At 64.1% G+C, this 57671-nt stretch carries 50 protein-coding genes and 2 tRNA genes (2 of these 52 only partly in view); 23 read left to right on the forward strand and 29 right to left on the reverse strand.

The genetic code is table 11. The features are described 5' to 3' along the window. On the reverse strand, positions 1-945 hold the 5' portion of the coding sequence (mltG, locus tag ACE3UG_RS01135) for an endolytic transglycosylase MltG (protein WP_374618472.1). The gene continues 51 nt to the left of window position 1, outside the view; only the first 945 of its 996 coding nucleotides appear in the window; the start codon lies at positions 943-945; its stop codon lies off the left edge, out of view. A gap of 187 nt (positions 946-1132) precedes the next feature. Between mltG and ACE3UG_RS01140 the strand changes: the two genes are divergently transcribed. The 3 genes from ACE3UG_RS01140 to ACE3UG_RS01150 are packed head-to-tail and all read left to right on the forward strand — an operon-like array spanning position 1133 to position 3410. Then, positions 1133-2260: a folate-binding protein YgfZ gene (locus ACE3UG_RS01140; protein ID WP_374618474.1), complete on the forward strand. Its 1128-nt coding sequence runs from the start codon at positions 1133-1135 to the stop codon at positions 2258-2260. A 23-nt stretch (positions 2261-2283) separates the two neighbouring features. Then, complete coding sequence (locus ACE3UG_RS01145) at positions 2284-2589, forward strand: DUF4936 family protein (protein ID WP_374618476.1); 306 nt, start codon at positions 2284-2286, stop codon at positions 2587-2589. Beyond that, positions 2580-3410, forward strand: coding sequence for an NRDE family protein (locus tag ACE3UG_RS01150; protein WP_374618478.1), 831 nt, complete (start codon positions 2580-2582; stop codon positions 3408-3410). The genes ACE3UG_RS01145 and ACE3UG_RS01150 overlap by 10 nt, the downstream gene beginning before the upstream one ends. A gap of 92 nt (positions 3411-3502) precedes the next feature. Here ACE3UG_RS01150 and ACE3UG_RS01155 read toward each other — a convergent pair whose 3' ends face one another. The 9 genes from ACE3UG_RS01155 to ACE3UG_RS01195 form a co-directional block, all read right to left on the reverse strand. Continuing rightward, positions 3503-4498: an NADP-dependent oxidoreductase gene (locus tag ACE3UG_RS01155; RefSeq protein WP_374618480.1), complete on the reverse strand. Its 996-nt coding sequence runs from the start codon at positions 4496-4498 to the stop codon at positions 3503-3505. 95 nt (positions 4499-4593) lie between these two features. Further along, complete coding sequence (locus ACE3UG_RS01160) at positions 4594-5034, reverse strand: PaaI family thioesterase (RefSeq protein ID WP_374618482.1); 441 nt, start codon at positions 5032-5034, stop codon at positions 4594-4596. Between the two features lie 113 nt (positions 5035-5147). Next, positions 5148-5753, reverse strand: a complete 606-nt coding sequence (gene pncA, locus ACE3UG_RS01165; RefSeq protein ID WP_374618484.1) for a bifunctional nicotinamidase/pyrazinamidase — start codon at positions 5751-5753, stop codon at positions 5148-5150. Between the two features lie 125 nt (positions 5754-5878). After that, positions 5879-7975 (reverse strand): 3-hydroxyacyl-CoA dehydrogenase NAD-binding domain-containing protein, encoded by a 2097-nt coding sequence (locus ACE3UG_RS01170; protein ID WP_374618486.1) that lies wholly within the window; start codon positions 7973-7975, stop codon positions 5879-5881. A gap of 95 nt (positions 7976-8070) precedes the next feature. Further along, a complete protein-coding gene (locus ACE3UG_RS01175; protein WP_374618488.1) occupies positions 8071-8787 on the reverse strand; it encodes an ABC transporter ATP-binding protein in 717 nt (238 codons plus the stop codon). Beyond that, a complete protein-coding gene (locus ACE3UG_RS01180; protein WP_374618490.1) occupies positions 8780-9598 on the reverse strand; it encodes an ABC transporter ATP-binding protein in 819 nt (272 codons plus the stop codon). The genes ACE3UG_RS01175 and ACE3UG_RS01180 overlap by 8 nt, the downstream gene beginning before the upstream one ends. Continuing rightward, positions 9591-10889 (reverse strand): branched-chain amino acid ABC transporter permease, encoded by a 1299-nt coding sequence (locus ACE3UG_RS01185; RefSeq protein WP_374618492.1) that lies wholly within the window; start codon positions 10887-10889, stop codon positions 9591-9593. The genes ACE3UG_RS01180 and ACE3UG_RS01185 overlap by 8 nt, the downstream gene beginning before the upstream one ends. Next, on the reverse strand, positions 10889-11863 hold the full coding sequence (locus ACE3UG_RS01190; protein WP_374618494.1) for a branched-chain amino acid ABC transporter permease: 975 nt from the start codon (positions 11861-11863) through the stop codon (positions 10889-10891). Before ACE3UG_RS01190 ends, ACE3UG_RS01185 begins: the two co-directional genes overlap by 1 nt. Before the next feature lie 232 nt (positions 11864-12095). Then, complete coding sequence (locus ACE3UG_RS01195; RefSeq protein ID WP_374618495.1) at positions 12096-13724, reverse strand: 3-(methylthio)propionyl-CoA ligase; 1629 nt, start codon at positions 13722-13724, stop codon at positions 12096-12098. 388 nt (positions 13725-14112) lie between these two features. Between ACE3UG_RS01195 and ACE3UG_RS01200 the strand changes: the two genes are divergently transcribed. Then, positions 14113-15630, forward strand: a complete 1518-nt coding sequence (locus ACE3UG_RS01200) for a YdiU family protein (RefSeq protein WP_374618497.1) — start codon at positions 14113-14115, stop codon at positions 15628-15630. On the opposite strand, the gene ACE3UG_RS01205 is transcribed toward ACE3UG_RS01200, so the two are convergent. Further along, a complete protein-coding gene (locus ACE3UG_RS01205; protein ID WP_374618499.1) occupies positions 15614-15754 on the reverse strand; it encodes a hypothetical protein in 141 nt (46 codons plus the stop codon). The genes ACE3UG_RS01200 and ACE3UG_RS01205 overlap by 17 nt on opposite strands. A 12-nt stretch (positions 15755-15766) precedes the next feature. On the opposite strand from ACE3UG_RS01205, the gene msrB reads away from it, so the two are divergent. The 5 genes from msrB (at position 15767) to ACE3UG_RS01230 (ending at position 18620) form a co-directional block, all read left to right on the forward strand. Continuing rightward, positions 15767-16189: a peptide-methionine (R)-S-oxide reductase MsrB gene (gene msrB, locus ACE3UG_RS01210; protein ID WP_374618501.1), complete on the forward strand. Its 423-nt coding sequence runs from the start codon at positions 15767-15769 to the stop codon at positions 16187-16189. Between the two features lie 153 nt (positions 16190-16342). Further along, positions 16343-16762 (forward strand): YgiW/YdeI family stress tolerance OB fold protein, encoded by a 420-nt coding sequence (locus ACE3UG_RS01215; protein WP_374618503.1) that lies wholly within the window; start codon positions 16343-16345, stop codon positions 16760-16762. A gap of 181 nt (positions 16763-16943) precedes the next feature. Continuing rightward, positions 16944-17477 (forward strand): septation protein A, encoded by a 534-nt coding sequence (locus ACE3UG_RS01220; protein WP_374618505.1) that lies wholly within the window; start codon positions 16944-16946, stop codon positions 17475-17477. A gap of 22 nt (positions 17478-17499) precedes the next feature. Continuing rightward, on the forward strand, positions 17500-17763 hold the full coding sequence (locus ACE3UG_RS01225) for a BolA family protein (protein WP_374618507.1): 264 nt from the start codon (positions 17500-17502) through the stop codon (positions 17761-17763). Positions 17764-17825: 62 nt separating this feature from the next. Then, complete coding sequence (locus ACE3UG_RS01230) at positions 17826-18620, forward strand: peptidylprolyl isomerase (protein ID WP_374618509.1); 795 nt, start codon at positions 17826-17828, stop codon at positions 18618-18620. Positions 18621-18748: 128 nt separating this feature from the next. On the opposite strand, the gene purL is transcribed toward ACE3UG_RS01230, so the two are convergent. Continuing rightward, a complete protein-coding gene (purL, locus tag ACE3UG_RS01235) occupies positions 18749-22780 on the reverse strand; it encodes a phosphoribosylformylglycinamidine synthase (protein WP_374618511.1) in 4032 nt (1343 codons plus the stop codon). Between the two features lie 254 nt (positions 22781-23034). Here purL and ACE3UG_RS01240 point away from each other — a divergent pair, with 254 nt between their 5' ends. The 3 genes from ACE3UG_RS01240 to pgi all read left to right on the forward strand — a co-directional run bounded on the left by ACE3UG_RS01240 (position 23035) and on the right by pgi (position 28075). Next, the gene (locus ACE3UG_RS01240; protein ID WP_374618513.1) at positions 23035-24309 is read left to right on the forward strand and encodes a D-amino acid dehydrogenase; all 1275 of its coding nucleotides are present in this window, start codon (positions 23035-23037) and stop codon (positions 24307-24309) included. 266 nt (positions 24310-24575) lie between these two features. Further along, the gene (locus ACE3UG_RS01245) at positions 24576-26285 is read left to right on the forward strand and encodes an NAD(P)H-hydrate dehydratase (protein WP_374618515.1); all 1710 of its coding nucleotides are present in this window, start codon (positions 24576-24578) and stop codon (positions 26283-26285) included. Positions 26286-26407: 122 nt separating this feature from the next. Continuing rightward, positions 26408-28075, forward strand: coding sequence for a glucose-6-phosphate isomerase (gene pgi / locus ACE3UG_RS01250; RefSeq protein WP_374618652.1), 1668 nt, complete (start codon positions 26408-26410; stop codon positions 28073-28075). Positions 28076-28209: 134 nt separating this feature from the next. Here the strand turns inward: pgi and ACE3UG_RS01255 are convergent, their stop codons facing one another. Beyond that, the gene (locus ACE3UG_RS01255; protein WP_374618517.1) at positions 28210-28902 is read right to left on the reverse strand and encodes an ABC transporter ATP-binding protein; all 693 of its coding nucleotides are present in this window, start codon (positions 28900-28902) and stop codon (positions 28210-28212) included. 52 nt (positions 28903-28954) lie between these two features. Here ACE3UG_RS01255 and ACE3UG_RS01260 point away from each other — a divergent pair, with 52 nt between their 5' ends. Then, entirely contained in the window at positions 28955-29599 is a 645-nt protein-coding gene (locus ACE3UG_RS01260) for an arylesterase (RefSeq protein WP_374618519.1), read from the forward strand. 58 nt (positions 29600-29657) lie between these two features. On the opposite strand, the gene ACE3UG_RS01265 is transcribed toward ACE3UG_RS01260, so the two are convergent. The 8 genes from ACE3UG_RS01265 to tig form a co-directional block, all read right to left on the reverse strand. Then, positions 29658-31580 (reverse strand): SurA N-terminal domain-containing protein, encoded by a 1923-nt coding sequence (locus ACE3UG_RS01265; RefSeq protein ID WP_374618521.1) that lies wholly within the window; start codon positions 31578-31580, stop codon positions 29658-29660. 82 nt (positions 31581-31662) lie between these two features. Further along, a tRNA-Asp gene (locus ACE3UG_RS01270) sits at positions 31663-31739 on the reverse strand. Positions 31740-31753: 14 nt separating this feature from the next. Continuing rightward, a tRNA-Val gene (locus tag ACE3UG_RS01275) sits at positions 31754-31829 on the reverse strand. 56 nt (positions 31830-31885) lie between these two features. After that, a complete protein-coding gene (locus ACE3UG_RS01280; protein WP_374618654.1) occupies positions 31886-32158 on the reverse strand; it encodes an HU family DNA-binding protein in 273 nt (90 codons plus the stop codon). A 301-nt stretch (positions 32159-32459) separates the two neighbouring features. Beyond that, positions 32460-34880, reverse strand: coding sequence for an endopeptidase La (gene lon / locus ACE3UG_RS01285; protein ID WP_374618523.1), 2421 nt, complete (start codon positions 34878-34880; stop codon positions 32460-32462). A gap of 196 nt (positions 34881-35076) precedes the next feature. After that, the gene (gene clpX / locus ACE3UG_RS01290) at positions 35077-36357 is read right to left on the reverse strand and encodes an ATP-dependent Clp protease ATP-binding subunit ClpX (protein WP_374618525.1); all 1281 of its coding nucleotides are present in this window, start codon (positions 36355-36357) and stop codon (positions 35077-35079) included. A 236-nt stretch (positions 36358-36593) separates the two neighbouring features. Further along, positions 36594-37247, reverse strand: a complete 654-nt coding sequence (gene clpP, locus ACE3UG_RS01295) for an ATP-dependent Clp endopeptidase proteolytic subunit ClpP (RefSeq protein ID WP_374618656.1) — start codon at positions 37245-37247, stop codon at positions 36594-36596. A gap of 126 nt (positions 37248-37373) precedes the next feature. Next, the gene (gene tig, locus ACE3UG_RS01300) at positions 37374-38714 is read right to left on the reverse strand and encodes a trigger factor (protein ID WP_374618526.1); all 1341 of its coding nucleotides are present in this window, start codon (positions 38712-38714) and stop codon (positions 37374-37376) included. A 396-nt stretch (positions 38715-39110) separates the two neighbouring features. Between tig and ACE3UG_RS01305 the strand changes: the two genes are divergently transcribed. The 7 genes from ACE3UG_RS01305 to ACE3UG_RS01335 all read left to right on the forward strand — a co-directional run bounded on the left by ACE3UG_RS01305 (position 39111) and on the right by ACE3UG_RS01335 (position 49933). Then, positions 39111-39980 (forward strand): TetR/AcrR family transcriptional regulator, encoded by an 870-nt coding sequence (locus ACE3UG_RS01305; protein WP_374618658.1) that lies wholly within the window; start codon positions 39111-39113, stop codon positions 39978-39980. 548 nt (positions 39981-40528) lie between these two features. Then, positions 40529-43036 carry an acyl-CoA dehydrogenase gene (locus tag ACE3UG_RS01310; protein WP_374618661.1) on the forward strand — a complete coding sequence of 836 codons (2508 nt, stop codon included), beginning with the start codon at positions 40529-40531 and terminating at the stop codon, positions 43034-43036. Between the two features lie 46 nt (positions 43037-43082). Then, positions 43083-44528: a 3-oxoacyl-ACP reductase gene (locus tag ACE3UG_RS01315; RefSeq protein WP_374618528.1), complete on the forward strand. Its 1446-nt coding sequence runs from the start codon at positions 43083-43085 to the stop codon at positions 44526-44528. 2 nt (positions 44529-44530) lie between these two features. Further along, on the forward strand, positions 44531-45478 hold the full coding sequence (locus ACE3UG_RS01320; RefSeq protein WP_374618530.1) for a MaoC/PaaZ C-terminal domain-containing protein: 948 nt from the start codon (positions 44531-44533) through the stop codon (positions 45476-45478). Beyond that, positions 45475-46794, forward strand: coding sequence for an acetyl-CoA C-acetyltransferase (locus ACE3UG_RS01325; protein ID WP_374618532.1), 1320 nt, complete (start codon positions 45475-45477; stop codon positions 46792-46794). The genes ACE3UG_RS01320 and ACE3UG_RS01325 overlap by 4 nt, the downstream gene beginning before the upstream one ends. Positions 46795-46932: 138 nt before the next feature. Then, the gene (locus tag ACE3UG_RS01330) at positions 46933-48717 is read left to right on the forward strand and encodes an AMP-binding protein (RefSeq protein WP_374618534.1); all 1785 of its coding nucleotides are present in this window, start codon (positions 46933-46935) and stop codon (positions 48715-48717) included. A 169-nt stretch (positions 48718-48886) separates the two neighbouring features. After that, a complete protein-coding gene (locus ACE3UG_RS01335) occupies positions 48887-49933 on the forward strand; it encodes a DUF1571 domain-containing protein (protein ID WP_374618536.1) in 1047 nt (348 codons plus the stop codon). Between the two features lie 144 nt (positions 49934-50077). Here the strand turns inward: ACE3UG_RS01335 and minE are convergent, their stop codons facing one another. From minE to minC, 3 genes are read right to left on the reverse strand one after another with little or no spacing between them, the layout of a single operon-like run. Beyond that, on the reverse strand, positions 50078-50332 hold the full coding sequence (gene minE / locus ACE3UG_RS01340) for a cell division topological specificity factor MinE (RefSeq protein WP_010808102.1): 255 nt from the start codon (positions 50330-50332) through the stop codon (positions 50078-50080). Positions 50333-50341: 9 nt separating this feature from the next. Next, positions 50342-51157: a septum site-determining protein MinD gene (gene minD / locus ACE3UG_RS01345; RefSeq protein ID WP_374618540.1), complete on the reverse strand. Its 816-nt coding sequence runs from the start codon at positions 51155-51157 to the stop codon at positions 50342-50344. Positions 51158-51200: 43 nt separating this feature from the next. Continuing rightward, positions 51201-51950 (reverse strand): septum site-determining protein MinC, encoded by a 750-nt coding sequence (gene minC, locus ACE3UG_RS01350; RefSeq protein WP_374618543.1) that lies wholly within the window; start codon positions 51948-51950, stop codon positions 51201-51203. Between the two features lie 352 nt (positions 51951-52302). On the opposite strand from minC, the gene ACE3UG_RS01355 reads away from it, so the two are divergent. Continuing rightward, positions 52303-52491: a hypothetical protein gene (locus tag ACE3UG_RS01355; RefSeq protein WP_374618546.1), complete on the forward strand. Its 189-nt coding sequence runs from the start codon at positions 52303-52305 to the stop codon at positions 52489-52491. A gap of 106 nt (positions 52492-52597) precedes the next feature. Here the strand turns inward: ACE3UG_RS01355 and ACE3UG_RS01360 are convergent, their stop codons facing one another. Both ACE3UG_RS01360 and ACE3UG_RS01365 read right to left on the reverse strand, forming a co-directional pair. Next, positions 52598-52747, reverse strand: a complete 150-nt coding sequence (locus tag ACE3UG_RS01360) for a hypothetical protein (protein WP_374618549.1) — start codon at positions 52745-52747, stop codon at positions 52598-52600. A gap of 109 nt (positions 52748-52856) precedes the next feature. After that, the gene (locus tag ACE3UG_RS01365) at positions 52857-53573 is read right to left on the reverse strand and encodes an SDR family oxidoreductase (RefSeq protein ID WP_374618664.1); all 717 of its coding nucleotides are present in this window, start codon (positions 53571-53573) and stop codon (positions 52857-52859) included. A 176-nt stretch (positions 53574-53749) separates the two neighbouring features. On the opposite strand from ACE3UG_RS01365, the gene ACE3UG_RS01370 reads away from it, so the two are divergent. Then, positions 53750-54655, forward strand: coding sequence for a LysR family transcriptional regulator (locus ACE3UG_RS01370; protein WP_374618551.1), 906 nt, complete (start codon positions 53750-53752; stop codon positions 54653-54655). Positions 54656-54676: 21 nt separating this feature from the next. Here ACE3UG_RS01370 and ACE3UG_RS01375 read toward each other — a convergent pair whose 3' ends face one another. Continuing rightward, positions 54677-55273, reverse strand: coding sequence for a TetR family transcriptional regulator (locus ACE3UG_RS01375; protein ID WP_374618554.1), 597 nt, complete (start codon positions 55271-55273; stop codon positions 54677-54679). Between the two features lie 247 nt (positions 55274-55520). On the opposite strand from ACE3UG_RS01375, the gene ACE3UG_RS01380 reads away from it, so the two are divergent. Next, positions 55521-56225 (forward strand): SDR family oxidoreductase, encoded by a 705-nt coding sequence (locus ACE3UG_RS01380; protein ID WP_374618557.1) that lies wholly within the window; start codon positions 55521-55523, stop codon positions 56223-56225. Positions 56226-56328: 103 nt separating this feature from the next. Here the strand turns inward: ACE3UG_RS01380 and ACE3UG_RS01385 are convergent, their stop codons facing one another. Beyond that, the gene (locus ACE3UG_RS01385; RefSeq protein WP_374618560.1) at positions 56329-57237 is read right to left on the reverse strand and encodes a recombination-associated protein RdgC; all 909 of its coding nucleotides are present in this window, start codon (positions 57235-57237) and stop codon (positions 56329-56331) included. A gap of 77 nt (positions 57238-57314) precedes the next feature. Continuing rightward, a protein-coding gene (locus tag ACE3UG_RS01390) for a DUF1854 domain-containing protein (protein ID WP_374618562.1) crosses the window boundary here: on the reverse strand, positions 57315-57671 show its 3' portion. The gene runs 111 nt beyond the window's last position; only the last 357 of its 468 coding nucleotides appear in the window; the start codon falls outside the window, past its right edge — the gene reads right to left on this strand; its stop codon occupies positions 57315-57317.

The following is a 57671-nucleotide window of genomic DNA, read 5'->3' on the forward strand; positions in this document are numbered from 1 at the left end:
GCTCGTCGAGAAATGGCTCGTGCCGTCGCCACGCGCCACGAAGTACAGCGCATCGCTCGGCGAGGGGTTCAAGGCCGCCGCCAGCGACGCCGCGCCTGGCAGGGCGATAGGCGTCGGCGGCAGACCGGCACGGGTGTAGGTGTTGTACGGCGTGTCCGTTTGTAAGTCACGCTTGCGCAAACGGCCGGTATACAGATCGCCCATCCCGTAAATCACCGTCGGATCGGTCTGCAACAGCATATGCTTGCGCAGCCGATTGACGAACACCGCCGCGACCTCACCGCGCTCCACCGCCTGCCCGGTCTCTTTCTCGACGAGCGATGCCATGATAAGCGCCTCGTAAGGCGTCGTGTACGGGAGTCCCGGCGCGCGTGCGGCCCACGCTTCGTCCAGCCGCTTCTGCATCAGACGATACGCGCGTTTGTAGATATCGATGTCGCTGGTGCCTTTCGGAAAAAGGTAGGTATCGGGGAAGAACATGCCTTCGGCTTCCGCACGATCGGCACCCACGCGCTGCATGATATCGGCATCGGGAAGCCCCGCGGTGTCGTGCCGCAACGCCGGGTTGGCGTCGATCTCGGCGCGCATCTTCTTGAAGGTCCAGCCCTCGATGATCGTGACCACATATTGATTGACGTCACCGCGCGCGAGCTTTTCCATGACCGCGAAGGGCGTGGTGCCGGTCGCAAACTCGTAGTTGCCCGACTTGAGCTTGGTACCGACGTCCATGACGCGGGCAAGCAGATTGAACAGCAACGGATTGACCGGCACGCCACCGGCGCGCAATTGCGTGGCAACGCTGCGCACCGAGCTGTAGGGCTTGATTGTCACGTCGAGCGTCGGCTTGTCCAGTTGCAAGGGGGCCTGCGCCCAATAATAGAACGCACCGCCCGCCGCCAGCGCGGCGACGATCGACAGTACGAACAGGCGTTTAATGAAAGACATGAAGTGCAAGGTAAGCCGTATGAGGACGGCAGCGGGTTCGGGGGATTCGGTCAGCCGGAATTGCGGGGCGACGACGGCGTCGAGAGGCGCATTGTGCGCGTCGAACCGGGCTCGCACGTCCTGGCGGAAGACCCAATATAATACTTTGACTTGCCGAACCCTCACAGATTGACAGCCACCCCCATTTATGACCACCCAATGGCGTGATCTTCTGCCGCACGCGGCATCCGCTGCTTTTCCCGATGCGGCGTCCAATGTGGCGTCAGATGCAGACGCACGCGCTGCACAGTTCAACGCGTTGCGAACCGGCAGCTTCGTCTCGCTCGCGAGCGACACGGGCCTCATTGCCGTGAGCGGCGCCGATGCCGCGAGCTTCCTGCACGGTCAACTGACCAACGACGTCGAGCGCCTCGCGCCGGAGCAGGCGTGCCTGGCGGGCTACTGCTCGGCCAAGGGCCGTTTGCTCGCAACGTTCCTGATGTGGCGCGACACGGCTGCCGACGCGACGATCTATCTGGCGTGCGATGCCGCCGTGCAGGCTGCCGTGCAGAAGCGTCTCTCGATGTTCGTCCTGCGAGCGAAGGCCAAGCTGGCCGACGCGACGGCCACGCACGTGCTGCTGCAGGTTGGCGGTCCGGCGGCGGAAGCGGTCCTCGCGAACACGTTTGCCGCGCTGCCCGCCGCGCCGCTCGCCGTTGCCCACGCAACGCTTGGCGACGCCTCGACGAGCGTGATCCGTCTGCCGGCCGCCGGCACGGCGCGCACTCTCTCGCGTTTCCTGTGGAGCGTGCCCGTGGCGAACGCTGCCGGGATCTGGGCCGCGCTGACCCAAGCCCCCGGACTGGTGGGCGTCGCCCCGGCCCTCGCCGCGTGGCTCGATGTGCACAGCGGCGTGGCGCGTGTCACGACCGAGACGCAAGAACAGTTCGTCCCTCAGATGGTGAACTGGGAGGTCGTGGGCGGCGTGAACTTCCGCAAAGGCTGCTATCCGGGACAGGAAGTCGTCGCGCGCAGCCAATATCGCGGCACCATCAAACGACGTCTGCATCTGGCGCATGTGGACGGCGCGTCTTCCGCACCGGGTCAGGCACTTTTCGAGACGAGCGACCCTGACCAGCCGTGCGGCATGGTCGTGCAAGCCGCACCGGCACCTGGCGGCGGCTACGACGCACTCGTCGAACTGAAGCTCGCCGCGCGCGAGGCCGACGACGTTCGCCTTGGCGCGGCAGACGGCCCCGCGCTGGTCTTCGCCGACTTGCCGTACGAGATCGTCGACCCGACGGAATCGCCCGCGTCGTCCGCGGCGGCGTCCTGACTCGGCCACCCCTGCGACGGACAATGGACTGTTACGTCTACTTTCGCGTCGCGTCGCACAACGCCGACGCCGCCCGTCAGGCCGTCGCGGAGCTCTTCGCGCAGACGGCGGCGCGCTTCGGCGTCACCGGACGTCTGCAATGGCGCGCCGACGCCTCCGCCCGCGACACCGCCGCCGGCACCACGACCTGGATGGAGCGCTACGACGATGTTGACCGCGCGTTCGTCGCGGCGCTGCCCCTGTTGGCCGCGGAGTGCGGCTTGACCGTGCTCATCGACGGCGAGCGCCACGCCGAGTGCTTTGCCGACGCCCCGCCGCCATGTGCCTGATCGTCTTCTCCTGGCAGCCTGACGCCGCCACGCCGCTGGTCCTGCTCGCCAATCGCGATGAGTTCTTCGAGCGTCCTGCCGAGCCACTGCACTGGTGGCGGGATCGCCCGGACGTCCTCGCCGGCCGCGATTTGCGCGGTGGTGGAACGTGGATGGGCGTCAACCGTGCGGGGCGCTTTGCCGCACTCACCAACTATCGCGACGGTCGGGCGCCGATGGCACCGAAAGACGCGCCGTCACGCGGCCTGTTGGTCTCGGCCATGCTCGACGCGACATCGCTCGACGACGATCTGATTCGCGTCGAACGGCATGCCCACGAGTACGCCGGCTTCAACCTGCTCGCGGGCGACTTGCCGGCGGGCAAGTTGTTCTGGTTGGGGAATCGGGCTCACCACGTTGGCGGCACGACGCTTACCGCGTCGGCGCAACCCGTTGCCCATGACATTGCGCCCGGCATACACGGCCTGTCCAACGCCGTGCTCGACACACCGTGGCCGAAACTGCTCAGCCGTCGCAATGCCTTCGCCAGCGCCCTTTTGGAAGCGGCGGACGACGCCCGCCTGCTGCGAATAATGCGCGACGCGACCGAAGCACCTGACCACGATTTGCCTGAGACCGGCGTCTCACGCGGCTGGGAACGCTCGCTCTCGGCGGCGTTCATCGCGTCTCCTGCCTACGGCACCCGGTGCACGACACTGCTTCGCTACCATCGTGACGGCAGGTTCGACGTGACGGAAGTCACCGTCACGCCGGGACAGGCGCCGCATGACCTGTCCGGGCGTCGCGATTTCTCCTTCGCCCTCGCCCCCGTACCCATTTGACAGGGGCGAGACGCGTTGCCTTCTCGCCGGACATTGGCGCGCGAACGAGGCAGCGCGCACCACCATGGGCTTCGCGAGGCGCCGCCAGCGCGTCAAACCAGCCGCACGATCTGTTTGCCGAAGTTCTTGCCCTTGAGCAGGCCAAGGAACGCGGCCGGTGCGTTTTCGATGCCTTGCGCCATCGTCTCGCGATAGCGCAGCTCGCCCGTGGCGATGGCATCGATCAGTTCCCTGAGCGCCTGCGGCCAGACATCCATATGTTCGGTCACGATAAAACCCTCAAGCCGAACCCGGTTCGTCAACAGCAGCGACGGATACTTCAGTCCAACGGGCTCGCCGTTGTAACCCGAGATCATGCCGCAAAGCGCAATGCGCGAGTGTGCATTGAGATTGCGCAGGACAGCATCGAACACCTCCCCACCGACGTTCTCGAAATACCCGTCGATGCCGTCCGGCGCAGCCGCACGCAGCGCTTCGGTGAGATTGCCGGCCTTGTAATCGATGCATGCGTCGAAGCCGAGCGTGTCCACGACGTAGGCGCACTTCTGCTCGCCCCCCGCAATGCCGACCACGCGGCAACCGGCACGTTTGGCCAATTGCCCGACCACGCTGCCCACCGCGCCGGAAGCCGCGCTTACCGCGACCGTCTCCCCCGCCTTCGGGACAATGATCCGGTTCAGGCCGTACCACGCCGTAACCCCCGGCATGCCGGCCGCGCCAAGATAGACGCTCATCGGGACGCGCGCATCTTCAAGACGCCGCAGATTGCTGCCATCGGAGATGCCGTATTCCTGCCAGCCGAACATCGCCGTGACGGCATCGCCCGGGTGCCAGTCGGGATGCCGCGACTCCATCACCTCTCCGACCGTCGCCCCGATCATGACCGTGTCCAGCGGTTGCGGCGGCGCATACGACTTGGTGTCGTTCATCCGGCCGCGCATGTAAGGATCGAGCGACAGATAGAAGTTGCGCACCAGCACCTGCCCTTCGCCGATGTCCGGCAATTCGGGCGCCGCCAGATGAAAGTTGTCGAGCGTAGCTTCGCCCTTTGGGCGCGAGACCAGCAGAATTTGACGATTGATCGTCATGGGATTGCCTCCACATTGGCAAGACACAACAGCCGATCCCGGCCGCCTTGCCTCACGGTGATTTCGATGATTGCACCCCGCAACGCAGCCAGCCGTCAGTCGCCGCGCACTTCGCCGGGGCGTCGCTGCTCCTTGATCTCGCGTCCCACCGCGAGACGGCGCAAGTACTTGAAGGTGCCCATCGCCTTGGCGACGAGCTTGCCGCTGCTGTCGCGCACCTCGCCCTCGCAGTACGCCATCGTAGTCGAGCGGTGCAAGAGGCGACCCAACGCGCGCATCTCACCCGTGCCCGGCTGCATGAAACTCGTCTTCATTTCGATGGTCACCACCCCCGTGCCCGCCGGTGCCACGCTGCGGCACGCGGTACTCAGCGCGACATCGAGCAGCGCCATCGTCACCCCCCCATGCATGACCTCCCAGCTATTGAGATGCTCAGGTGCCAACACGAGACGCAGCTCCGACGTCCCCGCTTCAGCCCGCAGCAACTCGATGCCGAGGTGATCGATAAAGCCCGAGCGAATCGACAGCGGACTCATCGGGAACTCCGGCCGCACTGGCCAATACAGTAAAACGTGTCCATCGTCGTTCCATCCACTAACGACGCGACGCGCGATGCGCCGCGTCTGAAATACACACTGTCGCCGGCATCTCACTCGCGCGACACGCCTGCGCCCGCCAGCGACGCCCACGCAGTGGCGAGCGACCCGTTGAGATCGATGGCACGGCACGCATGCTCGATCACACAGACGTCGAAGCCCGCCGCCCGGGCGTCCAGCGCGCTCCATGCCACGCAGAAATCGGTCGCCAATCCGACACAGTGCACCCGCCTTACGCCCTTGTCACGCAGATACCCCGCGAGCCCGGTCGGCGTCTTGCGATCCGCCTCCATAAACGCCGAATAACTATCGACATCTGCCTGGTATCCCTTGCGCATCACTGCCTGCGCATGCGGGATATGCAGGTCCGCATGCAATGCGGCGCCGGGCGTGTCCTGCACACAATGCGTCGGCCACAGGACCTGTTCGCCATACGGCAGGGAAATCGTCTCGAACGGCCGGCGGCCGGCGTGTTGCTCCGCAAACGACACATGTCCCGCCGGATGCCAGTCCTGCGTCAGCACCACATGGGCGAATTTGCCCGCCAGGGCATTGATGGCCGGAACCACTTCGTCGCCCAAGGGAACCGCCAACGCGCCGCCGGGCATGAAATCGTTCTGCACGTCGATCACGAGCAGCACTTCATCCATCGGTTTCATTAGCCTGCCCCCAGTTCACGGCAGCGACACTGCCGGATAATTTCGCCAAGCCCGCGGCATTCCGCACACACCACACTGCCGCATTGACCCATCCGCCCATTGACCCACATCAGCCCATCGACCCACTAACCGTTGAACCGCTTGTCGGCATCGGCCAGCTCGACGAGCCGCTCGGCCGGCGTCCAGTCTTCACCATGCTCTGCACGCGCGAATTCGCGTACACGCGCGAGGACCTTGGCGAGCCCCACGGTGTCGGCGTAGTGCATCGGGCCGCCCCGCCACAGCGGGAAACCATAGCCGTTCAAATAGACCATATCGATGTCCGACGCGCGCGCCGCCGTTCCATCGGCCAGCACCTTCGCGCCTTCGTTCACCAGCGCATAAACAAGGCGATCGACAATTTCGTCGTCCGAGAATGTGCGCGATACGACGCCGTTCGCCTTGCGATACGCGTCGAGCATCTGCCCCACCTTGGCAGACTCACGAGGCGTGCGGTCGCCCTCGGCATAGTCGTACCAACCCGCGTGCGTCTTCTGGCCGTAGCGCCCGGCTTCGCACAGGACATCGGCGATCCCAGGGTAGTCGATGCCGGGATGTTCGGCGTGACGACGTTTGCGAATCGCCCAACTGACGTCGTTCCCGGCCAGATCGCTCGTACGGAACGGCCCCATCGCGAAGCCGAAACGCTCGATGGCGGCGTCGACCTGCGCAGGCGTTGCGCCCTGCTCGACCATCCACTGCGACTGCTTGAAATAAGGCTCGAGCATGCGATTGCCGATGAAGCCGTCACAGACGCGCGCCACCACCGCAAGCTTACCGATACGTTTGGCCAGCTTCATGACCGTCGCCAGCACGTCCTTGCTGGTGCGGGCACCGCGCACCACCTCGAGCAAACGCATCACATTGGCCGGGCTGAAAAAATGCATGCCGATCACGTCCTGCGCCCGCGACGTGGTATCGGCCAGCGCGTCGAGATCGAGCGTCGACGTGTTCGACGCCAGAATCGCCCCCGGCTTCGCCACCTTGTCGAGCTCACGGAACACGACCTGCTTGATACCCATGTCCTCGAACACGGCTTCGACGATCAGATCGGCATCGGCCACCGCCGTGAAATCGGTACTGCCCTGAATGCGCGCCAGCCGCTTCTGCGACTCGTCGGCCGAGAGTTTGCCGCGCGTGACCGCGCGCGCATAGTTGGCACGCATCGCCTCGACGCCACGGGCAAGCGACGCATCGGTGGTATCGATCAGCGTCACCGGAATACCGGCGTTGGCGAAGGTCATCGCAATACCGCTGCCCATCGTCCCGGCACCGATGACGGCCACCCGTTCGATGCTGCGTACTGGCGTGTCGTCCGGCACGTCTGCAATCTTCGCGGCGGCACGCTCGCCCAGAAATGCGTGACGCAGCGCCTTCGACTCCGGCGAGCTGACCAACGCCACAAAACACTCGCGCTCGAATTTCACACCGTCGTCGAACGAGCGCTTCAGCGCCGCCTCGACCGCCGCGACGCATCGGTGCGGCGCAGGGAAATGGGGCTGCTCGCGCTGCACCTTTTCACGCGCGGCGTCGATGGCGGCCTGCGCAGCGCCATCTGCGTCGTCGATGGCGACGTCGCGCAAGCGCGGCAACGTGCCGCCTTGTGCCGCAATGCCGTCGGCGAAGGCGATGGCCCCCGCAAGCAGGTCGTCGCGACTGCCTTCGAACATCTTCGAGAAGAGTGTCCCGAGCAGCGTCTCGGACTTCACGACACGTCCCGAGACCACCATGTCAAGCGCGCGCGCGACACCGATGGCGCGCGGCAAACGCTGCGTGCCGCCCGCGCCGGGCAACAGGCCCAGCTTGACCTCGGGCAATGCGATCTGCGCCCCCGGCAAGGCCACGCGATAGTGGCAGGCGAGGGCCAATTCGAGGCCCCCTCCCATCGCGACCGCGTGTACCGCCGCGACGACGGGTTTGGCGCAAGCGTCGAGCGCTGCGATGACATCGACCAGCAACGGACTCTGTGTCGCCTTCGGCGTGTTGAACTCGCGAATATCGGCCCCGCCGGAAAACGCTTTGCCCCCGCCGATCAGCACCACGGCACGCACCTGAGCGTCGGCCTGGGCTTTCGCGAGTCCCTCGGCAATACCCGCCCTCGTAGCGTGTCCCAGTCCGTTTACCGGGGGATTGTCCAGCGTGATGACGGCCACACCGTCACGAACCTCATAAGCCGTGCTCATCGTTGTCTCGTTCCTTGAACCTTGAATACAGTGCGTCGCCCGGGACGCCGCGCTTGCCGGGCGCGGCAAGACGATCGCTCGATTCTAGCGCAGCGCTACACCTCAAGCCATTCACGGCGAATCGCGGGCGCGGCCGCCAGCGCTTCGGGGGAGCCCTCGAAAACAAGCGCCCCCCGCCCCAACACGGCGATGCGTTGCGCGCAACTCAGCGCGAGCGACAGTTTCTGCTCGATGAGCAGTATCGCCACGCCCGACGCCCGCAAATCGGTCAAAATCCGGCCGATGCGCGCCACCACGCGCGGTGCGAGTCCTTCGGTCGGCTCATCGACGATGAGCAGTCCGGGACCGGCCATCATCGCGCGGCACAACGAGAGCAGTTGATGCTCGCCGCCCGAGAGCGACGCGGCAAGCGCATCGCGGCGCAACGCCAGCTCCTCGAAGCGCTCGAACGCCTGCGCAATCGTAAGCGTCCGGCCAGGGGTGTGACCTGCCGCCCGGGCTTTCCCGGCGCGCTGCCCGAGCAGCAGATTTTGTTCGACGGTGAGCGGCCCGAAGACATCGCGCGTTTCCGGCACATAGCCGATGCCCAGTCGCGCAATCTGATGGGGGGCAAGCGACATGAGCGATCGTCCGTGCCAGCGAATGTCCCCCTCACGCGGCAACTGACCCATGATCGCGCGAGCGAGCGTGGAGCGCCCCGCGCCATTGCGACCGAGAACCGCCACGATCTCTCCCGGCGCGACACGCATCGTCACCCCATGAAGCACACGGCTGCCACCGTAGCCCGCGCTCACGTCGATCAACTCAAGCATCGCGGGTCTCCCCGGCACTTGCGTCATCGAGCGCATCCGCATAGTCGCCCAGATAGGCTGCCCGCACGTCGGGATGTGCCCGAATCCGCGCCGGCGTATCGCATGCGATGACGGTGCCGCGTGCCAGCACGGCGATCCGGTCGGCCAGCGAGAAAACCACTTGCATGTCATGCTCGATCATCACCAGCGCGCGTCCCTGGCTGAGTTCGGCGATCAGCGCCACCATCCGGGCAGACTCGGATTGACTCATCCCCGCCGTCGGCTCGTCGAGCAACAGCACGCTGCCCGCCGACGCCGCGCACAATCCGATGTCGAGCACGCGCTGCTCCGCGTAGCTCAGGGCCGCCGCCGGGACGTCGCGCCGCGCGCCCAGACCAAGCCGCGCCAGCCATGCTTCGCTGCGCCGCGTAATGTCGTCCAGCCCGCGCATACGTCGCCAGAACGTGTAGCGATGACCGCCCGACCAGAGTCCGGCACAACGCAGGTGATCGATGACACTCATCTGACCGAACAACTGCGACGCTTGAAAGGTCCGTGACAGGCCCAGCCGGCTGATGGCATGCGGCGTCCGGCCGGTGACATCCCGCCCGTTCATCAGGACCCGGCCGCGATCGGCCCGAGTCCTGCCCGTGATGACATCGAACAGCGTACTCTTGCCTGCGCCGTTGGGCCCGATGATCGCAAGCCGCTCGCCGGGCGCGAGCGTGAGGTCGATGCCGCACAGCACCTGGGTTCGGCCAAACGATTTGCGCACGCCTCGCACGCTGAGCACCGGCTCGGACGAACCGATTTGCCGCACGGCTTCATTCATCGCCAGCCCCCGTCGTGAGCCCCGCGCCCGCAGCCTTGCGCCGCAATTGACGCCCCGCACGGTTGAGAACGGCCAACCCCGCTATCACAGCTATCGCAGCTACCACCGCGCCCCATGCGCCCCATGCGCGCCCCACCGCGTACACGCTCAGGCCGTCCGTCGTCACCTGCCCGGCGTCGCTCGCGAGACGTGCGGCGTAAGTCATCTCGACGATGGCGATCAGCCCGGACAAGAACAACATCAAACCGACGCAAACCCCGGTATAGGACTTCCACAAAGCACGCGCCATGCCCGCGCGCCACGCGCGCAGATGCACGGCAATCAAGCCGGCGATTCCGCCCGGCACGTAGACCACGACGGCGAGGAATCCCAGCCCGAGGTAGAGTTGCCAGGCGCGCGTAAACGTTGCCAGCATCACCGTCGCAAACACGCCGACGAGCGCGCCCAGCATCGGCCCTGCGAAATACGCGGTGCCGCCAAGCACCGTAAAGACGAGCACAACACCGGAGCGCTCGAGACTGAAGGTGTCCGCGCTGACCAGTTCGAAGTTCACGGCCCCCAGCGCGCCCGCCACACCCGCAAAGGCTGCCGCAACGATCTGTATGCGATATCGAACCGCCGCAGGCGATTGTCCGAGAAAAGCCACCCGCGCCGCGTTATCGCGCACGGCGCGTGCGAGGAACCCCAGCGGCGTGCGCGTCACGCCATACATCAAGGCCGTGCACACGAACAGCCATACCGCCACGAGCCCATAGACCTCGCGCTGCGTCGCGAATGTCAACCCCAGCCACGCGGCACCGAGCGTGCGATCGGTCGGAATACCACGCTCTCCGCCGAACCACGCCGGCAACATCGCGGCCATCACCCAGACCAGTTCTGCAACGCCGAGCGTGATCATCGCGAACGTCATGCCCGCGCGACGTGTTGTCACGTACCCCAGCGTGGCGCCCGCCACACCCCCGGCGACAGCCCCCGCGAGCGGCACGAGGGCCATCGACACCGGCAGCCCCTCGGCGCCGATGCGATTCATGCACCACACGCCTGCATACGCCCCGATGCCGGCATACGTCGCCTGACAAAAGCTCAACAGACCCGTCGAGCCGAGCAGCAGATTGAATGACAGGGCGAGAATGGCAGCGGTCCCCATCTGGGTCATCAGCGTCAGCGCCGTATCGGACGGAAAGCACCACGGGGCCACGCAGAGGATCGCCGCAAAGCCTGCCCACCCAACCGCCCCGCGGCGCCACGAACCCGGCGCGGCGCCCGGCGAACCGTCGATCGCGTCGTTCATTACCCCTCCCGAACGCCGAACAAACCGCGCGGACGCCACAACAGCACCCCCACCATCAGTAAATAAGGCACGGCGGGCGCGAGTTGCGCCACAGTGAGATGCGAGACCGGTGCGACCGCCGCGCCGAAGGCACCCAACACCCCGTCGGCGCCGGTTGTTCGCTGCGGCCACCATTGCGCGAGGCTTGCGTCGCTTGTCACGGCCCACGTTTGCAGCACGCCGATTAGCAGCGAAGCAACGAACGCGCCGCCCAGCGACCCCAGCCCGCCAACGACGACCACGACGAACACCACACTGCCGACCGTTGCCGCCATGCCTGGCTCCGTCACCAGCACATTGCCGCCCGCCGCCCCCGCGAGCGCGGCCAACCCCGCGCCGCATGCGAACACGCCCGTATAAAGCGCCGGCACGTCGTAACCCAGCGCTTGCGTCATCGCAGGCTGCGACAACGCGGCCTGCAAGACCCATCCGGCCCGCGTCGCACGAAATATCGCCCATACCAACAACGCAATCGTGCACGCCAGCCCCATCAAGAAGAGCCGGTACGCAGGCACCGCAATGCCCGCCACATGGAAGAGCACGCCTTCGAAGCTCGCCGGCACACCATAATCGACCGGCCCGCGTCCCCATGCGAGCTGCACCAGCTCCACGACGACGTAGGCGAGTCCGAAGGTCGCGAGCAGTTCCGCCAACGCACCGCGTGCACGCAAGCGCCGCAACACCCCGCGCTCGAACAAGGCCCCCATCGCCCCCACCACCAGCGGCGCGACAATCAACGCGGGCCAGAAGCCGATCGCCGCCGAAAGCGCATAGGCAAAGTACGCCCCGAGCATGTAGAAGCTGGCATGCGCAAAGTTCAGCACGCCCAGCATGCTGAAAATCAACGTAAGCCCGCTCGACAACATGAACAGCAGCAAGCCATAGCTCACGCCATTCACGAGCACGAGGCCGGCGGTGGCATTCAGCAGTTGCACTGCGTCTCCTTCGGAAGACCCACAAAAAGGCGCGGCTGCGGAGGCCGCATCAGGGAAGAAATCAGGCTGACATTATAGAGGGGGCGTGCGGCGCAGATGGTCCGACATCCCCCGGGAAACAGCGTCATTTCTGCATTTCGGGGGACGTCTGCACGCCGGATCCGAACTTTCCGAGCCGGTTCGCGGCGAGTGCTGCCGCCGCGCCAGACACAATGGCGGAAAACGTGAAGACCTACGACGCCGCCTGATAATCGCGGAACGCTTCGCGCAATTTGAGCTTGAGCATCTTTCCGGTCGCCGTATGCGGAATCTCGTCGACGAAGACCACGTCGTCGGGGATCCACCATTTCACCACGCGCCCTTCGTAGAAGGCCAGCACGTCCTCGCGCGTCAGCGTCGAGCCGGGCTTGCGTACGACCACGAGCAGCGGGCGCTCCTCCCATTTCGGGTGACGAATCGCAATGCACGCGGCCTCGTGGATCTCCGGATGCGCCATCGCAATGTTCTCTACATCGATGGAACTGATCCACTCACCGCCCGATTTGATGACATCCTTGCTCCGATCGGTGATTTGCACGTAGCCCTCGGCGTCGATCGTGGCCACGTCGCCGGTCGGGAACCAGCCGTCGACCAGAGGCGACGCCTCCGAGCGGAAGTAGCGATCGAGCACCCACGGCCCGCGCGCGTAAAGGTCACCGAACGCCTTGCCGTCCCAAGGTAACTCCTCGCCGTCGGGCCCCACGATTTTCAGGTCGACGCCATAGATCGCCGTGCCCTGCTTCTCGAGGATGTGCTGCTGCGCGTCGGCGGGCAGATCACGATGATGCTTGCGCAGATGGCACAGCGTGCCGAGCGGCGACATCTCGCTCATGCCCCACGCGTGGATGACCCGAACCCCGTAGTCTTTCTCGAACGTCTGCAACATCGCCGGGGGACACGCCGAGCCGCCAATTACCGTGCGCTCCAGCGTGGAGAAACGCGCCCCGATGGATTTCACGTAGTTCAGCAGCCCGAGCCAGACAGTCGGCACGCCAGCCGAGAACGTCACGCCCTCCGCCTCGAAGAGTTCATACAGCGACTTGCCGTCGAGATCCTTGCCCGGAAAGACGAGCTTCGCGCCGACGAGCGCACTCGAATAAGGCAGACCCCATGCGTTGACGTGAAACATCGGCACCACGGGCAAGACAGCGTCGCGCGCGGACATCGCCATCGCGTCAGGTAGCGATGCGCCGAAGGCATGCAGCACCGTCGAGCGATGACTGTAAAGCACCCCTTTCGGGTTGCCCGTCGTGCCCGACGTATAGCAAAGGCCGGATGCCGTGTTCTCGTCCATCGACGGCCAGGCAAAGTGCCCGTCTTCGGCGGCGATCAGGTCCTCGTAGCACAGCAAAGGCAGGCCCGATGCAGGCAGGTGCGCGCGATCGGACATCGCAATCCAGCCCTGCACGCCCGGACACTGTGGCGCGATCGCCTCGATCAGCGGCAGGAAATTGATGTCGAACGCCACGTAACGATCTTCGGCGTGATTGACGATGTAGGCGATCTGCTCCGGAAACAGGCGCGGGTTGACCGTGTGCACCACGCTCCCCATGCCGGAGACGGCGTAATACAGCTCGAGGTGGCGGTAGCCGTTCCATGCCAGCGTGCCCACGCGCTCGCCCTCGCCAACGCCCAGCCGGCGCAACGCCTGCGCGAGCTGGCGGGCGCGCTGCTCGGCGTCGCGCCAGGTATAGCGGTGGATGTCGCCCTCGATGCGACGCGACACAATCTCGGTGTCGCCGTGGTGACGGGCGGCATGCGTGAGCAGCGAGGAAATCAGGAGCGGCGCGGCCATCATCTGGCCGAGGAGCGGCGTTGCCATGCGTCGAATCTCCAGAAAAGTCGGGGAAACCGGGATTACGGGGATACCCCGGAAACCGCGTCCGGGATGTCGTGCCTTGCGCGTTGACGTGCTTACGCCGCTTCTGACACTTCTGACACTTCTGACACTTCTGACACTTCTGACACTTCTGACACTTACGACGCTTACGACGCTTACGACGCTTACGACGCTTACGCCGCTTACGCCGCTTACGATGCGTGCATTCGCGGGGCACCTTGGAGATTCATTCTTGACGCGCACGCGCGCCGGGTCAACGCCCATCGCTTGTGCGGCGCAGCAGATGCCCATCGGCGCCAGCGTGCGCAAGCCGGCAGCGCGCGACGAACAGCTCAAGTAGAATGTTTGCTCACCCTCAGGAACGTCCCCAATGTCGGTAACCGACCGCCCCGCTGCCGCACCCACTTCGCTCAAACCCTTCGGACCGCTGCCTTTGGCGAACCGGTTCGCGGCGCTCGGGCCCGACTTCTACACGCGTCTTGCCCCGCAGGCATTGCCCGCTCCGTATCTGGTCGGCTTTTCCGCCGACGCCGCGCGCCTGCTCGGCTGGTCGCCCGAAGCCGCACGCGATCCGGAGTTTCTCGCCACTTTCGCAGGCAATGCGCCGCTGCAAGGGGGCGATCCGCTCGCCAGTGTCTATTCAGGCCACCAGTTCGGCGTGTGGGCCGGCCAACTGGGCGACGGCCGGGCGTTACTGCTCGGTGAGTCGGATGGCCCCGGCGGGCGCTGGGAAATCCAGCTCAAAGGCGGCGGACTGACGCCTTACTCGCGTATGGGTGACGGGCGCGCCGTGCTGCGCTCGTCGATTCGCGAGTTCCTGGGCTCGGAAGCCATGTTCCATCTCGGCGTGCCGACCACACGCGCACTGTGTGTCATCGGCTCCGATGCCCCCGTGCGGCGTGAAACCATCGAGACCGCCGCCGTCGTCACGCGCCTGTCGCCGAGCTTCATTCGTTTCGGACATTTCGAGCACTTCTGGGCAAACGATCAGTACGGCGCGCTACGTCAACTCGCAGACTTCACGATCGATCATTACTACCCGCACTGCCGCGACGAAGCCAATCCCTACCTCGCGCTGCTCAGTGCCGTGTGCGAGGCCACGGCAGAGTTGGTCGCACATTGGCAGGCCGTGGGCTTCTGCCATGGCGTGATGAACACCGACAACATGTCGATTCTCGGTCTGACGATCGATTACGGCCCGTTCGGCTTTCTCGACGGCTTCAACGCACATCACGTCTGCAATCACTCCGATTCGCAAGGACGTTACGCCTATCAGGCGCAGCCGAATGTCGCGTACTGGAATCTGTTTTGTCTCGCCCAAGCCTTGCTGCCACTGTTCGGCGAAGGCGAGGCGGCGATCGAGCAGGCCCAGTCGGTGCTGCCCGTGTTCAAGACCCGGTTCGCCGAGGAAATCGATCTGCGCATGCGCGCAAAGCTCGGGTTGCGCGAATCGCACGCGGACGACGAAACGCTCATCAACCGACTGTTCAAACTGATGCATGAAGGACGTGTCGACTTCACCCACCTGTTCCGCACGCTGGCGACGCTTGAGCTTGAGAATCCCGCCGCCGACGCACCACTGCGCGACATGTTCATCGACCGCGCAGGCTTCGACGCCTGGGCTGTGGACTACCGCGCGCGGCTGCGCCACGAAGCGAGCACCGACGCCAAGCGCGCCATCGCCATGCGGCTTGTCAACCCGAAGTACATCCTGCGAAATCACCTGGCCGAAGTCGCGATCCGTCGCGCGCGTGAGGGCGACTTCTCGGAAGTCGACACGCTGCTCAAGGTGCTCTCGCACCCTTATGACGCACAGCCCGAATTCGAGCACTACGCCGCGTTGCCCCCCGACTGGGCCGGGCAGCTCGAAGTCAGTTGCTCTTCTTGATTGTCGGCACAGCGTGCGTGAGCGCCAGCGCGTCGTCGTGCGTTGCAAAATAGCGCGTCGCCCCCATCTGTGCCAGATCTGACGATATGCGACGCGCGGCGGCCTGATCATGGCTGCCGCCCATCTGGAGACTCTCATGAGCAAAGTAGAAAAAAGCGACGCCGACTGGCGCGCCCAACTCGACGACGTCGAATATCAGGTCACCCGCCACGCCGCCACCGAACGCGCCTTCACCGGCCGTTATTGGGATCACTGGAAAGACGGCACCTACCGCTGTGTGTGTTGCGGTGCCCCGCTGTTCCAGTCGACCGAGAAGTTCGATGCAGGCTGCGGCTGGCCGAGCTACTCGAAGCCCATCGACAAGTCCGGCATCGACGAGGTGACGGATTACAGTCACGGCATGGTGCGCGTCGAAGTGCGTTGCCACAACTGCGACGCCCACCTCGGCCACGTGTTCGAAGACGGCCCGCAGCCGACAGGACTGCGCTATTGCATCAATTCCGCGTCGCTCGACTTCGAGGACAAGAACAACGCGTCCGACAAGCCGGTTGACGGCTGAGCAGGCAGTCACGGCGGCGCACTGCGGGTGGATTCCCCGCATTCGCGCCGTGCGTCGAACGCTTTGGGAAATCCCACGCGCCCGAACCCTCGGGCAGCGCGCGTACGTCTGATAAGCTGGCGTCCCCTCAATGAAAGACAGGAAACGTCGCTTATGGCCGGCAAAAACACTCGCTTCGTACCGCTTCTCTGTGCGGCGACTGCGCTTTTCGGCGTGCTGAGCGCTGCGCCCGCCATCGCGCAGTACACGGGCCAGACCACCGGGGCGGCAACGACCGGCGGCGTGGTCGTGCCTTCGTTCGCACCGCAGATATCCACCGTTGCACAAGCGCTCACCGCCCCCGACGATGCCACGGCCGTCATCGAGGGCTACATCGTCAACCGGCTCAAGCATGAGCACTACACGTTCCGCGACGACACCGGCAGAACCATCGAAATCGAGCTCGACGACAAATACCTCCCGCCCGGCCGGCAGATCAACGACAAAACCCGGGTGCGCATCAGCGGCGAAGTCGACCGCCACCTTTATCGCCCGAACGATATCGACGTCAAACACATCGAAATTCTGCAGTAAGGCAAGCGACCTACAGCGTCGTGTCGTGCCATCGGGGCGCGGCCACGCGCATGTCGCATGGCGCATGACGATATCGGAGATTCGCCGCGTCCCGCGACGGGGCTTTGAAATATAATGCGGGTTTGCCTCCTGGCGACTTGTGCGCCGGGGCAATCCCCCGAAGCCCCCAAGTCGAGACTTCATGAAATTCTTTTTCGACCTGTTACCGGTCATCCTGTTTTTCGTCGCCTTCAAGTTTGCCGGCATCTATGTCGCCACGGGCATCGCGATCGCAACGACGGTCGCGCAAGTCATCTGGATGTGGTTCCGTCACCGCAAGGTCGAGCCCATGCAGTGGGTGAGTCTGGCAATCATCGTGGTGTTTGGCGGCGCGACCATGTTGCTGCACGACGAGACCTTCATCAAATGGAAGCCCACCGCGCTTTACTGGCTTTTCGCGATCACGCTGTTCGTCGCAGAACTGGTCTTCGACAAGAACCTGATTCGCGCCATGATGGAAAAGCAGATGGCGCTTCCCGAACCCCTGTGGCGCGCGGTGAACTTCAGTTGGGCACTGTTCTTCCTCGCGATGGGCGCGCTCAATCTGGTCATCGCCTACCACTTTTCGACCGACACCTGGGTCGACTTCAAGCTCTTCGGCGGCATGGGCCTCATGGTCGTGTTCATCGTCGTGCAAAGCCTGTGGCTCGCCAAGTACATCAAGCAGGACGAATAACGTCCCTGAGGAAGTCACTGCCATGACCATGGAACAGCAAATCGAAGCGCGGCTCAACGCTGCGCTCGCCCCGCTCGAATTCGAACTCGAAAACGACAGTGCCCGGCACGCGGGCCACGCCGGTGCCGCTTCAGGCGGGCATTACAACGTCAGAATCGTATCTGCGGCGTTTACCGGCCGCAACCGCGTGGCGCGCCATCGCCTGGTGTATGATGCGCTAGCCGATTTGATGCAAAACGGCATCCACGCCCTCGCCATCGTTGCGCTCGCCCCCGGCGAAGCGTGACTCGCACGCGACGTATCCCCCGTCGATTAACCTTGCCTCCGTCATTCGTTAGGAAAAACAGCATGGCATTGAAACTCGCCCGCACGGCGCTGGCGCTCGGCGCCGCCGTGTCGCTGACCGCCGCCTCCCTCCCCGCCCTGGCGCAAAACGTCGCCGTTGTGAACGGCACGCCGGTGCCGGTCTCGCGCGCCGACGCCATGGTGCGCGAAATGGTCCGTCAGGGTCAGCCGAACTCACCGCAATTGCAACAGCAAGTGCGCGAAGAGCTGGTCAAGCGCGAAGTTCTCGCGCAGGCCGCCGTCAGCAAGGGACTGGCCACGCAGCCAGATGTCAAGGCGCAGCTCAAGCTGGCCGAACAAGGCGTACTCATCCGCGCCCTGATCGCCGACTTCCAGAAGTCCTCGCCGGTGACCGACGCCGAGGTGCAGGCGCGCTACGACCAGTTGAAGAAGCAATTCGGCGACAAGGAGTATCACGCGCGTCACATCCTGGTGCCGAGCGAAGAGACGGCCAAGGAGATCATCGCGAAGCTCAAGGGCGGCGCGAAGTTTGCCGATCTCGCCAAGCAGTACTCGAAGGACCCGGGTTCGGCACAAAACGGCGGCGATCTCGACTGGTCGCCGGCCAACGCCTACGTACCCGAGTTCTCCGACGCCCTGCAAAAGCTGCAAAAGGGCCAATACTCGCAAACGCCGGTCAAAACGCAGTTCGGCTACCACGTGATCGAACTGGACGACGTGCGCGACGCGCAGATCCCCGCGCTGTCCGACGTCAAGCCGCAACTTGTGCAGCAAATGAAGGACGAGAAGCTGCAAGGCTTCGTCGAGGACCTCGAGAAGAAGGCCAAGATCCAGTAAGCGCCGCCCGAGCGCGACGCTGAAGCGAAAATCCCGCCTTCCGGCGGGATTTTTGTTTTCTGCGCGATTCTGCACGATATTCCGCACGGGCAAACCTGCGGAATATCGACCGTCAGACCGTCAATCCGTCACGCCACCCAGCGGCGAGCGTTACGGAACATGCGCATCCACGGGCTGTCCTCCCCCCACTGCGCCGGCGCCCAACTCATCTGCACCGTGCGGAACACGCGCTCCGGATGCGGCATCATCACCGTGAAGCGGCCATCGCCCGTGGTCACGGCGGTCAGACCGCGTGGCGAGCCGTTCGGGTTGAACGGATACTGCTCGGTCGGCTGACCACGATGATCGACGAAACGCATCGCGGCAATCGCCTGATCGATATCGCCTTGCTGACCGAAGTTGGCGAAACCCTCGCCATGGGCGATCACGATCGGCAACTGCGAACCGGCCATGTCCTTGAAGAAAAGCGACGGCGAATCGAGCACTTCCACCTGCGTGAGACGCGCCTCGTACTTCGACTGGTTGTACGTGAACTTCGGCCAGGCAGCCGCCCCCGGAATCAGGTTCGACAAGTTGCTCATCATCTGGCAACCATTGCACACCCCCAGCGCGAACGTATCGGCCCGATTGAAGAAGCCCGCGAACTGCTCGGCAAGCGCTGGATGGAACAGAATCGTCTTGGCCCAACCCTCGCCCGCACCCAGCGTATCGCCATACGAGAATCCCCCGCAGGCGATGAAGCCCTTGAAGGCATCCAGCGTGTGACGGCCGGCGAGCAGGTCGCTCATATGCACGTCGTAGGCTTCGAAGCCAGCCTTGTCCAGCACGTACGCCATTTCCAGATGCGAGTTCACACCCTGTTCACGCAGGACCGCCACCTTCGGGCGCACCCCCGTCGCGATGAACGGTGCCGCGACGTCTTCACTGGCGTCGAACGTCAGCTTCGGCGAGAGGCCGGGATCGCTCGTGTCGTTCAGCGCTTCGTATTCCGCATCGGCAGCGGCCGGGTTGTCGCGCAGGCGCGCGATGCGCCAACTCACTTCCGACCACACGCGCTGCAGCTCCGCACGCGACGCGCCGAACACTTTCTTGGCATCGCGATAAATCTCGATGACGTCGTTCGTGTTCGGCTTTCCGATCACGTTCGTGCAGGCCGACAGCCCGGCCTCGCGCAGCGTCTGCAGCACCGCATCGCGCTCGGACGCACGCACCTGAATCACACCGCCGAGTTCTTCCGAGAAGAGCGCACGCAGCGTCTTGTCCTCGCGACGGCCCACGGTCTGCTTGGCCCAATCCTTGGCGTCGCCGTAATCGGATTCGAAGCCTTCGTCGAGGATGAGCATATCGACGTTGAGCGACACGCCGACATGGCCCGCGAAGGCCATTTCCGCTACGGTGGCGAACAGACCGCCGTCCGAACGATCGTGATATGCGAGGAGCTTGCCGTCGCGGTTGAGTTTCTGGATCGCGTCGAAGAAGCGCTGCAGGTCGGCCGGATCGTCCAGATCCGGCGTCACATCACCGATCTGTTGCGTGACCTGCGCGAGAATACTGCCGCCCAGACGGTTCTTGTTGCGACCCAGATCGATGGCGATCAGCACCGTCTCGCCCGCTTGCGCGACCGAGCGCAGTTGCGGCGTGAGATGGCCCCGTACGTCCTCGACCGGCGCGAAGGCCGATACGATCAGCGAGACCGGCGCGACTACGTCCTTGCCGCGTCCCGCGTCTTCCCACTTGGTGCGCATCGACAGCGAATCCTTGCCCACGGGAATCGACAGGCCCAGCGCCGGGCATAGTTCCATGCCGACCGCCTTCACGGTGTCGAACAGCGCCGCGTCTTCCCCCTCGGTGCCGCAAGCCGCCATCCAGTTGGCCGACAGCTTGATCTGATCGAGCGACGCAATCGGCGCTGCGGCAATGTTGGTGATGGCCTCGCCAACCGCCATGCGGCCCGACGCCGGCGCGTCGATCACGGCCAGCGGTGTGCGCTCGCCCATCGTCATGACTTCACCGCGATAGCCCGCATAGTCCATCAGCGAAATGGCGCAATCGGCCACCGGCACTTGCCACGGACCGACCATCTGGTCGCGCGCCGTCAGGCCACCCACGGTACGATCGCCAATCGTGATGAGGAACGACTTGCTCGCCACCGTCGGGTGACGCAGCACCGCGCGCGCCACTTCGTCGAGCGCGAGGCCCGTTACGTCGATCGGCGGCAGCTCCGCCTTCACGCGCGTGACGTCGCGATGCATGCGCGGGGGCTTGCCGAGGAGCACGTCCATCGGCATATCGACCGGCGCCTGCGACTCCGGATGCACCGCATCGACCAGCTTCAGTTGACGCTCGTCGGTTGCGACGCCGACCACCGCCACAGGGCAACGCTCGCGTTGGCAGATCGCCTGGAACGCCGGAAAGCTGTCCGGCGCGACGGCCAGCACATAGCGCTCCTGGGCTTCGTTGCTCCAGATTTCTGCGGGAGACATTCCCGACTCTTCGAGCTGCACCTGACGCAGATCGAAACGCGCACCCTTGCTCGCGCCATCGACCAGTTCCGGGAACGCATTCGACAGACCGCCCGCCCCGACGTCGTGAATCGACAGGATCGGGTTGGCCTCGCCCTGACGCCAGCACGCGTTGATGACTTCCTGCGCGCGACGCTCGATTTCCGGGTTGCCGCGTTGCACCGAATCGAAGTCGAGTTCGGCCGTGTTCGTGCCGGTCGCCATCGAGCTCGCCGCGCCGCCGCCCATGCCGATGCGCATGCCCGGACCGCCGATCTGGATGAGCAGCGTGCCGGCCGGCAGGTCGTGCTTGTGCGTGTGCTGCGCGCTGATGTTGCCCATGCCGCCCGCGATCATGATCGGCTTGTGATAGCCGCGCACGCGACCGGCCACGTTCTGCTCGTACACACGGAAATAGCCGCCAAGATTCGGGCGACCGAATTCGTTGTTGAAGGCAGCGCCGCCCAGCGGGCCGTCGATCATGATTTGCAACGGCGACGCAATGCGCTCCGGACGGCCATAGTCGGCGCCGACATCGTCGGGCTTGCGCAGCGACGGCGGCACCGCCACGTCACGGTCGTTTTCCCACGGCTCGCGTGCGTCCGGCAGTGCCAGATTCGACACGGTGAAGCCTGTCAGCCCCGACTTCGGCGTGGAACCCCGGCCCGTCGCGCCTTCATCGCGAATCTCGCCGCCCGCCCCCGTCGACGCCCCCGGGAACGGAGAAATCGCCGTCGGGTGGTTATGCGTCTCGACCTTCATTAGCGTGTGCGTCAGTTCGACGCTGCGGCCGTACTTGCCATCGGCACCACGCGGATACCAGCGCTCGACTTCTGCGCCCTCCATCACCGACGCGTTGTCCGAATACGCCACCACCGTACCCTGCGGGTGGAGTTGGTGCGTGTTCTTGATCATCTGGAACAACGACTTGTCCTGTGCCTGGCCGTCGATGGTCCATTGCGCATTGAAAATCTTGTGACGGCAATGCTCGCTGTTGGCCTGCGCGAACATCATCAGTTCCACATCGGTCGGGTTGCGCTGCAACCCCGTGAACGCGTCGACCAGATACTCGATTTCGTCGTCGGCCAGCGCCAGACCCAGATCGCGGTTGGCGGCTTCCAGGGCGCTGCGACCCGCACCGATCACGTCGACGGTCTGCAACGGCTTGGCCGGCAACTCGACGAAGAGCGCCTCGGCGTCGCGGCGCGTGGCCACGACCGTCTCCGTCATGCGATCGTGCAGCACGCCGGCAACGCGAGCGAGCACCTCGGACGGCAGCGATTTCTTGCCGCCGAGCAGCCCCGACTTCACACCAATCGTATATTCGATGGCGCGCTCGATTCGCCGCACGTGATCGATACCGCAGTTGCGGGCAATGTCCGTCGCCTTGCTCGCCCACGGCGAAATCGTCCCCAGGCGCGGAATCACCAGCAACGTGTCGCCCGTCGACGCTTCGCGCACCGGCTCACCGTAGGTGAGCAGACCGGCGACGCGGGCCACGTCTTCGCTCGAAAGCGGCTCGGCGCTGGCGACGAGATGCACGTAGCGGGCGTCGACACGCACGATCGAACTGTCGATGGCTTGCAGGGTCTGCAAAAGACGTTGCTGGCGGAATTCGGAGAGCGCCAAGGCGCCGGCGAAGCAGGCAATGTGAGTCATGGAAGGACGGAAGGCGAGGCGTTCAAAACGCGGGGGAACGACAAACCGGGATTATACCCTGCTTACCCCGGGTAAGACCCGAGTGCGCGACATGCATTATGGGTAGCCACCCGCCCTGGGAAGGCGTCTCTCTGGTAACCTATGCGCCCCGTCATCGACACGGGCCGTGAAACCGGACACCGGGCTGCGGCACGATACAAAACGACACTAACAAGCGAACGAACGGGCGTTCGCCACACACCAGACGGTTGGGAATGAAGGTCATCGTAATCGGCGGCGGGGTCATCGGCACGTGCACTGCCTACTATCTTGCCGCTGCGGGGCACACGGTCACGCTCGTCGAGCGCAACAGCACAGTGGCGCAAGAGAGCAGCTTCGGCAATGCGGGGGTCATCGCACCAGGCTACGTCACGCCCTGGGCGGCGCCCGGCATGCCGCGCAAGCTGCTCGGCTACCTGTTCAGCTCGGCCAGCCCGCTCATCTTCCGGCCGGGGCTGTCGGCCGGCACGTGGCGCTGGGCGGCCCGCTGGCTGCGTGAATGCAAGCTCGAACGCTACCGCGCCAATCGCGAACGGATGCAGCGCCTCGCGTTCTACAGTCAGCGCTGCCTGCACGCCTTGCGCGAGACCCACGACTTCGAGTACGAGCACACGCAGGGTTACCTGCAACTGTTTCGCACCGAGCGCGACATCAAGATGAACGAGCCGGCGCGTGCGATGCTCGCCGAGAACGAGGTGCCGCATCGGTTGCTCACCGCCGACGAGTGCCGCAAGCTCGAACCCGCGATCTCGACCGATGCGCAGTTGGCCGGCGGGCTGCACCTGCCGCGCGACGAGACCGGCAACTGCCCGCTCTTTACCAAGCGCCTCGCCCAGGTTGCCCGCGACATGGGCGTGACGCTCGCCACCGAGACGACCGTGCTGTCGGTGCGCCCGAACGTGGGACGCGCAGGCGTTACCGTCGAGACGGCCAGCACCGGGCAGCCCGCGCAGCAGGCGACACTTGAGGCCGATGCCGTCGTGATTGCCGCAGGCGTGACCAGTACCGCGCTGCTGCGCCCCCTTGGCATCGACCTGCCGCTTTGGCCGATCAAGGGCTACTCGATCACGGCGCCGGTCAAGACCGAACTGTTCAGCCCGCGCATCGCCGTGATGGACGAATCGTACAAAACCGCGATCACCCCGCAAGGCAACCGTCTGCGCATTGCCGGCACCGCTGAATTGGGCGATACCACGCTCGTGCTGCGCGAGCGCGCCATCGCCACGCTCTACAAAGTGGCGACGGACTGGTTCCCCGGGGCCGGCAAGTATCGCGAAGCACGCGCCTGGGTCGGCGCACGTCCCATGCTCCCGGACGGACCGCCCCTGCTTGGCGCAACGCATCTGCCGGGCATCTTCCTGAACGTCGGCCATGGTTCGACCGGCTGGGCGATGGCCTGCGGCTCAGGTCGCGTGCTGGCCGACGTCATCTCGGGACAAACGCCGGAGATCGATCTGAACGGTCTCACCCTGGCGCGATACGCGCGCTGAGCGCGACGGGCAACGCGTTGCCCAAGGCAGGCCGGTTCGACGCTCGCATGCGTGCTCGCAATCCGACGTCGTTTGCCGGGCATGCGGGCGGCCCGCCGTGTCGGGGAAGCCCGACACGGCGTCGGGATGCGCACCGGCAGGCAGAACGGCGCGATAAAGGCATAATCGATGGATCGGCACGCAGAACACGCCGCGCCCGGCCGTCGATCCCGGCATGAGGCGATGCACATCGTTCGCGGCCCTCGCCTCCGGGAGCTTTGCCTGTCATGTCCGATTCTCAACGCGTCGACGTTCCTGCCTCCCCCACTGCCCCTGTCGGCACAAGTCCACTCGTGCCGCCCCTGACGTTGCCCCCGTTGACGCAGTCTTCGTCCACGGCCGCTCGCGCATGCGTTGCGCTCGACTTGCTGCTTCCGGGCACGCTGCGCGACGTGGAGCGGGCGGCGGCCGCCAAACTTCCTGTGCACACGCTGATGACCCGCGCGGGTGCCGCCGTCGCCGAATGGCTCCATGGCCGCTTGCCCGCCCTCGCGAGCGCGGGTCGTCAACCGGTGTTGCTGCTTGCCGGCCCCGGCAACAATGGCGGCGACGCCTATGTTGCGGCCCGCGAGTTGCACCGCCGAGGGGTGCTCGTCGATGTCTGGCAGCTTGCCCCGCCGTCGGCCGACGACGCCCGCTGGGCACTCGCCGACGCCCTCGCCGCCGGCGTGCCGGTCCGTCCCGTTCCCGCCTCACCTGCATCGACGGCGCATTACGCGTGGATTGTCGACGGCCTCTTCGGAATCGGCCTGTCGCGCCCCCTCGAAGGCCCCGCAGGAGCGCTGGTGGACGCGATCGTCCACGCACATGCGCAGGGCACGCCCGTGCTCGCGATCGACATACCGAGCGGGCTGGCCGCCGCCACCGGCGTCGTTGATGGACCCGTCATTTGCGCCGACGTCACGATGGCAATGCTCGGCGCCACGCCTGGGCTATTCACAGGCACTGGGCGCGACGTGGCCGGCGAGGTGCTCGTCGCTACGTTGGGAGCGGACGAGGTACTGACGGCAATGCGCGCCGTACGGCCCGTCGGCAGTGCCATTTCGACGAGTGCGCCCGGCGCGTTTCTCGCGCATTTGCCGCAACGTCGACATGCATCGCACAAGGGCAGCTATGGGTCGCTCGCCGTTCTTGGTGGCCACGAAGGCATGGTCGGCGCGCCGCTGCTCTGTGCACGCACCGGCCTGATGACAGGCGCCGGACGAGTCTATGTGGGGTTCGTCGCACCCAACGCACCTGCGTGGGATCCCGTGCATCCCGAACTGATGCTGCGTCACGCCGAGAGTCTCGACCTCGCGACGATGCAGGCCGTGGCCATCGGTCCCGGGCTCGGGACATCGGCCGCTTCTGCCGCGTGTCTGTCGCGCGCGCTTGCCCTGGAGCACACGCCGCTGGTCATCGATGCGGACGCGCTCAATCTGCTCGCCACCGACCCGTCACTGGCCGAGCGCGTGCGCCGCCGCACCGGACCCACGGTCCTCACACCGCATCCGCTCGAAGCCGCGCGCTTGGCAGGTGGCGATGTCGCACGCGTTCAGTCGGATCGCCTGGCTTGCGCGCGGGCGCTCGCCGAACGCTTCAACGCGACGATCGTGCTCAAGGGCTCGGGCAGTGTCATCGACGACGGCACCTGCGCCTGGATCAACGTGACGGGCAATGCCGGGCTCGCCACCGCTGGCACGGGCGATGTACTCACCGGCGCCGTGGGCGCGCTGCTCGCGCAAGGCATGCCTGCGACGCAAGCCGCATTGGCCGCGGTCTGGTTGCACGGCCGGGCGGCCGAACGATGTGTCACCGAGGGAACCGGGCCTGCAGGGCTGACCGCCTCTGAACTTTTGCCCGCCATGCGCACCGAACTGGGTGACTGGCTGATCGAAGCGACGCGCTTGACCGCAGGCATGCGCCCACCGCATACGCGGCATCCCAGCTTGCCGTGACGGCGCGCGGTCAACGCGTTCGCACGCGCCACGGCCGCCCAACGCAGTCTGAGGCCTCATTTCAGCGCGATTGCATGACGACACCCGTTATACTTCGATTTACCGAAATGTCTCTAACGCACATGCCGTACAAGCCATCCGCGCCATCCACTCGCCTGGACCAACGCCCTGTCTGGCGTACCCTGCTTGAGCACCGCGACGAAATCGCCACGCAGCATATGCGCGACTGGTTTGCGGACGCCGATGCCAACACACGCGTCGAGCAGTTCTCGCTGCATGCGGCCGGGCTGTATCTGGATTACTCGAAGAACCGCATAACGGACAAGACGCGCACCCTGCTTACGCACCTCGCACGCGAATGCGACCTACCCGCCAAGCGTGAGGCGATGTGGGCCGGTGAGCATGTGAACGTCACGGAGAATCGCGCGGCGTTGCACGTTGCGCTCCGCGCGCCGAAGGGCATGACCTTTCACGATGCCGCTGGCGAAGTCAGCAGCGGGATATTCGAGACCCTCGCGAGAATGCGCGCCTTCAGTGACAACGTGCGCAACGGGCGCTGGGTCGGGGCGACAGGCAAGCCCATCAAACATCTGATCAACGTCGGCATTGGCGGATCGGATCTTGGTCCGCGCATGGTATGCGACGCCCTCGCCGTCTATGGGCGTTCGGACCTGAGTGCGCATTTCATCGCCAACATCGATCCGACCGAATTGGCGCGTACGCTGCCTACGCTCGACCCGGAAACCACGCTCGTGGTGGTGTGCTCGAAGACCTTCACCACGCTCGAGACGATGACCAATGCGCGCACGATTCGCGCGTGGTTCGTCGAACATGGCATTCCCGAGAGTGAACTCGGCAAGCATTTCGTCGCAGTGTCGACGAATGCCGAGGAAGCGATGCGCTTCGGCATCAACCGCGAGAACGTGTTCGAGTTTGGGGAATGGGTCGGCGGGCGGTATTCGCTGTGGTCATCGGTCGGGCTCATCATCATGCTCTATCTGGGCGCGCAGCATTTCGACGCGCTGCTTGCCGGCGCGCATGCGATGGATGAACACTTCCGTCACGCGCCGCTCGAGGCCAACATGCCCGTGCTGCTCGGGCTGATTGGCATCTGGTATCGAAATTTCTTCGATGCCCAGACACTGTCCATCGCCCCTTACACCGATGCGCTCCAGAAGCTGCCTCCCTATTTGCAGCAGTTGGATATGGAAAGCAATGGCAAGTCGGTGCAGATCGACGGCGCGCCCGTCGCATGGCAGACCGCACCGGTCATCTGGGGACAGCCGGGCACGAATGGCCAGCATGCCTACTTCCAGATGCTGCACCAGGGCACCACGCTCGTACCGGTGGACTTCATCGCGGTGCTGCACCCGCAATATGATGCGCCGGTCTATCTCGATCACCACCGCAAGCTCCTCGCCAACTGCTTCGCACAAAGCGAAGCGTTGATGCAAGGCGGCTCGACGGCCACAGCTGACCAGGCAGGCGGGCCGTTGGGTGCGCAACGTCGATTCGACGGCAATCGGCCGAGCAACATGCTGGTGCTCGACACGCTATCGCCCGAGCGCCTGGGTGCGTTGATCGCACTCTATGAGCACAAGGTATTCGTGCAGGCTGCCATCTGGAACATCAATCCCTTCGACCAGTGGGGCGTTGAGCTGGGAAAAACGCTGTGCCGCGCGATCGAGCCCGAACTCATCGATCCCGATTCGCTCAAGCCCGACGCGCACGACGCCTCGACAACCTCGTTGATCCGGCTCGCAGGTGAAACCCTGAACGGCAAGCGCTAGAAGCGCGTGATGCGCGTGGTGCGCGTGGTGCGCGTGGTGCGCGTGGTGCGCGTGGTGCGTGAAGGCGTGCTGTGCCGCTGCGGGCAAACGGTGACGGCAGCACTCACCGAGGCTTCCGACCCTACGCGTACGCGTCAGGCGGACACACCCTTGACCAGTCGCCCGCCAGCGAGCTGTACCGTCGCATCGCAACGTTGCGCAATCGCCAGATCGTGCGTCACGAGCACTAACGTCGCGCCGCTCGCCTCGTTGAGCGAGAACATCAGGTCGATGACCCGCTCCCCCGTCGCCGTGTCCAGACTGCCTGTCGGCTCGTCGGCGAACAACACTGTGGGTTCCGTGACAAAGGCGCGCGCCAGCGCCACGCGCTGCTGTTCGCCGCCCGAGAGTTGCTTCGGGTAATGCGTCAGACGAGCGCCCAGCCCCACTTGCTCAAGCAAATTAATGGCACGATTGCGCACGTCACGTGTCTCACCGAGCAACTCGAGCGGTAGCATCACGTTTTCAAGTGCGCTCAGATGCGGCATCAGTTGAAACGACTGGAAGACGAAGCCGACGGCACCGCGACGCAGCGCGGCCCGGCCCTCTTCGTCGAGATCGCCGAGCGACTTGCCCAGCAGCGTGATGCTGCCGTCGGTCGCCGTGTCGAGTCCGGCCATCAGGCCGAGCAGCGTGGACTTCCCGGAACCCGACGCGCCAACGATAGCCACGCTCTGGCCCTTCGCGACGGAGAAATCGATATCCTGCAAAATGACCAGTTCACCGGTAGCGTCGCGCAACCGTTTGCCCAGCCCCCGCACCTCAATTACGTTTTCGGAAATCGACATGGCAAGAAGAGAGTTCTTGAAATTGGCCGCCTCAGCCCTCGTAGGCTGGTGCATGCTCTCAGGGACCGCCGCGAACGCGGCAAGTTCGGATGCGCCGACGATTTTGGTCGTAGGCGACAGCCTTTCGGCGGAGTATGGCATCGCGCGCGGCGCGGGCTGGGTCAATCTGATGCAGCAGACGATCACGCAAAGCGGCTTCGATTATAACGTCGTCAACGCGAGCATCAGCGGCGACACGACCAGCGGCGGACGCGCGCGGCTGGCGCCGCTGCTGGCGCGGTATCATCCCGCCATCACCGTCCTGGAACTCGGCGGCAACGATGCACTGCGCGGCATTGCGCTTGACCTCACGCGCAGCAACCTGCGCGAGATGATCGTCGCCGCGCGCAAGGCAGGCAGCCGCGTGATCGTCATCGGCATGCGTATTCCGCCGAACTACGGCCCCGACTACAGCGAGCAGTTCTTCACGATGTTCTCCACGCTCGCCAAGCAGGAAAAGACCGGCTACGTGCCGTTCCTTCTGGCCGGCGTCGCCGAACATCCCGACTGGTTCCAGCAGGATCAGATTCATCCGCTTGCCAAGGCGCATCCGCAAATGCTGCAAAACGTCTGGCCGACGGTGAAACCGTTGCTCAAACGCACCGCTCAAGCCCCCGCCAAAGCGACGCACCCCCGGTCGCCATCCCCCGGCGCATAAAAAAACGCGGCCGATTGGCCGCGTTTCTTATCCATGCATCGATCCGCCTGTCGCCGGATCAGGATGCCGACTTGGTGACATCGTTGAGCACCTTGACCTTCGAGCGCGCCCGCAGGTCGCCCAACCAGGCGTTCCACTCAGCCTGAGCCGCCAACTGGTTGAGTTGCTGCGTCTCGGCGGCAAGACGCTGTGCGTCCTGTGTCGCCGGCTGCGTGACCTTGCTGATACGGTACACCGCATAGCCTTGCCCCTCGCCCAGCGCCACGCCGACATACGCGGGCAACTTGGCCGTGTCGGCGCTGAAGATCGCGCTCAGCGCTGGCACCGGCAGCTTGCCCGGATTGTCACGTGAAACGGTCTGCACGGCACCGAAGGCAGCATCGCCTCCCTTCTTGAGGGCGTCGAGCTTGGCCTCACCGGCCTTCGTCGCCGCTTGCTCTGCCAGATCGGCCACAACCTTCTCTTTGACCTGCGCCTCGATCTGCGCGAGCGGCGGCGTTGCTGCCGGGTGGTAATTCACCACGTGCGCCGACACCAACACACCTTGACCGACATCGACCGCCTCGGTATTGCGCTTGTTCTTGAGGGCCTCGTCGCCGAACACGGCCTTGAGCAGCTTCTCGTTGCCCAGCGGGCTCTTTGCCTGCGACGGATCCGGCCTACGTGTCACGCTCGCGGTCTGCACCTTCAGGTTCAGCTTGTCGGCGACCGGTTGCAAGCTATCGGGCTGCTCGTACACCGCATTGGTGAACTGGTCAGCCAGCTTGGCGTAGGCTTTCGCCGATTCCTGCTGACGATACTGATCGGCCAGCGTCCCCTTCACTTCGTCGAACGACTGGGTGTGCGCAGGCTTGATACCGGTGAGCTTGATGATGTGATACCCGAAGTCGCTCTTGACCACGTCGCTCACGTCGCCCTCGTTCTTGAGTGCGAACGTGGCATCGGCGAACGGCTTGACCATCGCGTCGCGCGTGAAGAAGCCCAGGTCGCCACCGTTGGCCTTCGAACCCGGGTCTTCCGAGTTCTCGCTGGCCAGCTTGGCAAAGTCGTCCGGGTGCTTCCTGATCTGCGCGAGCAAAGCGTCGGCCTTGGCCTTCGCCTTGGCATGATCGGCGGGCGACGCATCGGCCGGCGAAGCGATCAGAATGTGCGACGCACGACGTTCTTCCGGTGTCGTGTATTGCTTGAGATTGTCGTTGTACATCTTGCGCAGCACGTCGTCGCTCGCCGGTGACTGCGCCGATGCCGGAATCGCCTTCGGATCGAGCACGACATACTGGATCTCGGCCGATTCTGCCGTCTGGAAGGCAGCCTTGTGTGCGTCGTAGTACGCCTGAATCTGCTGCTGCGTCGGCACGATCTTGCCGGCGTAGTCGGTAACCGGGAAGGTCAGCGTCGACACGTCGCGCTGCTGAGCACGCAATTGAGTGAAGCGCTCGAGCACCGTCTTCGGCAACATGGCGCTCGCCTGCACGCTCGTCGGCAATTGGTTCGACGCCAGCTCGAAACGAATTTGCGCTTCGAGTCGCTGCGGCGTGAGGTTCTGCGCAGAGAGGAGTTGTTCGTACTTGGCCTGATCGATCGAGCCGTCCGGGCGGCGCAACTGGGCAATCGCCGGAATGGCGAGTAATGCCTCACGCACCTGCGCGTCGGGCACGGCCAAATGCTTCTTGAGCGTTTCCTGCGTGAGAAGCTTCTGCTGGATCAAGTTATCGAGCACAGCGCCGCGCATCTCGGGCGTATTGATCTGACTCGCATCGACCGCACCGCCAAACATCTGCTGCATGCGCTCGGTCTGCGCGCGAAGCACGCTGTCGTACTCCTGACGCGTCACGGTCTGATCGCCGACCTTGGCGATCGTACCGGCGTCGGCGGCGTACTCTTGCCAGCCATGAACGCCAAACACGACAAAAGACGGCACGATCAACACCGTCAGGAAGATGAGAACCAATCGTTGATGACGGCGGATAAAGTCGAACATACGAAATCGGATAATCCGTCTGGATACGTCTTAGGACGTCATATGGCAAAAAAGGCGAACCGAAGTTCGCCTTTTCACAATTTGGCGGAGCGGACGGGGCTCGAACCCGCGACCCCCGGCGTGACAGGCCGGTATTCTAACCAACTGAACTACCGCTCCCCAAGATCTGGAACTGGTGGGTGCTGAGGGGTTCGAACCCCCGACCTACGCCTTGTAAGGGCGCCGCTCTACCAGCTGAGCTAAGCACCCGTTCCCGATTCAAGCGTTGTTCTTGCTGCAACTTCCTACCGAAGCAGGAAAGCGAATTAGTTTAACGTATCTTTGAGCTGTTTGCCAGGGCGAAATTTCGGAACCTTCGCTGCCTTGATCTTGATCTCGTCACCAGTACGCGGATTACGACCTATGCGCGGCGCGCGCTTGGCCACGTGGAACGTGCCAAAACCCACCAGCGTCACTGCGTCCCCCTTCTTCAGCGCTTTCTTTACCGCACCCATCAATGCATCAAGTGCACGGCCGGCAGCCGCTTTCGAGATGTCTGCCTCACTCGCGATATGATCGATCAGTTCCGTCTTGTTCACTGTAACCCCCTTGCAAGGATAGTAGGCGATTGCGCCGCGGAGGCGCTCTATGCGCGCCTTGACATTGATCTGCGAGGTCCCGTCGGCTTTGTCATTAGACAAGCCGAAAACCCTGATGTCAAGCCGTTTTCCGCCCTTTCGGCCGCATAGGAAGCACTCCTGAATCTGCGATTTCCGGCGTCTATTTCCGAGCACTTTGCGTGAACAAAAAAAGCCCGGGGAAAACCCCGAGCTTTTGCGCAACTTCTCGCACGGCGCGCCACGGCGGAACCGCCCGTCGCGCGCCAGCGAAAAATGACCGTCAGTGCTTAATGACCTCCTGCTTGCCGCTCGCATCCGTCGTCGGCGCGACAGGCGCGGCCTTCGGCTCCTCGTCGGGCAGCGGCGTCGGTGCGTGCTCCAGCGCCAGCTCAAGTACCTTGTCGATCCAACGCACTGGCGCGATCTCCAGCGCATTCTTGACCGTGTCGGGAATCTCTGCGAGATCCTTCACGTTCTCTTCCGGAATCAACACGAGCTTGATGCCGCCACGATGAGCCGCCAGCAACTTCTCCTTGAGCCCGCCGATCGGCAACACTTCGCCGCGCAGCGTGATCTCACCGGTCATCGCCACATTCGCCCGCACCGGAATCCCGGTGAGCACCGAGACCAGGGCCGTCGTCATGGCGATCCCCGCCGACGGGCCATCCTTCGGCGTCGCACCTTCCGGCACGTGAATGTGAATATCCTTCTTCTCGAACTGATCGTCCGTCACGCCAAGGCGACGGGCTCGCGAGCGCACCACCGAGCGTGCGGCTTCGACCGACTCCTTCATCACATCGCCCAGCGAACCCGTGCGAATGATGTTGCCCTTGCCCGGCATCAGCGCGGCTTCAATGGTCAGCAGGTCGCCACCCACTTCCGTCCACGCCAGACCCGTGACCTGACCGATCTGGTTCTCCTTCATGGCCAGACCGAAGTCGAACTTGCGCACGCCCAGGAAGTTGTCGAGATTCGATGCATCGACCTTGATCGACGAGCCTTCGACCTTCTTGAGCAACAGCATCTTCACGACCTTGCGGCAGATCTTCGAGATTTCACGCTCGAGCGAACGTACACCGGCTTCGCGCGTGTAGTAACGGATGATGTCCCGAATCGCGGATTCCGCCAGTTCGATCTCGCCTTCCTTCAGCCCGTTGTTCTTCTTCTGCTTCGGCAGCAGGTAACGCTGGGCAATGTTGACCTTCTCGTCTTCCGTATAGCCCGAAAGGCGAATCACTTCCATACGGTCAAGCAGCGGCGCCGGAATGTTCAGCGAGTTCGACGTGGCCACGAACATGACGTCCGACAGATCGAAGTCGACTTCGACGTAATGATCCGAGAACGTGTGGTTCTGCTCCGGGTCGAGCACTTCGAGCAGCGCCGAACTCGGGTCGCCACGGAAGTCCATGCCCATCTTGTCCACTTCGTCGAGCAGGAACAGCGGATTGCGCACCGCGACCTTCGACAGGCTCTGCAGAATTTTGCCCGGCATCGACCCGATGTACGTGCGACGGTGACCGCGAATCTCAGCCTCGTCACGCACGCCGCCCAGCGCCATGCGCACGAACTTACGGTTCGTGGCACGTGCGATCGACTGACCGAGCGAGGTCTTGCCAACGCCCGGGGGGCCGACCAGGCACAGGATCGGAGCCTTGACCTTCTCCACGCGCTGTTGCACGGCAAGATACTCAAGGATGCGTTCCTTGACCTTTTCGAGACCGAAGTGGTCCTCGTCGAGCACGCGTTCGGCGTTCGACAGATCGTTGTTCACCTTGCTCTTCTTGCGCCACGGCAGACCGACCAGCGTGTCGATATAGTTGCGCACGACGGTTGCTTCGGCCGACATCGGCGACATCAGCTTGAGCTTCTTGAGTTCCGCGTCGGCCTTCTTCTTGGCTTCCTTCGGCAGATGGGCGGCCTTGATGCGCTTCTCGAGCTCTTCGAGATCTGCGCCTTCTTCACCTTCGCCCAACTCCTTTTGGATCGCCTTGACCTGTTCGTTCAGGTAGTACTCGCGTTGACTCTTCTCCATCTGGCGCTTCACGCGGCCACGGATACGCTTTTCCACCTGAAGAATGTCGATCTCGCTCTCGAGCTGCGCGAGCAGGTGCTCAAGACGCTCGATGACCGGGAACATCTCCAGAATCTTCTGCTTCTGCTCGAGCTTGAGCGGCAGGTGAGCCGCAATGGTGTCCGCCAGACGGCCAGCCTCGTCGATGCCCGACAGCGATGTCAGGATCTCAGGCGGAATCTTCTTGTTGAGCTTCACGTACTGATCGAACTGCGCCACGATCGCACGACGCAGCGCCTCGGATTCCGGCGAGTTACCGTCATCGGGTTCGAGCGGCATGACTTCCGACGTGAACTGGGTTTCCTCTTCGTCCACACTCAGGGTGCGGGCGCGTTGAATCCCTTCGACCAGAACCTTGACGGTGCCGTCGGGCAGTTTGAGCATTTGCAGGATGTTCGCCACGCAGCCGATCTCATAGAGATCCTTGGACGTGGGCTCATCCTTGGCCGCCGCCTTTTGCGCGACCAGCATGATGTGCTTGCCGCCTTCCATGGCGGTTTCAAGCGCTTTAATCGATTTCGGACGCCCCACGAAAAGGGGAATCACCATGTGCGGAAACACGACCACGTCGCGCAAAGGCAACAGGGGCAGTTGAATCGCTTCGGGCGGGAGGATTTGGGTGCCTGACATCTCGTTCCCCATATTTAACGATACCGTTGTGTTCCAGCTAATTGAGGCCGCCGGCGCGAATTACAAGAGGGTGGAAACAGCCCTTTCGCCGACAAGGTGCACCACTCGGGGTTTCATTGCCCGTTGGCACTAGTATGAAGGAAAAAAAGCCGTCCATGTTTCCATGAACGGCTTCGGGTAGCGCTGAGTTGACCGTTCAATTGGAGCCGGCAACCTTGGGCGACTCCTGATAGATCAAAAGGGGCTTCCCGTCGCCGCTGATCGCGTTTTCGTCCAGGATCACCTTGGTAACCCCCTTGAGCGACGGTAGTTCGTACATCACCTCGAGCAGTGCCTGTTCGATGATCGAGCGCAACCCTCGCGCGCCGGTTTTGCGCTTGATGGCCTTGCGCGCCACCGCGTGCATCGCCCCCGGACGGATTTCCAGTTCCACGCCCTCCATCATGAACAGGCGCTGGTATTGCTTGACCAGTGCGTTCTTCGGTTCGACGAGGATGGTCACGAGCGCGTCTTCATCAAGCTTACCCAGCGTGGCAACCACCGGCAGACGGCCGATCAACTCGGGGATCAGGCCGAACTTGATCAGATCTTCCGGCTCGACCTCGAGCAGCAACTCGCCGGCATCGCGCTCTTCGCCGGTCTTGACGGTCGCGCCGAAGCCGATCCCCGTCTTCTCGGTGCGGTTCATGATGATCTTTTCCAGACCATCGAACGCGCCACCGCAGATGAACAGAATGTTCGTCGTGTCGACCTGGATGAAATCCTGATTCGGGTGTTTGCGGCCCCCTTGCGGCGGCACCGAGGCCATCGTGCCTTCGACCAGCTTGAGCAGCGCCTGTTGCACGCCCTCGCCCGACACGTCGCGGGTAATCGACGGATTGTCCGATTTGCGGCTGATCTTGTCGATTTCGTCGATGTAGACGATGCCCTTCTGCGCCTGCTCGATCTCGTAGTTGCAGTTCTGCAGCAGCTTCTGAATGATGTTTTCGACGTCTTCCCCCACATAACCGGCTTCGGTCAGCGTGGTGGCGTCGGCAATCACGAAAGGCACGTTGAGCAGACGGGCGAGCGTCTGCGCGAGCAGCGTCTTGCCCGAGCCGGTCGGCCCGATGAGCAGGATGTTGCTCTTGGAGAGTTCGACCTCGTCGCGCTTGTCGCCGAGGTGCTTCAGTCGCTTGTAATGGTTGTAGACCGCAACCGCCAGGATTTTCTTGGCACGGTCCTGACCGATCACATATTGATCGAGGCTCTCACGAATTTCCTGCGGCGAAGGCAGGTCGGACTTGCCGCCACTGCCGCTCTCGTCTTCGGCCGCAGCGGCCTCGTCGCGGATGATCTCATTGCACAGATCGATGCACTCGTCGCAGATGAATACGGACGGCCCCGCGATGAGCTTCTTGACCTCGTGCTGACTCTTTCCGCAGAAGGAGCAGTAGAGCAGCTTTTCGCCGCTGGAAGTGCTTTTTTTATCCACCATATCTGTGTCAGCCTGCTAGCAATTTGCGCCCCGGTCGTCCCCCGCCGGGGCGGCAAACGCGGCATACGTGAAGTCCATTGTAACGCCATGCCGCGCGAGCGTGTGGCCCACCCGCGACGGCAATAAATTCCCTTTTACGACAAAGACTTGGCGCGGTTGGGCGGGCATTCGACAACAACACAACCCGGTGTCGCGCCAACGTGCTTGCCGTCCCGCACCCCGAATTCGTCGCCGAATCAGGGACGTTTTTCCAGCACGCGATCGATCAATCCGTACTCGACGGCATCGGCCGCCGACTTGAAGTTGTCGCGGTCGGTATCGCGCGCGATGACCTCAAGCGACTGACCGGTGTTCTCGGCGAGCAGACGATTCAACCGGTCTTTGAGCAACAGGATTTCCCGAGCGTGAATCTCGATGTCCGAGGCCTGTCCCCGTGCACCACCGAGCGGTTGGTGAATCATGATGCGGGCGTTCGGCAGCGCAAAGCGCTTGCCCTTCTCACCGGCGGCAAGCAGGAAGGCGCCCATGCTCGCGGCCATGCCCAGGCATAGCGTGGAGACGGGCGGCTTGACGAACTTCATGGTGTCGTAAATCGCCAGGCCCGCCGAGACGGAACCGCCCGGCGAGTTGATGTACATCGAGATTTCCTTGTCCGGATTTTCGCTCTCGAGGAACAGCAACTGGGCGACGACGAGGTTGGCGCTCTGGTCGTTGACCTCGCCCACCAGGAAAATGATGCGCTCCTTGAGGAGCCGCGAATAAATATCGTAAGCGCGCTCGCCACGACCACTTTGCTCGACGACCATCGGCACGAGGCCAAGGCCTTGCGTTTCGAGGGCGGAGTTGTGCGTCGGGGAAGCGAGTTGGGCGAGCAATTCGGAACGGGTAATCATATCGGTTCGACCCTTCTATCGAGATGGTTTTGCGCGCCGCAGGGAGGAGGCTCGAAGGCCCTTTGGAAAAGAACCGCCACGGCCTTGCGGCCGCAGCGGTTCAGTCGGTCGTGCCGCGTTCGATCAGGCTTGCGTATTGCCAGCCAACTCTTCGAAGCTGACCTGCTTGTCGATCACCTTGGCCTTACCCAGGACGAACTCGACAACATTGTTCTCGACCACGAAACCTTCCATTTCCGCCATGCGCTGCTGATCGCCATAGTACCAGCGGACGACTTCTTGCGGGTCTTCGTAGCTCTTTGCGAACTCTTCGACTTCGGCCTTGATCTGCTCCGGCTTGGCCTGCAGGTCGTTCTGCTTGACCAGTTCGGCCAGAATCAGGCCCAGCTTTACGCGACGCTCGGCTTGTTCCTTGAACATTTCAGCCGGAATCGGCACATTGGCCGCGTTCGGCACGCCGCGCTGCGTCAGGTCCTGGCGCGCCATGGCCACCAGACGCTCCTGATCCTGCGCGACGAGCGCGTTGGGCACGTCGAGTTCCGCCACCGAGATCAGCGCATTCATCACCTGATCCTTGAGCAACGCCTGCGTGCGACGCTTCACTTCGCGCGACAGGTTTTCCTTGATATCGGCGCGCATCTTTTCGATGCTGCCGTCGGCGATGCCGAGCGACTTGGCGAACTCTGCGTCGACTTCCGGCAGATGCGCCCACTCAACCTTCTTCAGCGTGACGGTGAACGTGGCCGTCTTGCCCGCCACTTCCTTGCCGTGATAGTCGTCGGGGAACTTGAGATCGAACGACTTCGACTCGCCGACCTTGAGGCCCAGCGTAGCCGTCTCGAACTCGGGCAGCATGCGGCCTTCGCCCAGCACGAAGACGAAATCTTCGGCGCTACCGCCAGCAAACACTTCACCGTCGAGCTTGCCGACGAAGTCGACCGTCACGCGATCACCGTCCTTGGCTTCGATCGCGCCGCCGTCGCCATGGGCGCCGGCTTCGCCGCGCACGTGGTAGTGCACGCGTTGCTTGCGCAGAATGTCGATGGTGCGATCGATCTCGGCTTCCGAGACATCGGTCGTGGTGCGGGCGACTTCGGCGCCCGCCAGATCGCCGATCTTGACTTCGGGATAGATTTCGAACGTGGCGTCGAATGCGTACTCGGTCTCGGCAGCGTCAGCCTTGGGCGCAAAGCGCGGCTGACCGGCCACGCGCAGATCCTGTTCCTTGCTGATGTCGAAGAACTGCTGGCCGACCTTGTCGCTCACGACCTCGGCTTCGACCTGACCGCCGTACTGCTGGGTCACCATCTTCAGGGGCACCTTGCCCGGACGGAAGCCCGGCATGCGAACCGTCTTCGACAGCTTCTGAATGCGGGCTGCAACTTCTTTTTCGACTTCCTGCTTGGGCAGGGCGATGGTAAAGCGGCGCTCGAGCTTGCCGAGGTTTTCAACAGCGATAGTCATGAGGATATTTGTCCATCCAGAGGGTCGTTCTGTGTTGCGGCGAGGGAATGCCACAAGCGGACCCTGTCAGTTAATCAACCTTGGGCCGGAGCCGACGATGCGACACCGGCTTCCCTCCTGCCCCCAACCAACTTTTGGGGTAGCGCCAAATTGGTTTTGCGCACAAAGCGGGACATTTTAGCAAACTATTGCCCCGCATCCAGACTTTCCGGCCGGAATTCCGGGAAATCGGACCATTTTGCCTTCACACGCCTTCCAGGCGCCCGACCTCTCCAGGCGCGCCCCATCGACCGGAACCATGCTTTAGAGGGTCCCGTCCACGAAAAGATCTTGGGGGATGTCCGCTGACGGCCTAGAATTCAATCGAACGTTTGAATGAAACATCGGTTCATTGCAATGGCGCGGCGCGACGCTGCGTCTCACTGGAGGTGCTTCGTGAGCCCACGCCTTTCGGCCGGCCGACACGCCGGCGATACCAAGCTGCGCATCCTGGATGCTGCGGAAGACCTCTTCATCGAATACGGCTACGAAGCCATGTCGTTGCGCCAGATCACGTCGCGCGCCGAGGTCAATCTGGCCGCCGTGAACTACCACTTCGGCAGCAAGGAAACCTTGCTCCAGGCCATGCTCTCGCGACGGCTCGACCAACTCAACGAGGAGCGTCTCGCGCTGCTGACCCGCGCCGAAGCGGCGTGGCCTGCGCCGCAACTCACGTGCGAACACGTGTTGGGGGCGATGTTCATTCCCGCGCTCGCCATTTCGCATCATCGAGAGATTGGCGGTCCGGCGTTTCTGCGCCTGCTCGGGCGCGTCTACGCCGATCCTTCGCCATTTATCCGCGACTATTTGCAGCAGCACTACGCCCCGGTTTTCGAACGCTTCTTCGACGCCTTCGCCCGATCGCTGCCCGAGTTGCCGCGTCAGGAACTGGGCTGGCGGCTGCACTTCGCGCTTCAGGCCCTGTCTGGCGTCCTCGCAAGCAGCGACACCTCCCGTCTGATCGACACGTTCGCGCAAGGCCAGCCGATGGGCGACCTGCAAGTCGTGGCGCGCCTGACTGCACTCATGGTCGCGGCGCTCAGGGCCCCGATGCCGGGCGAGGAACAACTGGCAAGCTTCGCCGCCGTCTTTGCGCTCGCGAAGGATGTCGACATCACGCCACCGCGTGAGGCGGGGCATGAATCGGCCCCCCCTAGCCCAACGCCCCACGATGAGAGCGGCGGGCCGGCGGCCAGCGGCAACGGTTGCTCGCTCGCGAGCGCCTGAAATGTGGATTCTGACGCAATAGGCCCGAGACGCCGGCCCGAGAAACAGCTTTGAGACATGCGCTCGCGACGTGAACTCGAGACGCGGGCTGGATGGGGACTGAGAAGTTGCCTTGAAAGGTTACCTTGAGCGGTTGCCTTGAGTCGTTGCCTTGAGTCGTTGCCTTGAGCGGTTGCCTTGAGCGGTTGACCTGGGACGCGGGCGTGACAGCGGCCCTTGGCGAAGACTTGAGCAAGACGGGCTGAAGTCGTGCCCGAACGCACGTTGCATCGCTGCGCCGAGCCTCGCTTTCGCAACCGGCGCGGGTCGTCATCCGAAATCGCGGTCTCGACGCGTCGCTCGCACTCCCGTGCCGCAACCCGTCGCCGCACGCACCAACAACAACGCCCTCGTCGGTTCGAGCTGCGCATCATGCCAGCAACCACTGCCAGAGGACACCAAGCCGACAGCCTCACGCGCCATCCGTTTGCCGCGCATGGCGAAGCGCCATGCGCGGGCACGGCAGGAAGCACCGGCGGGGAAGGCTAACCGTAAGGGAGGAGAACATGATGGCCATTTGGATTCTTGCGTTCGTCGCGGGCGTGAGTGCCCTGCTTTTCTATCGCGCCCATGCCTGGCAGTGGCTGACGGCGAGCGTGCTTTGGGTGGGTGCAGGCGTCGCGGCAGGGTTGACGGGAACGATCGCGAGCGGGGTACTTGCGCTCGTTTTCATCGTGCCAGCGCTGATCCTGAGCATCGGTGCGCTGCGCCGTGCGTGGGTCACGGCGCCGCTGCTCGCGAAATTCCGCACCATCATGCCGGAAATGTCCGACACCGAGAAAGACGCCATCGAAGCCGGTACCGTCTGGTGGGACGCCGACCTGTTTTCCGGGCGCCCCGACTGGCAGAAGTTCATGGCACTTCCCGCGCCCGCGCTCTCCGATGAGGAGCAGGCGTTCATGGACAATGAGGTCGAGCACCTGTGCGACCTGTCCAACGACTGGGAAAGCACGCAGATCTGGCAGGATCTGCCACCCAAGGCGTGGCAATACGCAAAGGACGCCGGCTTTCTGGGAATGATCATCCCCAAGCGATACGGCGGTCTTGAATTCTCGGCATACGCGCACTCTCAAGTGGTGATGAAGCTGGCCTCGCGATGCTCGGCGGCTGCCGTGTCCGTCATGGTGCCGAACTCGCTCGGTCCGGCTGAGCTGCTGCTCCACTACGGCACCGAGGCGCAGAAAAATTACTACCTGCCGCGTTTGGCGAAGGGTGAAGAGATTCCCTGCTTTGCGCTCACGAGCCCCTACGCCGGCTCGGACGCCGCCGCCATTCCCGACATTGGCATCGTCTGCCGCGGCGAATACGAGGGCCGCGAAACGCTGGGCTTCCGTGTTACGTGGAGCAAGCGCTACATCACCCTGGGCCCGATCGCCACCGTGCTCGGTCTCGCATTCCGCGCGCTCGACCCCGACCACCTGCTGGGCGACAACGACGCGCCGGGCATCACCTGCGCGCTGATCCCGACGAACCATCCCGGCGTGGAGATCGGTCGCCGGCATTGGCCGCTCAACGCAGTGTTTCAGAACGGCCCCAACGCCGGCAACGACGTGTTCATTCCGCTCGACTGGGTGATCGGCGGTCAGGCGCAGGTCGGCACGGGCTGGCGAATGTTGATGGAGTGCCTCGCCGCCGGCCGCGCGATCTCGCTGCCGTCGTCGAACGTCGGCTACTCGAAGCTCGCCGTGCGTGCCACGGGTGCGTACGCGGCAGTGCGCCGTCAATTCCGCACGCCGATCGGCAAGTTCGAAGGCGTTCAGGAAGCCCTGGCGCGCATGGCCGGGAATCTCTACGCGATGGACGCCGCGCGCCGCATGGCCGCCCTCGCCGTCGATCTCGGCGAAAAGCCCTCGGTCATCTCTGCCATTGCGAAATACCACGTGACCGAACGCGCACGCAAAGTGGTAAACGACGGCATGGACGTCGTTGCAGGCAAAGGCATCTGCATGGGGCCGAACAACTTCCTTGCGCGCGCCTATCAACAGATCCCGGTCTCGATCACCGTCGAGGGCGCAAACATCATGACGCGCTGCCTGATGATCTTCGGCCAGGGCGCGATCCGTTGCCACCCATACGTACTCAAGGAACTCACCGCCGCGCAAACGGCCGATCCGGCCGCCGCCGTGCGCGCCTTCGACGACGCCCTCTTCGGTCATTTGCGCTTCGTCACGAGCAACGTCGTGCGCGGTGCGTTGCAAGGCATCACGCACGCCCGCTTCTCCGCCGTCCCGTCGAACGCCGCGCCCGAACTGCACGCGTACTACCGCGCCGCGAATCGCATGTCGACGCTCCTCGCCATTGCAACCGACGTCTCGATGGCAGTGCTCGGCGGTTCGCTAAAGCGCCGCGAGAGCATCACCGGACGGCTGGGCGACATTCTGTCCCAACTTTTCCTGTTGACTGCGACGCTCAAGCGCTACGAGGACGAAGGCCGTCCCCAGGCCGATCTGCCACTGGTGCACTGGGCCGCGCAAGACGCGCTCTGGCAGGCCCGCGAAGCCTTCGAAGGCGTGCTGGCGAATTATCCTTCGCGCGGCGTTGCCTGGTGGATGCGCTGGAAGCTCACGCCGCTCGGTCTGCCCTACGCCAAGCCGTCCGATGCGCTGGGCGCTCGGGTGGCCGCGCTGATGCAAACGCCGGGCGAGGCACGCGAACGCCTCGTGGCAGGCAGCTACTCGCCGCGCCCTGAGATCGACGGGCTGGCCTACGGCGAGATTGTTTTCCAGATGACACCGCAGGTCACCGCCATCGAACAGCGTCTGCGCACAGCGGTCAAGGACGGACGTCTGCCGGCGATGCCACAGAGTCTGCCCGCATTCGCCGAATGGGTGGAGCAAGCGGCGACGCGCCAGCTCGTGAGCCCGGAGGAACAGCGGGTGCTCGCCCAGTATGCAGACTTTGCGGCGCGAGCCGTGGCCGTGGACGATTTCCCGGCCGACTTCGGAAGGCTCGCCGACCTGCAACACGCCCAACACGCCCAACAACCGGAAACTGCTGGCGAAGCGCTCCTCTCGTGAGACGCGCCGCCCGCCCACTGACCCCCACGCTGAGGATTTCCGCGCCGTGACGACGTCCGACCGATACCTTGCATTCGCCAACTCCGCCGTGGGCAGCCGCCTCGCCAACGCGCTGGGACTGCCGCGTCCCGTGCCGCTCGAGCGGATGCCGCCCTACCCCGATCCCGCCCCCCACGCGCACGGCGAGGCAGCCCCACTGCCCGCGCCCCTCGCCGTTGTGGGTGGCGCCGGTAACGCGCCCCTGTTGCCCGACCTCGCCCGCGACTTGCACTCCCTTGGCATACCCAGCCTTGCGCACGCCGAGCGACTCGACTGGATTTCGCACGCCAACGCCGCAGGCACGATGAGCGGGCGCTTCAACGCGGACGAAGGCGTACGACCCAAGGCCTTGCTGTTCGATGCAAGCGCCATCGCCAGTACCGACGACCTGCGAGCGCTTTACTCGTTCTTCCACGGCACCGTCGCCTCGCTCGACCGGTGTGCCCGCGTGCTCGTGCTGGGCCTGCCCCCAACGCTGGCGTCCAAGCCTCAGGCCCGTGTTGCGCAACGCGCATTGGAGGGTTTCGTCCGTTCGCTCGCCAAGGAACTCAAACGCGGGGCCACGGCGCAATTGCTTTACGTCGCACCGGGCGCCCGGCACGCCCTGCACTCCACACTCCGCTTCTTCCTCTCGCCGCGCGCCGCGTATGTGAGCGGTCAGGCCGTCACCCTGCAAGACCCCGTTTTCCCAACGCCGCCAATGCGCGACCGGCGTCCGCTGAGCGGACAGGTCGCGGTGGTGACGGGCGCAGCACGCGGCATCGGCGAAGCGATTGCCACCGTGCTGGCACGCGACGGCGCTCATGTCGTGTGCGTCGACATCCCCACCGCGCAGGCCGCGCTCGAGGCGGTGGCCTTGCGCCTCGAAGGCAGCGCGCTCACGTGCGACATTGCCGCCCCCGAGGCGGGCGCCATGCTGCGCGCGCATCTGGCGACCCACGCGCCGCGGGGTCTCGACGTGCTCGTGCACAACGCCGGTATCACGCGCGACAAGACACTCGTGCGCATGAGCGAGGCGCAATGGCAAAGCGTGCTCGACATCAACGTCGGTGCGCCGCAACGTCTCAACACGGCGCTGCTCGACGCCGGCATGCTGCGCGCCGGCAGCCGGATCGTCGGCGTGGCATCGATCAGCGGTATCGCTGGGAATCGCGGGCAGACGAACTACGCCGCGTCCAAGGCTGCGGTGATCGGCATGATCGAAGCGTGGTCGCCGGTGCTCGCCGAACGCCAGATCAGCATCAATGCCGTTGCCCCCGGCTTCATCGAGACGCAGATGACGGCCGCCGTGCCGTTCGCCATTCGCGAAGCCGGACGCCGCATGAACTCGCTTGGCCAGGGCGGCCAGCCGGTCGACGTGGCGGAGACCATTGCCTGGCTGGCGCATCCGTGCTCGGGTGCATTGACGGGACAGGTCGTGCGCGTGTGCGGCCAGAGCCTGCTCGGAGCATGACCATGCCCAACGACCGCCCTCACGATCCCTCAGGCGCCGTGTCGTCGCGACCTGCCCACGAGCCCAGCGCGACCAACGTCACGCACCTGCCCCACCCGCTCCATCTGTATCTGCGCGCGCTGCTCTCGTCTCGCAAACCGGCGCTGGCGCAACCGCTACCGCCGCTGGCTTTCGAGCGACGCGACGTGGTGCTCGACGCGAACGACATCGCCCGTTACGCCCGCCTGTGCGGCTTCTCGGAGGCTCACGGCATTCCGCCGACATGGCCGCATCTGCTCGCGTTCCCGCTGCATATGTTGCTGATGACGGACCGCGCATTCCCGTTCGCCATGCTCGGCATGGTGCATCTGGCCAATCGCATCCGTGCGCACGCAACGCTCGCGGCCGGGGACCGGCTCGACCTCGACGTCCGGTGCGGACCGCTGTTCGCGCACGACAAGGGGCAAGTCTTCACGGTGCTCACCACCGCGCGCCGCGGCGCAACGATTGTGTGGACGGGCGAGAGCCTGTACCTGCGCACGGGCGTAAGAGACGCACTCGGCGAACCATTTCGCGCCGAGTTGCGCGCCAACGCCACGCTTGCGAAGACGGCCACATGGGAAGTGCCGGGCGACCTGGGCCGTCGGTACGCGCGCGTGTCAGGCGATTACAACCCGATCCACCTGTGGCCAATCACGGCCAGGCTGTTCGGCTTCCCGCGTCCGATCATTCACGGCATGTGGAGCTTCGCGCGATCGCTCGCCGCTGTGTTGCCCGCCCGCGCACAACACCTCGATCTTCTCGTCGAGTTCAAAACGCCGCTGCGCTTGCCAGGCGAAGCGACGCTCTGGTGCGACCCGGAAGGTGGCCTCTTCGAACTGCGCGACGCAGCGGGCACTGTGCCGCACCTGCGCGGCCGGTGGCAAGCGGCGCCGATCTCGTCAACGCCTTTAGAACCGGACCTTTCATGAGCGCCTACAAACCGACTGCGCCCTCCCCAGCCCTGCGCCGCGTGGCAATCCTCGGTGGCAACCGCATCCCGTTTGCGCGCTCGAACACCGCGTACGCAACAGCGTCGAACCAAGACATGCTCACTGCTGCGATTCAGGGCCTTGTCGACCGGTTCGCGCTGCACGGCCAGTGTCTGGGCGAAGTCGCTGCGGGTGCCGTGCTCAAGCACGCCCGCGACTTCAACCTCACGCGAGAATCGGTGCTCTCGACAACGCTCGCCCCGCAGACCCCTGCCTATGACGTTCAGCAGGCGTGCGGCACAGGGCTGGAGACGGCCATCCTGACCGGCAACAAGATTGCGCTCGGCCAGATCGATGTGGCCATCGCCGGTGGGGTCGACACCGCCTCGGACGCACCCATCGGTGTGAATGAGGCGCTACGCAAGATCTTGCTCGACGCCAACCGGCAGCGCAGTACCGGCGGCAAGCTCGGCGCGCTCGCGAAGGTGCGTCCCGGCATGCTGTTCAAGCCGGCATTACCGCGCAACGGCGAACCGCGCACGGGCCTGTCGATGGGCGAGCACTGCGAGTTGATGGCCCAGCGCTGGCAAATCGAGCGCAGCGCGCAGGACGAACTCACGCTCGGGAGTCATCGTCATCTGGCCGCAGCCTATGAGCGCGGCTTCTTCCTCGATCTGATGACGCCATTTCGCGGCCTGCAGCGAGACAACAATCTGCGGCCCGACCTCACGATCGAGACATTGGCCAGCCTCAAGCCCGTGTTCGAGCGCAGCGCCACGGGCACGCTCACGGCCGGTAACTCGACGCCGCTCACCGATGGCGCCTCGTGCGTGCTGCTCGCGAGCGAGGACTGGGCGCATGCGCACAACCTGCCGGTACTCGCCTATCTGACCTATTCGCAGACGGCTGCCGTCGACTTCTTCAATCCCGACGAGACTCAGCGAGAAGGCCTGCTCATGGCGCCCGCGTATGCCGTGCCGCGCATGCTCGCCCAAGCGGGACTCACCCTGCAGGACTTCGACTTCTACGAAATTCACGAGGCGTTCGCCGCGCAGGTGCTCTGCACGCTCAAGGCATGGGAAGACCCGCAGTACTGCCGCGAAAAACTGGGACTCGACGCGCCACTGGGCAGCATCGATCGTCAACGCCTGAACGTGAACGGCAGTTCACTCGCCTGCGGACACCCGTTCGCGGCAACCGGTGGACGCATTCTCGCCTCCCTCGCCAAGCAACTCGCCGAGCGGGGTGGGGGACGTGGCCTGATCTCGATTTGCGCAGCCGGCGGACAAGGTGTGGTCGCGATGCTGGAGCGGTAAAGGAGAAAGGATAAAGGAGTAAGGAGAACGCATTACAGGGGCAGTCACAGACACGACCCCGCCTTCGGAGGCGAGTCGCCATCAGAGCGGCCCACCGGCAGCGGGTGTCAGTGCACAACGTCCTCAAGGGAGACTACGATGGATCAAGCTGTGCAGCAGGGGCGCGTGTGGCTCAACGCCTATCCCCCCGGTGTTCCGGCCGACATCGACGTGACGCGCTATACGTCGCTCGTGCAGGCCTTCGACGAATGGATCGACAAGTACCGTGAGCGCATCGCGTTCGTGAGTCTCGGCAGCGAGATCACCTACGCCGAGGTTGCCCGTCAGGCATCGGCGTTCGCCGCTTGGCTGCAAGCGCAGGGGGTGCACAAGGGCGAGCGCGTCGCGCTCATGATGCCCAATTGCTTCCAGTACCCCATCTGCCTGTTCGGCGCGCTCATCGCCGGCGCCGTAGTCGTCAACGTCAATCCCCTATACACCGTTCGCGAGCTGAAGCACCAATTGCAGGACAGCGGTGCGCAAACGATCGTCGTCTTCGAGAACTTCGCGAAGATCGTGCAGGACGCGATTCCCGGCACCGACGTGCGCCGCGTACTCGTCACTCAGATCGGCGACTTGCTCGGCCCCGGCGTGAACGTCAAGGGGCGCGTCGTGAACTTCATCATGCGACGGGTGGCGAAGCAGGTGCCGCCTTACGACCTGCCGCAGGCGATCTCGCTGCGCAGCGCACTCGCCGAGGGGGCGAAGCACCCGCGCGCGCCGGTGCCGCTCAAGCGCGACGACCTCGCCTTTCTCCAATACACCGGCGGGACCACCGGCGTCGCCAAGGGCGCCATGCTCACCCACGGCAACGTGCTGGCCAACCTGTTGCAAACCGAGGCATGGGCCGCCGACCAACTCGACGGCGACGTGGAAGTGAATCTGTCGCTGCTGCCCATGTATCACATCCTCTCGCTCACGGTGAACTGCCTCGTCTTCATGAGTCTGGGCGGGCGCAACATTCTGATCGCGAACCCGCGCGATGTGAAGAAGGTCGTCTACATCATCCGTAACGAGACATTCACCGGCGTCACGGGCGTGAACACGCTGTTCAACGGCCTGCTCGACAACGAGGACTTCCGCGCGCGCGACTTTTCCCGCCTGAAGCTATCGCTCGCGGGTGGCATGGCAACGCAGCGCGCCATCGCCGAGCGATGGAAGCAAGTCACGGGCAAACCGATCATCGAGGGTTACGGCCTCACCGAGTGCTCGCCCATCGTCACGATGAACCCGATCGATATCGCCCATATGGAGGACGTCGATTTCACCGGGTCCATCGGCCTGCCCGCCCCGTCGACCGAGGTGCGCTTCAAGCGCGAGGACGGCACGTGGGCCGCGCTGGGCGAGCCGGGCGAGTTGTGCGTGCGCGGCCCGCAGGTCATGCGCGGCTACTGGCAGCGCCCGGAAGACACCGCCAAAACGTTCGATGCCGAAGGCTGGTTGCTCACGGGCGATATCGGCGTGATGGACGAGCGCGGATACGTGCGGCTCATCGACCGCAAGAAGGACATGATTCTCGTGTCCGGCTTCAACGTCTATCCGAATGAAATCGAGGACGTCGTGATGCTGCACCCCGGCGTGCGCGAAGCGGCAGCGGTGGGTGTGCCGGACCCGGTCGCCGGCGAACGCGTAAAGCTCGTGGTCGTCGCCAAGGACCCCCGCCTGAACGCCGACGCCCTTCTCGCCCACTGCCGCGAGCACCTGACCGCCTACAAGGTCCCTCGCATCGTGGAATTCCGTCAGGGCGAACTGCCCAAGACGACTGTCGGCAAGATCCTGCGGCGCGAACTGCGCGAGCCGGCGCCGACACCGACTGCGCCCTCTGCACCCTCTGCGCCCTCTGCGTCCACTGCGTCCACTTCGCCCCCGCAGCGCAGCGCGTGAGCGCACCGCGCGGCGCATTCACGCGGGCGATCCCCGCGCGCGCCGCGTCGAGATGGCCGTCCAGGGTCGACACCCCACCGTCGCCCCGAATGCCAGCCATCGTTCCGGCATCCCGCGCCGAAGCCCCCCGAGAGCCCCGGCGCGCCATCGATTCAGGGAGACAACCAACATGTCGATGCACCACGCTTCTCATGCCACCGCCCCCAATGGACGTCGCGCACGCGACCTTCGCCAATGGATGCACGCCCCTCGCTTCGGCCACATCGCGCTGGCCCTCGCCTGGCTGCCGATGGCGCTCGTCGCCGGCGCCGCCGCGCTGAGTGCGCCCAGCGCCCTCGCTCAAAGCGACGCGATACCCCGCCCCGCGCTCCCCGGCGGCGCGTCGTCCGTCAGGTCCGATGCGATCGCATCAGGCAATGCCGCAGCCCCCGATGCCGAGATCGCCAAATTGGCGGCCATGCCTGTCGCCGCCCAAACGCAATGGTTGTCCCGCGCGATCAAGAGCGGCGAGTTGGCGGCCATGCGCGACGACCAGATCGTCGCGCGGATGCAGGCCCTGCAGCCCGACACGCTCGTGCGGTTTCTGAAAGCCGAATCGGCCGCATTGCCCGAATATCAGTACGCGTTGACGCGCCACGAGCGCATCAACGACCAGTGGCAAACGACGCCCGACCGCATGCTGGTGAAGATTCGCGAGAAGCCGTTGCAGATCTACGCGAAATGGCTGCCTGGCGGCGCCCACGCGGGTCAGGAAATCCTCTACGACGAGACGCGGAACCCCAAGGAGATGTACGGCCATCTCGGCGGCATTCTCGGCTTCGCGTCCATCTGGAGCAGTATCGACGGCCCGCTCGCGCGCTCGCAATCGAACCATACGGTGCGCGACCTCGGCTTCGCGTTCATTGCCGAGCAGATTGCGCATGACGGACGCAGCTTTCGTGCCGAAGGTCTCCCCGACAAACCCGCACGTATTTCGGTATCCGAATTGCATGGCACACGTGTGCTCGCACTTGAATGGGATGCGCCGTCCGGCCCGCCGCAACACTACGCGAACAAGTCGCGCGTGCTGCTCGACCTGAAGACCGGGTTTCCCCGCGGCATTGAAGCGTGGAACGCGTCGGGGCAAAAGGTCGAGGAAATGCGCTTCGAGAACGTACGCAAGGCGCAATGGACCGACGCGACGTTCGATTCCAAGAATCCCGACTACAAGTTTTGATGAACGCCGCCGAAGAACGCGGAACGCTCGCATAGGCACGACGAAAGCCCGCCGCCCTGAAGTGAGGGTGGCGGGCTTTCGTCTATGCGCACATTACTTACCGGCGCCCACGAGGTATCGACGGCGCCGGCTTGCAGTCACCGGTCAGGTTTGCGGCAGTTCGATCTTGACTTCGAGCACTTCGAGGTTGTCCTGATGCTCGACGCTGACCTTGATGTCGTCTTGTGCGATTTTGACGTACTTGGAGATGACGGCGACCAGCTCGCGTTGCAGGGCCGGCAGGTAATCAGCCGGCGGCGACGAGCCCGCGCGTTCGTGCGCCAGAATGATCTGCAGGCGCTCTTTGGCAACGGCGGCGGTCTTTTTCTTCTCCCCCAGGAGGAAGGACAGGAAGGACATGGGCGCTCCTTACTTCGAGCCAAAAATGCGCTGCAACAGTCCCGGCTTTTGATAGTCGGTAAAGCGCATAGGCTTGTCTTCGCCCTTGAATCGGCTCACCACGTCGCGATAAGCGTCAGCCACGTCGGTGCCGTCGAGATGAATCGCCGGCGTGCCCTGATTCGAGGCATGCAACACCGACTCCGACTCCGGAATCACGCCGATGAGCTTGATTCGCAGGATTTCCTGAATGTCCTCGAGCGACAGCATCTGGCCGTCGTTGACACGCTTCGGGTTGTAACGGGTGATGAGCAGGTGCTCCTTGATGGGTTCGCTGCCTTCGATCGCACGCTTGGTCTTCGAAGAGAGAATGCCCAGAATGCGGTCGGAATCGCGCACCGACGACACTTCGGGGTTCGTGACCACGAGTGCCTCGTCGGCAAAGTGCATGGCGAGCAGTGCGCCCGACTCGATACCGGCCGGCGAATCGCACACGATGTATTCGAAGCCCATGTCGGTCAGGTCCTTGATGACCTTCTCGACGCCCGCTTGCGTGAGTGCATCTTTGTCGCGCGTTTGCGAGGCGGGCAGAATGAACAGGTTCTCGCAGGCCTTGTCCTTGATGAGCGCCTGATTGAGGTTCGCTTCGCCCTGAATCACGTTGATCAGGTCGTACACCACGCGGCGCTCGCAACCCATGATGAGATCGAGATTGCGCAGGCCGACGTCGAAATCGATGACTGCCGTCTTGTGCCCCTGCAAGGCGAGGCCGGCAGAAAAGCTGGCGCTGGTCGTCGTCTTGCCGACGCCACCCTTGCCAGAGGTCACCACAATCACTTTTGCCATCTGTCGATGCCTTCCCAAACTTGAAGATGAATTTAGCTACGAATCATTTGAGCCCGAGGGGCTCGAAAATCAGTTTGTCGTCTACCAGCCGCACCTGCACCGAACGCCCCTGAACGTCAGGCGGCAATGCATATTCGCCGGTCCGGTAAATACCGGCGATGGAAATCAGCTCGGGCTCCAGGCAGGTGCAGAAGATGCGCGCGTCGAGCTTGCCCTTCACGCCTGCCAGCGCCCGCCCCCGCAGCGGTGCGTAAATGTGAATATTACCTTCCGCGATCACCTCGGCCCCATAACTGACCAGATCGAGGATGATCAGATCCCCTTTCGCGTAGACCTGCTGGCCGGAGCGCAGCGGCTTGTCGATGATGGTCGAGGCAATGGCCGCATCCGCAATGGGGGGCGACGGTGCCACGTCGACAGGCTGCGCAGCCGCCTCGGCCGGCGCATCGCCCTCGCGTGCCGCACGTGGCGCGCGGCGCTCGTGGCTGTCCAGACGCGGCAGACCGCCCGCCACCGCCCATTCGGCTTGTTCGGCGTTGGCGACCACCCCGATCGGCGTCATCCGGAATTCGGCCAGCATTTCGGCCAGCGCGGGCACGGCAACGCGCTCGTCGCCGCCCAGGCGCCGCACGTCGATCGCGACTGTGTCTCCCGCAAAAAACTCCGGGGTCGCCTCGAAACGTTGCGCCAGCTCAGTGCGCAGAATCTCCAGTTGCGGCGTCTTGACGACGAAATGCAGGGTATCGACGGCACCACTGCGTAACTCGAAGTACGGCGTTTTCTTTTGCGGCATGTCAGGTTGTTGTGCGCGAATTGCTGGCAAATTGGGCCATTCTACCGTTCCTTGAGTGCACGCAAACCGCAAATAAGCGGGAAAAGGCTGCGAAATGCACAAATATCACCCTTGCCGCGCCGCAGCATTAACTGTATTTTGCATGCGGTTTCACGGTAGGCCCGCAGGCCCTGACTGACACGTCAATGTCATGGTGAAAGCCTATGCTGGCGGTGGGAAAGTCCAATACGAGAAGTGCTGCACAGCAGCATCGAAAATGCGAATTTTGTCGCGCAAGCGCCAAATTCGTGACCTATCCTTAAAGTCCCTGACGAGGGACCCCCCCTGTGGAACCGCAAACCGGGAGACGAAGATGCTGAGTCATCATGAATTTGCCACCCTGATGCTGGTCAAGGACGCTCCTGAGCAAGTGGAGCTCAATCGCCCGGACCTCGAATCGTTGCTCGAGAGCAAACTGATCGAGTGGGAAGAGTTGGCGTCGGGTGAGAAGTCCCCGCGCCTGACTGTCCAGGGCAAGTACGTCCTTCAGGCCGTTGCCTGAGCGCCCAGCCTGCTGTTGAGGTGTCAGTAGTAACAGAAAGCCCGCCGGAAGGCGGGCTTTCCATTTGTGGGAGCGCGTGCCCCCATCCCCTTCGTTCCAACGCGACTCAGCCGTGCCGAACGTCACGGCGATGGCGCCGCCACGTGTGCCGCGCCGCCGGATGCTCCCGGCACCAGTTCCGATCGACCAGCCAGGCGACGGCAGCACCGACGACCAGCACGATCACCAACATTGCAATCAAGCTCCCTGTAAGCATGGCGGCCTCCTAACTTCGACATGGCGGGATGGCACGTCTCCATTCTAGGCAATCGCTATCGAAATGGGTACTCGGAAGGCATCGGGGTATACCGCGTTCTTGCGCTACATCAAGCGATCGCGCCGCCCGCGTCGATCAGCACGGTGCTGCCCGTCGCACTCGGCGTACCCGCCAGGTAGAGAATCGCGTTGGCCACGTCCTCGGCGGCCACTACACGACGGGCAGGCAAACGCTCTGCCGCGTTGCGATACATCGCCTCACGATCGCCCTCTGTCAGCTTGTCCCACAGCGGGGTGACCGTGAGCCCCGGCGACACGGTATTCACCCGCACCGGCGAGAGCTCCAGCGCCAGTCCGCGCCCCAGCGCTTCGATGGCCGCATTGATCGCGCCCTGCACCACTGAAGAGGTGCTCGGGCGAACGCTCAGATAGCCCGACGTCAGCGTAAGCGAGCCGCCCGCTTCGATACGCGCATATCGCGCCACGTGGTACGTGCCCCAGAACTTGCTGTCCACGGCGGCATGCGCGTCTTCCAGCGAAAGCTTGCGCACTTGCCCGGTCGGCGTTTGCGCGGCCGAGATAACGACATGCTGCCATGGCGCGTGATCGGCGAAGAACCGTTCGACGGCCGCCGCATCCCCCGTGTCGAGCACCGCAGCGCGCGCGGCACTGCCCACGGTGGCGAGCGCATCGTCGAGCTTCGCCTGATTGCGTGAGGCAATCGTCACGGCCGCACCGGCCTTGGCGAACGCCTGTGCTGCGGCGCGGCCAATGCCGGAGCTGCCGCCAATGACCAACACGCGCTGACCTTCGAAATTGAACATGATGAGACTCCAGAAACAGATTGAGACAGGACTGAGTTCGCGACATCCGCCGATGGCCGGCAACCGGGCGTCGGCACCCGCTTGCGATATCGTCAATCTATTGTGATCCTCATCAAACGCAATGATAATCCCATAAAAAACTGAATGACTCTCGCCAAATTATTGAGAATAAACCCGCGATGATCGACCAGACTCTGGATCTCACCCTGTTCGACCGTATCGTCACTCTGGGCAGCATGTCGGCCGCTGCACGCGAGATGGGGCTGTCGCTTGCCGTCGTAAGCAAGCGCCTCGGTCTGCTCGAGCAGCGACTCGGCGTTCGATTGCTCAACCGCACGACTCGCAAACAGGCCTTGACGGAAGAAGGACAGGTCTTTCACGCCTGCTGCCAGCGAATTCTGGCGGAAATCGCCGAGACTGAGCGGCTGATGACGCGACAGGCGGACACCGTCGGCGGCGTCCTTCGCATCAGCGCGCCACGGGCGTTCGGGCGCCGCCATCTCGCCCCGTTGCTCGTCGCGTTTCGCGAACGGCATCCGGATCTGAAGGTCCACCTCGCGCTGAGCGACCTGTGGGTCGATCTTGTCGCACACGGCATCGACGTTGCCATCCGCGTCGGCACCCTGCCCGATTCCAGTCTCGTGGCACAGGAACTGGCGCCGAACTACCGTGTGCTGATCGCGTCGCCGGACTATCTGGCGCGACGCGGCACGCCGCGCGATGCGGGTGATCTTCAGCAACACGACTGCATTCTGTTCGGTAATGCGCCGAACGGTGACTGGCGCTTCGTGTGGCAATCCGAAACGCTGCGGATTCAGGTCCGCGATACGTACGTCGTTGACGACGGCGATACCGCCCACGAGCTGGCGCTACACGGCGCAGGCATCGCGCAGAAGTCCATCTGGGACGTCGGAGACGACATCCAGGCAGGCCGTCTCGTGCACGTATTGCCCTCGTTGCAAATTCCGGCGTCCCCGCTGCACGCCGTGTACCCGCACAGCAGGCATCTCGCTCCGCGCACGCGCGCGTTCGTCGACTTCCTGAGAGATCGATTACGCGCGACATGGCGCTGGCCGCAACACTGAAGCCCCACCCCCGCGCCGCTTTCAGCCCTCGGCATCGCGACCGTTGAGCGCTTCACGACCGGCGGCCAGTAACGCGTCCGACAGCGCGGGGTCGGCCCGCACGACCGCCCGCGACAATACGAGTGCGCCGACCATCTGGGCGAAGCGCGCCATCGCGGCCCGACTCGCCTGGGCCTGGTTCAGTCCGCGCTCGACATCCGCCGCCGTCATTCGGCCGATCACCTCCGCCAGCCCCTTTGCGTAGCACGCTTGCGCTTCGTCGCCGACGCGTGGGGCATCCCCGGCAAATCCCGCCATCGGGCAGCCGCACGCGACATCGTCCCGATGGGCCGCCGACAGATACCGCTCAACGCGCACCTCGGGCGAGAGCGCCGCCTCCGACGCCGGATCGCCCCCCGCCAGCAACCCGTTGCTGGCTGCCACGGCACGCGCCATCACGGCCGCGACCAGTGCGTCCTTCGACTTGAAGTGGTTGTAGAAGCCGCCCTGCGTGAAACCCGCCGCCTTCATCAGCGTCGTCAGCCCCACGGCATCCACACCGTGCTCGCGAAACAGCCGCTCGGCTGCTCTGATAATCGCTTCGCGGTTCTCCGCCGCCTGCTCTCTTGAAATACCCATCCGTTGGTCTCCCGCCGTGCTCACGCGCCATCGCGCAACCGCGCAACCGCGCAACCGCGCAATCGCGCAATCGCGCCTATTGCCGTCATCGAAAAAGACAATGTCGATCACAATTGACATACCGGCACCGCCTCGTCACAATGCATCACAGCATGACGATGTCGATCACAATCGTCATGAAGTATAGACCAAACGTCATGCCGTCGGCACGATTGGCGTGGCCCGCTTATCTTGATGGAGTTCTGAAATGCAGATCAAAGATTCAGTCGTGTTCGTGACGGGCGCTAACCGTGGCCTGGGACTCGAGTTCGCGAAACAGGCGCTCGCACGTGGCGCGGCGAAAGTGTACGCCGGGGCGCGCGATCCGTCGAAGGTGACGCTGCCGGGTGTCATTCCGGTCAAGCTCGACGTCAACAACCCGGACGACGTGGCCGCCGCAGCGAAACTGGCCGGCGATGTCACGCTGCTCGTCAACAACGCCGGTATTGCGCGCCTCACGCAGGGCCTGACCCGGCCCGGCGCCGCCGAGCTGCTGCGCGAAACGCTGGAGACAAACCTGTTCGGTGTTCTCGCCACGACGCAGGCCTTCGCCCCCGTCCTGGCACGCAATGGCGGCGGCGCGCTGCTCAATGTTCTATCCATCGTGAGCTGGATCAGTGTGAGCGCGCTGCCAGAGTACTCGATTACGAAGTCGGCCGCCTGGTCACTGACCAACGGCATACGCAACGAACTGCGCGCCCAGAATACCCAGGTGATCGGCTTGCACGCGGGATATATCGATACCGACCTCACGCGCGGTTTCGACGCCGAGAAAAGCGCGCCGTCCGACGTCGTGCGTCAGGCGTACGACGCCATCGAAGCCGGTGAAGAAGAAGTCTGCGTCGACGAAGCCACACGTCAGGTCAAGCAAGCACTTTCGCTCGGCGTCTACCTGCAGGATCCGGCGGCATAGCCGTTGCCGTGATCGCGTGACGCATCAGACGAGCAAACGCCGCGACACCCCCTCGGGCATCGCGGCGTTTGTATCGGTCCACCGCAAACGGGACGAATGAACGTCAGGCCGCTTTGTCCATCTGACGCTCCCCACCCACCGCTTCGATCAGATCGTCGAGCATACGGGCGAGTTCGCCGGTCATGAGCGCAACGTCGGCATCGAACTTCTCGGCCTCACCTTCAGCCGTCGGATCGGCGGCGTCCTTGATGATGTCGAGCGGCGTGACGCGCTTGATGACGAACGCGTCGGTCAGCACGAACGAGATGCGGTCGTTCCACGTCATCGCCAGCTTGGTACAGCGCTTGCCCCCTTCGATGTGCTGTCGCACATCCGCGCCGTCGAGCGGGTGACGCACGTAGCGCACGGCTGCCTTCTCGTCGGTATTCGAGCGCAACTCGACATCCTGATCGACGGTAAAGCCGCTCGGTGCGTCATTGCCGGCGAGCCACGATGTCATGACCGCCACGGGTGCCTCGTTGAGCTCGACGTTCACCAGCGTGATGTCGAGCGTCTTGAGGAGCAGGCTGCGCACTTCGTCGGCCTTGGCGGGCGACGCGGCGTCGATGACCAGCCAGCGATTGACCGGATCGATCCATACGCGCGTGTCGCGACGAATACCGAACGCACGCGGCAGCAATTCGTCGGTGACTTGCTCCTTGAGTTCGCGCATCTGCTTGCGGCCCGGCTTGAAGCCTTGCTGCTCTTCCAGCTCGACCGCCTTCGCGCGGGTGACCTGATTCACGACCGTCGACGGCAGCAGCTTCTTCTCGGCACGATAGGCCAGCAGGAACTGACGGTTGATGCTGTGCACGAGCTCGCCGCCATCACGCGGCGGCGCCCAGCCTTGCACCTGCATTTCGAGGCTGCCGCCCTCGCGGAAGGCGTGCTTCTCGAGCGCCTCCTCCATTTGTGCGACGCTCATGGACCAACCGGCAGGAATTCGGTGCAACTGGAGATTCTTGAACCACATCGTCATCACCGCAAAAAGCAAAAACGTGATTTTACCAGTGCCGGGAGGTACGGCGAAGTGCGGCGACGCGATTCGTATCAGAGGAAGCGATCGAGAATCTTCCGGCTCGGCTTGTCGAGCTGGCCCGAGTCCCGAATCAGGAAGTGAATGCCATGGCTGTCGGTGATGAGCAAGGTCTGCGCGCCCAGCCGCCGGATGTCCTCTTCGCCGCGCAGCACGAACGAGGCCTCGCCCCGGTTCGTCTCGACGGTCCAGGTGCTGGGCGTCGCGTACGTCGACACGTCCTTGATGCGCAGCACCTCGGGCATGAATTCGCGCGCCGCAAGTTCTTCGTGAAGCAGCGCGCGCATTGCCTCGGGCAGCACATCGAGCGAATCGAGCCAGACCAGTTCGCGTCCCTCCGTGCTCACGAGCGCGAGGCCCTCGCCCGGCGC

Source organism: Pandoraea sp. (assembly GCF_041919235.1).
Classification (GTDB): Bacteria; Pseudomonadota; Gammaproteobacteria; order Burkholderiales; family Burkholderiaceae; genus Pandoraea.

Bases quoted from the DNA above. Each gene is read 5' to 3' on its own strand.
- ACE3UG_RS01140 (WP_374618474.1), top strand. From the start codon at position 1,133: ATGACCACCCAATGGCGTGATCTTCTGCCGCACGCGGCATCCGCTGCT.
- ACE3UG_RS01145 (WP_374618476.1), top strand. From the start codon at position 2,284: ATGGACTGTTACGTCTACTTTCGCGTCGCGTCGCACAACGCCGACGCC.
- ACE3UG_RS01150 (WP_374618478.1), top strand. From the start codon at position 2,580: ATGTGCCTGATCGTCTTCTCCTGGCAGCCTGACGCCGCCACGCCGCTG.
- ACE3UG_RS01155 (WP_374618480.1), bottom strand. From the start codon at position 4,498: ATGACGATCAATCGTCAAATTCTGCTGGTCTCGCGCCCAAAGGGCGAA.
- ACE3UG_RS01160 (WP_374618482.1), bottom strand. From the start codon at position 5,034: ATGAGTCCGCTGTCGATTCGCTCGGGCTTTATCGATCACCTCGGCATC.
- pncA (WP_374618484.1), bottom strand. From the start codon at position 5,753: ATGAAACCGATGGATGAAGTGCTGCTCGTGATCGACGTGCAGAACGAT.
- ACE3UG_RS01170 (WP_374618486.1), bottom strand. From the start codon at position 7,975: ATGAGCACGGCTTATGAGGTTCGTGACGGTGTGGCCGTCATCACGCTG.
- ACE3UG_RS01175 (WP_374618488.1), bottom strand. From the start codon at position 8,787: ATGCTTGAGTTGATCGACGTGAGCGCGGGCTACGGTGGCAGCCGTGTG.
- ACE3UG_RS01180 (WP_374618490.1), bottom strand. From the start codon at position 9,598: ATGAATGAAGCCGTGCGGCAAATCGGTTCGTCCGAGCCGGTGCTCAGC.
- ACE3UG_RS01185 (WP_374618492.1), bottom strand. From the start codon at position 10,889: ATGAACGACGCGATCGACGGTTCGCCGGGCGCCGCGCCGGGTTCGTGG.
- ACE3UG_RS01195 (WP_374618495.1), bottom strand. From the start codon at position 13,724: ATGGCAACGCCGCTCCTCGGCCAGATGATGGCCGCGCCGCTCCTGATT.
- ACE3UG_RS01200 (WP_374618497.1), top strand. From the start codon at position 14,113: ATGTCGGTAACCGACCGCCCCGCTGCCGCACCCACTTCGCTCAAACCC.
- ACE3UG_RS01205 (WP_374618499.1), bottom strand. From the start codon at position 15,754: ATGGGCGGCAGCCATGATCAGGCCGCCGCGCGTCGCATATCGTCAGAT.
- msrB (WP_374618501.1), top strand. From the start codon at position 15,767: ATGAGCAAAGTAGAAAAAAGCGACGCCGACTGGCGCGCCCAACTCGAC.
- ACE3UG_RS01215 (WP_374618503.1), top strand. From the start codon at position 16,343: ATGGCCGGCAAAAACACTCGCTTCGTACCGCTTCTCTGTGCGGCGACT.
- ACE3UG_RS01220 (WP_374618505.1), top strand. From the start codon at position 16,944: ATGAAATTCTTTTTCGACCTGTTACCGGTCATCCTGTTTTTCGTCGCC.
- ACE3UG_RS01225 (WP_374618507.1), top strand. From the start codon at position 17,500: ATGACCATGGAACAGCAAATCGAAGCGCGGCTCAACGCTGCGCTCGCC.
- ACE3UG_RS01230 (WP_374618509.1), top strand. From the start codon at position 17,826: ATGGCATTGAAACTCGCCCGCACGGCGCTGGCGCTCGGCGCCGCCGTG.
- purL (WP_374618511.1), bottom strand. From the start codon at position 22,780: ATGACTCACATTGCCTGCTTCGCCGGCGCCTTGGCGCTCTCCGAATTC.
- ACE3UG_RS01240 (WP_374618513.1), top strand. From the start codon at position 23,035: ATGAAGGTCATCGTAATCGGCGGCGGGGTCATCGGCACGTGCACTGCC.
- ACE3UG_RS01245 (WP_374618515.1), top strand. From the start codon at position 24,576: ATGTCCGATTCTCAACGCGTCGACGTTCCTGCCTCCCCCACTGCCCCT.
- pgi (WP_374618652.1), top strand. From the start codon at position 26,408: ATGCCGTACAAGCCATCCGCGCCATCCACTCGCCTGGACCAACGCCCT.
- ACE3UG_RS01255 (WP_374618517.1), bottom strand. From the start codon at position 28,902: ATGTCGATTTCCGAAAACGTAATTGAGGTGCGGGGGCTGGGCAAACGG.
- ACE3UG_RS01260 (WP_374618519.1), top strand. From the start codon at position 28,955: ATGCTCTCAGGGACCGCCGCGAACGCGGCAAGTTCGGATGCGCCGACG.
- ACE3UG_RS01265 (WP_374618521.1), bottom strand. From the start codon at position 31,580: ATGTTCGACTTTATCCGCCGTCATCAACGATTGGTTCTCATCTTCCTG.
- lon (WP_374618523.1), bottom strand. From the start codon at position 34,880: ATGTCAGGCACCCAAATCCTCCCGCCCGAAGCGATTCAACTGCCCCTG.
- clpX (WP_374618525.1), bottom strand. From the start codon at position 36,357: ATGGTGGATAAAAAAAGCACTTCCAGCGGCGAAAAGCTGCTCTACTGC.
- tig (WP_374618526.1), bottom strand. From the start codon at position 38,714: ATGACTATCGCTGTTGAAAACCTCGGCAAGCTCGAGCGCCGCTTTACC.
- ACE3UG_RS01305 (WP_374618658.1), top strand. From the start codon at position 39,111: ATGGCGCGGCGCGACGCTGCGTCTCACTGGAGGTGCTTCGTGAGCCCA.
- ACE3UG_RS01310 (WP_374618661.1), top strand. From the start codon at position 40,529: ATGGCCATTTGGATTCTTGCGTTCGTCGCGGGCGTGAGTGCCCTGCTT.
- ACE3UG_RS01320 (WP_374618530.1), top strand. From the start codon at position 44,531: ATGCCCAACGACCGCCCTCACGATCCCTCAGGCGCCGTGTCGTCGCGA.
- ACE3UG_RS01325 (WP_374618532.1), top strand. From the start codon at position 45,475: ATGAGCGCCTACAAACCGACTGCGCCCTCCCCAGCCCTGCGCCGCGTG.
- ACE3UG_RS01330 (WP_374618534.1), top strand. From the start codon at position 46,933: ATGGATCAAGCTGTGCAGCAGGGGCGCGTGTGGCTCAACGCCTATCCC.
- ACE3UG_RS01335 (WP_374618536.1), top strand. From the start codon at position 48,887: ATGTCGATGCACCACGCTTCTCATGCCACCGCCCCCAATGGACGTCGC.
- minE (WP_010808102.1), bottom strand. From the start codon at position 50,332: ATGTCCTTCCTGTCCTTCCTCCTGGGGGAGAAGAAAAAGACCGCCGCC.
- minD (WP_374618540.1), bottom strand. From the start codon at position 51,157: ATGGCAAAAGTGATTGTGGTGACCTCTGGCAAGGGTGGCGTCGGCAAG.
- minC (WP_374618543.1), bottom strand. From the start codon at position 51,950: ATGCCGCAAAAGAAAACGCCGTACTTCGAGTTACGCAGTGGTGCCGTC.
- ACE3UG_RS01355 (WP_374618546.1), top strand. From the start codon at position 52,303: ATGCTGAGTCATCATGAATTTGCCACCCTGATGCTGGTCAAGGACGCT.
- ACE3UG_RS01360 (WP_374618549.1), bottom strand. From the start codon at position 52,747: ATGCTTACAGGGAGCTTGATTGCAATGTTGGTGATCGTGCTGGTCGTC.
- ACE3UG_RS01370 (WP_374618551.1), top strand. From the start codon at position 53,750: ATGATCGACCAGACTCTGGATCTCACCCTGTTCGACCGTATCGTCACT.
- ACE3UG_RS01375 (WP_374618554.1), bottom strand. From the start codon at position 55,273: ATGGGTATTTCAAGAGAGCAGGCGGCGGAGAACCGCGAAGCGATTATC.
- ACE3UG_RS01380 (WP_374618557.1), top strand. From the start codon at position 55,521: ATGCAGATCAAAGATTCAGTCGTGTTCGTGACGGGCGCTAACCGTGGC.
- ACE3UG_RS01385 (WP_374618560.1), bottom strand. From the start codon at position 57,237: ATGTGGTTCAAGAATCTCCAGTTGCACCGAATTCCTGCCGGTTGGTCC.